At 61.7% G+C, this 57,461-nt stretch carries 54 protein-coding genes, 1 tRNA gene and 1 riboswitch (2 of these 56 cut by a window edge); of the genes, 25 read left to right on the forward strand and 30 right to left on the reverse strand.

Annotated features, from left to right (window positions below):
• The 4 genes in view from O3306_RS14270 to O3306_RS14285 are tightly spaced (at most 57 nt apart) and all read left to right on the forward strand, a layout consistent with a single transcriptional unit that may run on beyond the window.
• Positions 1-131, forward strand: partial view of a (2Fe-2S)-binding protein gene (locus O3306_RS14270; protein WP_272008489.1) — the 3' portion only. It extends 346 nt beyond the left edge of the window; the window shows 131 of its 477 coding nt (coding positions 347-477); its start codon lies off the left edge, out of view; it ends in the stop codon at positions 129-131.
• Between the two features lies 1 nt (position 132).
• Positions 133-2,373, forward strand: coding sequence for a xanthine dehydrogenase family protein molybdopterin-binding subunit (locus O3306_RS14275; protein ID WP_272008491.1), 2,241 nt, complete (start codon positions 133-135; stop codon positions 2,371-2,373).
• A gap of 3 nt (positions 2,374-2,376) precedes the next feature.
• Positions 2,377-2,622, forward strand: coding sequence for a MoaD/ThiS family protein (locus tag O3306_RS14280; RefSeq protein WP_272008493.1), 246 nt, complete (start codon positions 2,377-2,379; stop codon positions 2,620-2,622).
• 57 nt (positions 2,623-2,679) lie between these two features.
• On the forward strand, positions 2,680-3,069 hold the full coding sequence (locus O3306_RS14285; RefSeq protein WP_272008495.1) for a VOC family protein: 390 nt from the start codon (positions 2,680-2,682) through the stop codon (positions 3,067-3,069).
• Positions 3,070-3,260: 191 nt separating this feature from the next.
• Here O3306_RS14285 and O3306_RS14290 read toward each other — a convergent pair whose 3' ends face one another.
• The 5 genes from O3306_RS14290 to O3306_RS14310 form a co-directional block, all read right to left on the reverse strand.
• Positions 3,261-5,771, reverse strand: a complete 2,511-nt coding sequence (locus O3306_RS14290) for a GcvT family protein (RefSeq protein WP_272008497.1) — start codon at positions 5,769-5,771, stop codon at positions 3,261-3,263.
• 114 nt (positions 5,772-5,885) lie between these two features.
• Positions 5,886-6,554 carry a hypothetical protein gene (locus tag O3306_RS14295; protein ID WP_272008499.1) on the reverse strand — a complete coding sequence of 223 codons (669 nt, stop codon included), beginning with the start codon at positions 6,552-6,554 and terminating at the stop codon, positions 5,886-5,888.
• 177 nt (positions 6,555-6,731) lie between these two features.
• Positions 6,732-7,775: a hypothetical protein gene (locus O3306_RS14300; protein ID WP_272008501.1), complete on the reverse strand. Its 1,044-nt coding sequence runs from the start codon at positions 7,773-7,775 to the stop codon at positions 6,732-6,734.
• Positions 7,776-7,867: 92 nt separating this feature from the next.
• Positions 7,868-9,649 (reverse strand): gamma-glutamyltransferase, encoded by a 1,782-nt coding sequence (gene ggt, locus O3306_RS14305; RefSeq protein ID WP_272008503.1) that lies wholly within the window; start codon positions 9,647-9,649, stop codon positions 7,868-7,870.
• 40 nt (positions 9,650-9,689) lie between these two features.
• On the reverse strand, positions 9,690-10,670 hold the full coding sequence (locus O3306_RS14310) for a 2-hydroxyacid dehydrogenase (RefSeq protein WP_272008505.1): 981 nt from the start codon (positions 10,668-10,670) through the stop codon (positions 9,690-9,692).
• A 105-nt stretch (positions 10,671-10,775) separates the two neighbouring features.
• On the opposite strand from O3306_RS14310, the gene O3306_RS14315 reads away from it, so the two are divergent.
• The 4 genes from O3306_RS14315 to O3306_RS14330 all read left to right on the forward strand — a co-directional run bounded on the left by O3306_RS14315 (position 10,776) and on the right by O3306_RS14330 (position 16,164).
• On the forward strand, positions 10,776-11,276 hold the full coding sequence (locus tag O3306_RS14315) for an SH3 domain-containing protein (protein WP_272008507.1): 501 nt from the start codon (positions 10,776-10,778) through the stop codon (positions 11,274-11,276).
• Between the two features lie 116 nt (positions 11,277-11,392).
• Positions 11,393-11,467, forward strand: a tRNA-Gln gene (locus O3306_RS14320).
• 457 nt (positions 11,468-11,924) lie between these two features.
• Complete coding sequence (locus O3306_RS14325; RefSeq protein ID WP_272008509.1) at positions 11,925-15,158, forward strand: FG-GAP-like repeat-containing protein; 3,234 nt, start codon at positions 11,925-11,927, stop codon at positions 15,156-15,158.
• A 535-nt stretch (positions 15,159-15,693) separates the two neighbouring features.
• Positions 15,694-16,164, forward strand: coding sequence for an alpha-hydroxy-acid oxidizing protein (locus tag O3306_RS14330; RefSeq protein ID WP_272008511.1), 471 nt, complete (start codon positions 15,694-15,696; stop codon positions 16,162-16,164).
• Positions 16,165-16,213: 49 nt separating this feature from the next.
• Here the strand turns inward: O3306_RS14330 and O3306_RS14335 are convergent, their stop codons facing one another.
• From O3306_RS14335 to O3306_RS14375, 9 genes are read right to left on the reverse strand one after another with little or no spacing between them, the layout of a single operon-like run.
• Positions 16,214-17,257, reverse strand: coding sequence for a phosphotransferase family protein (locus O3306_RS14335; protein WP_272008513.1), 1,044 nt, complete (start codon positions 17,255-17,257; stop codon positions 16,214-16,216).
• Positions 17,254-18,465, reverse strand: a complete 1,212-nt coding sequence (locus O3306_RS14340; protein WP_272008514.1) for an acyl-CoA dehydrogenase family protein — start codon at positions 18,463-18,465, stop codon at positions 17,254-17,256. The genes O3306_RS14335 and O3306_RS14340 overlap by 4 nt, the downstream gene beginning before the upstream one ends.
• A gap of 3 nt (positions 18,466-18,468) precedes the next feature.
• Entirely contained in the window at positions 18,469-19,233 is a 765-nt protein-coding gene (locus O3306_RS14345; protein WP_272008516.1) for an SDR family NAD(P)-dependent oxidoreductase, read from the reverse strand.
• Complete coding sequence (locus O3306_RS14350) at positions 19,230-20,474, reverse strand: acetyl-CoA acetyltransferase (protein ID WP_272008518.1); 1,245 nt, start codon at positions 20,472-20,474, stop codon at positions 19,230-19,232. The genes O3306_RS14345 and O3306_RS14350 overlap by 4 nt, the downstream gene beginning before the upstream one ends.
• Positions 20,475-20,477: 3 nt before the next feature.
• Positions 20,478-21,191, reverse strand: coding sequence for an ABC transporter ATP-binding protein (locus O3306_RS14355; protein WP_272008520.1), 714 nt, complete (start codon positions 21,189-21,191; stop codon positions 20,478-20,480).
• Positions 21,188-21,931: an ABC transporter ATP-binding protein gene (locus O3306_RS14360; protein WP_272008522.1), complete on the reverse strand. Its 744-nt coding sequence runs from the start codon at positions 21,929-21,931 to the stop codon at positions 21,188-21,190. Before O3306_RS14360 ends, O3306_RS14355 begins: the two co-directional genes overlap by 4 nt.
• A complete protein-coding gene (locus tag O3306_RS14365) occupies positions 21,928-23,163 on the reverse strand; it encodes a branched-chain amino acid ABC transporter permease (protein WP_272008524.1) in 1,236 nt (411 codons plus the stop codon). The genes O3306_RS14360 and O3306_RS14365 overlap by 4 nt, the downstream gene beginning before the upstream one ends.
• Positions 23,163-24,113: a branched-chain amino acid ABC transporter permease gene (locus tag O3306_RS14370; RefSeq protein ID WP_272008526.1), complete on the reverse strand. Its 951-nt coding sequence runs from the start codon at positions 24,111-24,113 to the stop codon at positions 23,163-23,165. The genes O3306_RS14365 and O3306_RS14370 overlap by 1 nt, the downstream gene beginning before the upstream one ends.
• Before the next feature lie 60 nt (positions 24,114-24,173).
• Positions 24,174-25,409 carry a branched-chain amino acid ABC transporter substrate-binding protein gene (locus O3306_RS14375; RefSeq protein ID WP_272008528.1) on the reverse strand — a complete coding sequence of 412 codons (1,236 nt, stop codon included), beginning with the start codon at positions 25,407-25,409 and terminating at the stop codon, positions 24,174-24,176.
• A gap of 163 nt (positions 25,410-25,572) precedes the next feature.
• Between O3306_RS14375 and O3306_RS14380 the strand changes: the two genes are divergently transcribed.
• From O3306_RS14380 to O3306_RS14390, 3 genes are read left to right on the forward strand one after another with little or no spacing between them, the layout of a single operon-like run.
• Entirely contained in the window at positions 25,573-26,364 is a 792-nt protein-coding gene (locus tag O3306_RS14380; protein WP_272008530.1) for an SDR family NAD(P)-dependent oxidoreductase, read from the forward strand.
• Positions 26,365-26,387: 23 nt separating this feature from the next.
• Complete coding sequence (locus O3306_RS14385) at positions 26,388-28,040, forward strand: class I adenylate-forming enzyme family protein (RefSeq protein WP_272008532.1); 1,653 nt, start codon at positions 26,388-26,390, stop codon at positions 28,038-28,040.
• 1 nt (position 28,041) lies between these two features.
• Positions 28,042-28,770, forward strand: a complete 729-nt coding sequence (locus tag O3306_RS14390; protein ID WP_272008535.1) for a TetR/AcrR family transcriptional regulator — start codon at positions 28,042-28,044, stop codon at positions 28,768-28,770.
• 18 nt (positions 28,771-28,788) lie between these two features.
• On the opposite strand, the gene O3306_RS14395 is transcribed toward O3306_RS14390, so the two are convergent.
• Positions 28,789-29,406 (reverse strand): exopolysaccharide biosynthesis protein, encoded by a 618-nt coding sequence (locus tag O3306_RS14395; protein WP_272008537.1) that lies wholly within the window; start codon positions 29,404-29,406, stop codon positions 28,789-28,791.
• Between the two features lie 447 nt (positions 29,407-29,853).
• Between O3306_RS14395 and O3306_RS14400 the strand changes: the two genes are divergently transcribed.
• The gene (locus O3306_RS14400; RefSeq protein WP_272008539.1) at positions 29,854-30,897 is read left to right on the forward strand and encodes a sensor histidine kinase; all 1,044 of its coding nucleotides are present in this window, start codon (positions 29,854-29,856) and stop codon (positions 30,895-30,897) included.
• A gap of 72 nt (positions 30,898-30,969) precedes the next feature.
• Here the strand turns inward: O3306_RS14400 and trmB are convergent, their stop codons facing one another.
• The 6 genes from trmB to ybeY form a co-directional block, all read right to left on the reverse strand.
• Entirely contained in the window at positions 30,970-31,683 is a 714-nt protein-coding gene (trmB, locus tag O3306_RS14405) for a tRNA (guanine(46)-N(7))-methyltransferase TrmB (protein WP_272008541.1), read from the reverse strand.
• A 165-nt stretch (positions 31,684-31,848) separates the two neighbouring features.
• Positions 31,849-33,030 carry a methionine adenosyltransferase gene (gene metK / locus O3306_RS14410; RefSeq protein WP_272008543.1) on the reverse strand — a complete coding sequence of 394 codons (1,182 nt, stop codon included), beginning with the start codon at positions 33,028-33,030 and terminating at the stop codon, positions 31,849-31,851.
• Between the two features lie 4 nt (positions 33,031-33,034).
• Positions 33,035-33,083: riboswitch (SAM-SAH riboswitch) on the reverse strand.
• 77 nt (positions 33,084-33,160) lie between these two features.
• Positions 33,161-34,675, reverse strand: a complete 1,515-nt coding sequence (lnt, locus tag O3306_RS14415; protein ID WP_442970008.1) for an apolipoprotein N-acyltransferase — start codon at positions 34,673-34,675, stop codon at positions 33,161-33,163.
• 11 nt (positions 34,676-34,686) lie between these two features.
• Complete coding sequence (locus O3306_RS14420) at positions 34,687-35,577, reverse strand: hemolysin family protein (RefSeq protein WP_272008547.1); 891 nt, start codon at positions 35,575-35,577, stop codon at positions 34,687-34,689.
• A 100-nt stretch (positions 35,578-35,677) separates the two neighbouring features.
• The gene (locus O3306_RS14425) at positions 35,678-35,875 is read right to left on the reverse strand and encodes an rRNA maturation RNAse YbeY (RefSeq protein WP_272008549.1); all 198 of its coding nucleotides are present in this window, start codon (positions 35,873-35,875) and stop codon (positions 35,678-35,680) included.
• Between the two features lie 236 nt (positions 35,876-36,111).
• Positions 36,112-36,600, reverse strand: a complete 489-nt coding sequence (gene ybeY, locus O3306_RS14430) for an rRNA maturation RNase YbeY (RefSeq protein ID WP_272008551.1) — start codon at positions 36,598-36,600, stop codon at positions 36,112-36,114.
• Between the two features lie 147 nt (positions 36,601-36,747).
• Here ybeY and O3306_RS14435 point away from each other — a divergent pair, with 147 nt between their 5' ends.
• Positions 36,748-37,851, forward strand: coding sequence for a hypothetical protein (locus tag O3306_RS14435; protein ID WP_272008553.1), 1,104 nt, complete (start codon positions 36,748-36,750; stop codon positions 37,849-37,851).
• A gap of 84 nt (positions 37,852-37,935) precedes the next feature.
• On the opposite strand, the gene O3306_RS14440 is transcribed toward O3306_RS14435, so the two are convergent.
• From O3306_RS14440 to miaB, 4 genes are all read right to left on the reverse strand, one after another.
• A complete protein-coding gene (locus tag O3306_RS14440; RefSeq protein ID WP_272008631.1) occupies positions 37,936-38,901 on the reverse strand; it encodes a PhoH family protein in 966 nt (321 codons plus the stop codon).
• A 203-nt stretch (positions 38,902-39,104) separates the two neighbouring features.
• Positions 39,105-39,404: a hypothetical protein gene (locus O3306_RS14445; RefSeq protein WP_272008555.1), complete on the reverse strand. Its 300-nt coding sequence runs from the start codon at positions 39,402-39,404 to the stop codon at positions 39,105-39,107.
• Positions 39,405-39,415: 11 nt separating this feature from the next.
• Entirely contained in the window at positions 39,416-39,991 is a 576-nt protein-coding gene (locus O3306_RS14450) for an OmpA family protein (protein WP_272008557.1), read from the reverse strand.
• A 240-nt stretch (positions 39,992-40,231) separates the two neighbouring features.
• A complete protein-coding gene (gene miaB, locus O3306_RS14455) occupies positions 40,232-41,554 on the reverse strand; it encodes a tRNA (N6-isopentenyl adenosine(37)-C2)-methylthiotransferase MiaB (protein ID WP_272008558.1) in 1,323 nt (440 codons plus the stop codon).
• Between the two features lie 111 nt (positions 41,555-41,665).
• Between miaB and O3306_RS14460 the strand changes: the two genes are divergently transcribed.
• On the forward strand, positions 41,666-42,547 hold the full coding sequence (locus tag O3306_RS14460; RefSeq protein WP_272008560.1) for a glycosyltransferase family 2 protein: 882 nt from the start codon (positions 41,666-41,668) through the stop codon (positions 42,545-42,547).
• Between the two features lie 130 nt (positions 42,548-42,677).
• Here O3306_RS14460 and O3306_RS14465 read toward each other — a convergent pair whose 3' ends face one another.
• Positions 42,678-43,469, reverse strand: coding sequence for an enoyl-ACP reductase FabI (locus O3306_RS14465; RefSeq protein ID WP_272008562.1), 792 nt, complete (start codon positions 43,467-43,469; stop codon positions 42,678-42,680).
• A gap of 4 nt (positions 43,470-43,473) precedes the next feature.
• Complete coding sequence (locus O3306_RS14470; RefSeq protein WP_272008564.1) at positions 43,474-44,703, reverse strand: beta-ketoacyl synthase N-terminal-like domain-containing protein; 1,230 nt, start codon at positions 44,701-44,703, stop codon at positions 43,474-43,476.
• A 290-nt stretch (positions 44,704-44,993) separates the two neighbouring features.
• Between O3306_RS14470 and O3306_RS14475 the strand changes: the two genes are divergently transcribed.
• Positions 44,994-45,890, forward strand: a complete 897-nt coding sequence (locus O3306_RS14475; RefSeq protein ID WP_272008566.1) for a DMT family transporter — start codon at positions 44,994-44,996, stop codon at positions 45,888-45,890.
• A gap of 54 nt (positions 45,891-45,944) precedes the next feature.
• Here O3306_RS14475 and O3306_RS14480 read toward each other — a convergent pair whose 3' ends face one another.
• Entirely contained in the window at positions 45,945-46,781 is an 837-nt protein-coding gene (locus O3306_RS14480; protein WP_272008568.1) for a c-type cytochrome, read from the reverse strand.
• Positions 46,782-47,067: 286 nt separating this feature from the next.
• Complete coding sequence (gene fabA, locus O3306_RS14485) at positions 47,068-47,577, reverse strand: bifunctional 3-hydroxydecanoyl-ACP dehydratase/trans-2-decenoyl-ACP isomerase (RefSeq protein ID WP_272008570.1); 510 nt, start codon at positions 47,575-47,577, stop codon at positions 47,068-47,070.
• Positions 47,578-47,762: 185 nt separating this feature from the next.
• On the opposite strand from fabA, the gene irrA reads away from it, so the two are divergent.
• Positions 47,763-48,182, forward strand: coding sequence for an iron response transcriptional regulator IrrA (gene irrA, locus O3306_RS14490; RefSeq protein ID WP_272008572.1), 420 nt, complete (start codon positions 47,763-47,765; stop codon positions 48,180-48,182).
• 170 nt (positions 48,183-48,352) lie between these two features.
• Entirely contained in the window at positions 48,353-49,339 is a 987-nt protein-coding gene (locus O3306_RS14495; RefSeq protein WP_272008574.1) for an NADPH:quinone reductase, read from the forward strand.
• Positions 49,340-49,377: 38 nt separating this feature from the next.
• On the opposite strand, the gene O3306_RS14500 is transcribed toward O3306_RS14495, so the two are convergent.
• Positions 49,378-49,806 carry an FKBP-type peptidyl-prolyl cis-trans isomerase gene (locus O3306_RS14500; RefSeq protein ID WP_272008576.1) on the reverse strand — a complete coding sequence of 143 codons (429 nt, stop codon included), beginning with the start codon at positions 49,804-49,806 and terminating at the stop codon, positions 49,378-49,380.
• A 238-nt stretch (positions 49,807-50,044) separates the two neighbouring features.
• On the opposite strand from O3306_RS14500, the gene O3306_RS14505 reads away from it, so the two are divergent.
• The 8 genes from O3306_RS14505 to O3306_RS14540 form a co-directional block, all read left to right on the forward strand.
• A complete protein-coding gene (locus O3306_RS14505; RefSeq protein WP_272008578.1) occupies positions 50,045-50,731 on the forward strand; it encodes a haloacid dehalogenase type II in 687 nt (228 codons plus the stop codon).
• Complete coding sequence (locus tag O3306_RS14510; RefSeq protein WP_272008580.1) at positions 50,731-51,567, forward strand: alpha/beta fold hydrolase; 837 nt, start codon at positions 50,731-50,733, stop codon at positions 51,565-51,567. Before O3306_RS14505 ends, O3306_RS14510 begins: the two co-directional genes overlap by 1 nt.
• A complete protein-coding gene (locus O3306_RS14515) occupies positions 51,564-52,550 on the forward strand; it encodes a threonine ammonia-lyase (protein WP_272008581.1) in 987 nt (328 codons plus the stop codon). The genes O3306_RS14510 and O3306_RS14515 overlap by 4 nt, the downstream gene beginning before the upstream one ends.
• Complete coding sequence (locus O3306_RS14520) at positions 52,547-53,749, forward strand: endonuclease/exonuclease/phosphatase family protein (protein WP_272008583.1); 1,203 nt, start codon at positions 52,547-52,549, stop codon at positions 53,747-53,749. The genes O3306_RS14515 and O3306_RS14520 overlap by 4 nt, the downstream gene beginning before the upstream one ends.
• A gap of 1 nt (position 53,750) precedes the next feature.
• Positions 53,751-54,920 carry a 4-hydroxybenzoate 3-monooxygenase gene (gene pobA, locus O3306_RS14525; RefSeq protein ID WP_272008584.1) on the forward strand — a complete coding sequence of 390 codons (1,170 nt, stop codon included), beginning with the start codon at positions 53,751-53,753 and terminating at the stop codon, positions 54,918-54,920.
• Positions 54,920-55,708 (forward strand): 3-oxoadipate enol-lactonase, encoded by a 789-nt coding sequence (pcaD, locus tag O3306_RS14530; protein ID WP_272008585.1) that lies wholly within the window; start codon positions 54,920-54,922, stop codon positions 55,706-55,708. The genes pobA and pcaD overlap by 1 nt, the downstream gene beginning before the upstream one ends.
• A gap of 114 nt (positions 55,709-55,822) precedes the next feature.
• A complete protein-coding gene (locus O3306_RS14535; RefSeq protein WP_272008587.1) occupies positions 55,823-56,743 on the forward strand; it encodes a DMT family transporter in 921 nt (306 codons plus the stop codon).
• Positions 56,744-56,831: 88 nt separating this feature from the next.
• Positions 56,832-57,461 carry the 5' portion of an alcohol dehydrogenase catalytic domain-containing protein gene (locus tag O3306_RS14540; protein WP_272008589.1) on the forward strand. The gene runs 462 nt beyond the window's last position, so 630 of the gene's 1,092 nt are visible here — the first part of the coding sequence; it begins with the start codon at positions 56,832-56,834; its stop codon lies beyond the right edge, outside the window.

Here is a 57,461-nt window from a genome sequence, read left to right on the forward strand (position 1 = left end):
TGGAGCGTAACCCGGACCCGTCCGAGACCGAAATCCGCTATTGGCTGGCAGGCAACCTCTGCCGCTGCACCGGCTATGACAAGATCATCAAGGCCGTGCAGATCGCCGCCGCTGAAATGAGAGGGGCATGACATGAACTACCCTGTGAAAACCAAGACTGACTTCAAGGTTGTCGGCACCCGCGTCCCGCGTCCCGATGGCGTGGACAAGGTCACCGGCCGTGCGCTCTATGGCGCGGATTTCTCCGTCCCCGGCATGCTGATCGGCAGCGTGCTGCGCAGCCCGCATGCCCATGCCCGGATCAAGAGCATCGACACCTCTGCCGCCGAGGCCCTGCCCGGCGTGAAAGCAGTCGTGACCTCGGCCGATTTCGGCGTGCCCGAGGATGATTTCCTGCGCGATGTGCAGGACAACTGCATGGCCCGCGGCAAGGCGCTTTATCACGGGCATGCAGTCGCCGCGGTCGCGGCCAAGGATGCCCAAACCGCGCGTGCCGCGCTCAAGCTGATCAAGGTCGATTACGAGGTGCTGCCGCACGTCACGGATGTAGACGCGGCGATGGCCGCCGACGCCCCCGTCGTGCAGGAAGGTCGCGCCGACGAGAGCGTGCCCGCGGGCAGCGGCCCGAACGTGACCAACTTCCACGAATTTGGCCACGGCGATCTGGAGGCCGGCTTTGCCCGCGCCGATCTGGTGCTGGAGCGCAGCTTCAAGACCGAGGCGACCCATCAGGGCTATATCGAACCGCATGCCTGCCTGGCCACCATGTCGGCCGGCCGGGGAGAGCTGTGGTGCTGCACCCAGGGGCAGTTCATGGTGCGCGAGCTTTGCGCCGGGATCATGCAGATGGACGCCAGCCAGTTGCGCGTGACCGCGTCCGAGATCGGCGGCGGCTTTGGTGGCAAGACCACCGTCTTCATCGAACCAGTCGCCCTCGCGCTGAGCCGCAAATCGGGCCGGCCGGTCAAGATCGTGATGACCCGCGACGAGATCTTCCGCGCCACCGGGCCGACGATCTCGTCGTCGATGGATATCAAGATCGGCATGACAAAGGATGGCCGGATCACTGCTGCTGATGCGCAATTGCGCTATCAGGGCGGCGCGTTTCCTTGCCAGACCGTCAGTTTCGGCGCGCAGGCGGCCTTCGCGGCTTACGATCTGGAAGCGGTGCGCGCCCAGGGCTGGAACGCACTGACCAACCGCCCCAAGGAGGCCGCCTATCGTGCGCCGGGCGCACCGGTAGCAATCTACGCGGTCGAAAGCGTGGTGGACGAGCTTTGTCAGGAACTGAATCTTGATCCGCTGGACGTGCGGCTGTTGAACGCAGCGCGCGACGGCACCAAGGCGTCTTATGGGCCCACCTTCGATCAGATCGGTCTGGTCGCAACGCTGGAGGCCGCCAAGGCGCATCCGCATTACTCGGCACCCCTGGGCGAAAACCAGGGGCGAGGCCTGAGCTGTGGTTTCTGGTTCAACTTTGGCGGCAATACCTGCGTATCGCTGAACCTCAACAGCGACGGGACCGTGGGCGTCACCGAAGGCAACCCGGATATCGGTGGCAGTCGCGCATCAATCTCGATGATGGCCGCCGAAGAACTGGGCATCCCGTATGACAAGGTTCGCACGGTCATTACCGACACGAATTCGCTGGGCCACAACGACGTGACCGACGGCAGCCGCGTGACCTTCGCCGTGGGGATGGCCACGATCAAGGCGGCACGCGCCGCGATCGAAGAGATGTGCGCCCGCGTGGCCAAGATCTGGGGCATCGACGAAGATGCCGTGTACTGGGAAGACGGCTATGCCAAGCCTTCGGGGCCGAACGCGGGCAATTTCGAACCGATGAGCATTGCCGAGATCGCCGCCATCGCCTCTGAGACCGGCGGGCCGATCGCAGGCCATCACGAGGTCAACGCCGAAGGTGCCGGCGTCAGCTTTGGCGTGCATCTGGCGGATGTCGAGGTCGATCCCGAAACGGGCGCGACCAAAGTCGTGCGCTACACCGTGTTCCAGGATGCCGGCAAGGCAGTGCATCCCGACTATGTCGAGGGCCAGATGCAGGGCGGATCGGTGCAGGGCATCGGCTGGGCGCTGAATGAGGAATACATCTATGGCGAGGACGGCAAGCTGCAGAACGCCGGGTTCCTGGATTACCGCGTGCCAGTCGCCTCGGACCTGCCGATGATTGACACCGTGATCCTTGAGATCCCCAACCCCGGCCACCCCTACGGTGTGCGCGGTGTGGGCGAGACGTCGATCGTGCCGCCGTTGGCTGCGCTCAGCAACGCGGTCAGCCGTGCGGCGGGCATCCGGCTGCACGAGCTGCCGATGTCGCCGCCCAAGATCCTCAAGGCGATGATGTCAAAAGGCTGAGCCATGGTAACGGTCACGCTCTGGGGGTCGCTGCGCGACCTTACAGACGGGCAAGAGGTGGTCGAAGTGGAGGCCAGCAACTTCAAGGAGTTGCTGGACGCTCTTCAACGCGACCACCCTGCCCTCGGGCCGCAGATCAAACGCGGCGTGTCCGTCGCCATCGACGGGCGCGTCTACCGTAATTCCTGGTTCACGGAAATCAGGCCGGACAGCGAAGTTGTGCTGATGCCGTATATGAAGGGCGGATGATCGGGCGACTTCGCCCCCCTCCTGACATCATAAGATCCACTTGCAAGGGAGTATGATGTGGCCGACAGGGACAGCCCGCTCGAAGAATATCAGTCGATCACGCCCTATTTCACAGTTGTTGACGGCGACCGCCTGATCGGATTTCTGACTGCTGCCTTCGATGCATGCGTCGTCAAGGAAAGCAGATATGACGACAACCGCATCCAGCACGCACGACTGCGCATAGGCAACTCTATCATCATGCTGAATGAAAGTTCGAACGAATACCCAGCCAATACGTCTCAGATGCACCTATATGTGGACGATGCCGATGAAGCCTATGAACGGGCGCTGAAATTGGGGGCGGTGTCTCTGATGGAACCCAATGATCGCCCCCATGGCGACAGAATGGCGGGCATAAAGGACCCATGTGGCAACGTTTGGTGGATCGCCACACGACGTTCATAGAACGGTATTCTCAGATAGATGGATCGGTAAGTTTGGGATCGAGCCGGTCACATTCCCTGTATTCGTATTAGAAGCCGCGCAGTCGCCAGCGCGGCGGGCGGTCTCCCTCTCGCCGATTTCAGGCAACCGCCTGCAGGGCAATCGGCAATCGCGCGGTGTCTCTGGCTAGCCTCCGCGCGATTGCCCTTCTCTTATCCGTCCTTGCGAATAGCTTCGTTCTTCGGATCATAGGGGCTGTCTTCGGTCACGGTCGCGTCCCACAGCTTGTCCATGATCTTGACCTTCAGCACCGTGCCCGGCACCACCAGTTCGGGGCGGATATAGCCCATGCCGATGCTCTTGCCGAAAGCCACCGAATAGCCGCCCGAGGTCAGTCGGCCGACCCGCTCGCCGTCCGCAGTATAGAGCACTTCGCGGCCCCAGGGATCGGCGTCATCCGGCCCGTCGATCAGGAAAGTGCAGCATTTCACGCGCACGCCGGTTTCCACCAGCTTGGCCTTGCCGTGGAAATCCTTTTCCAGATCCACAAAGCGCGGCAGATCCGCCTCCAACGGCGTCGCGTCCCGGCCCAGTTCGTTGCCGAAGGCGCGGTAGGATTTCTCTTGCCGCAGCCAGTTCTGCGCGCGAGCACCGACCAGTTTCATGCCAAACGGCTCTCCGGCCTTCTCAAACAGGTCGAACAGGTAGTTCTGCATCTCGATTGGATGATGCAGCTCCCAACCCAGCTCGCCCGTATAGGCGACGCGGATGGCGTTTACCGGGCACATGCCCAACTCGATCCGGCGGGCGGTCAGCCACGGGAACCGCTTGTTGCTGAGTGCCGTGGCGGGATCGGCGTCCTTGATCACCGCGTTCAGAACATCACGTGATTTCGGCCCGGCGATGGCAAAGACGCCCCATTGCGTGGTGACATCCTGAATCTCGATATAGCCGAACTCCTCCATCTTGTCCTCGGCCGCCTTGCGCAGATAATCAGCGTCATATTCGGTCCAGGCACCAGCAGAGACGAGATAGTAGTTGTTCTCGCCATTGCGCACGATGGTGTATTCCGTGCGCGTCGTGCCTTTGGCGGTCAGCGCATAGGTCAGGTTGATACGTCCCACGCGGGGCAGCTTGTTGCAGGTGAACCAATCCAGAAACGCGGTCGCACCGGGCCCTTTGACGACGTGTTTGGAGAATGCGGTCGCGTCGATCAGGCCGACGCCCTCGCGGATCGCCTTTGCCTCCTCCACCGCGTATTGCCACCATCCGCCCCGGCGGAAACTGCGCGCATCATGGTCGAATGTCTCGGGCGCATCCAGAGGCCCGAAATAGTTGGGGCGTTCCCAGCCATTTACCCAGCCGAACTGTGCGCCGCGCGCCTTCTGCCGGTCATAGGCGGGTGCTGTCCGCAACGGGCGACAGGCCGGGCGCTCTTCATCCGGGTGGTGCAGGATGTAGACGTGATCGTAGCATTCCTCGTTCTTGCGCGCGGCAAATTCCGTCGTCATCCAGTTGCTGGAGTACCGTTTCGGGTCAAGTGAGGCCATGTCGATCTCGGCCTCGCCGTCCACCATCATCTGCGCAAGGTAGTAGCCGGTGCCGCCAGCCGCAGTTATGCCAAAGCTGAAGCCCTCGGCCAGCCACATGTTGCGCAGCCCCGGAGCCGGACCAACCAGCGGGTTGCCGTCGGGCGTGTAGCAGATCGGGCCGTTGAAATCATCCTTAAGACCGCTTTCCTCGCAGGACGGGATACGGTGGATCATCGCCATGTACTGTTCTTCAATCCGCTCCAGATCGAGCGGAAAGAGGTCGGCGCGGAAGCTGTCGGGAACGCCATATTCAAAGACTGCCGGGGCATTTTTCTCGTAAACGCCAAGGATCCAGCCGCCGCGCTCTTCGCGGACATAGCTTTGGGCGTCGGCGTCGCGGATCACCGGATGCTCGGGATTTCCAGCCTGCTTGCGGAACTCCACCAGCGACGGGTCGGTGTCCATCACGATGAACTGATGCTCGACCGGGATCGCGGGGATCTTGATACCCAGTTTCTTGGCGGTGCTTTGGGCGTGGTTGCCGGATGCGGTCACGACATGCTCGGCAGTGATCACGATTTGCTCGTCTGACGCGACCAGATTGCCGCCCTTTTCGATCATTTTCGAGCAAGTCACTTCCCAGTGAGTCCCGGTCCAGTGGAACGCATCGGCCTGCCATTTACGCTCGATCATCACGCCGCGTTGGCGCGCGCCCTTGGCCATAGCCTGCGTCACATCTGCGGGGTTAATGTAGCCGTCGGTGTTGTGATAAAGTGCGCCTTTCAGATCGTCGGTGCGGATCAGCGGCCATTTCGCCTTGATCTCATCCGGGGTCAGCCAGACGTAAGGCACGCCGCAGGTTTCGGCGGTCGAGGCGTAGAGGCGGTATTCGTCCATCCGTTCTTCGGTCTGGGCCATGCGCAGGTTCCCGACCACGGCAAAGCCGGCATTGAGGCCCGTCTCGGCCTCGAGCGTCTTGTAGAAATCGACCGAATATTTGTGGATATGTGTGGTGGCATAGCTCATGTTGAAGAGCGGCAGCAGGCCTGCGGCATGCCAGGTTGAGCCGCTGGTCAACTCGTCGCGCTCCAGCAACATGACATCATTCCATCCTGCCTTTGCAAGGTGATAGGCGATGGAGGTTCCGACGGCACCGCCGCCGACAACGAGAGCTTTGACTTGGGTTTGCATGTGACCGTCTCCCTGACGCATATTGTGTTTCGCTTTTATCATGCCAGCGGAACGGCGCGCAGCCCAGCCGACCTAAGGCAGCGCAAAACCGACGCCCACCGTCAAAACGTGGCCCTACCGCGCCAGCGCTGCATCCAGTCGCCCGAGCGGGAAATGGGGTGACAGGATCTCCCGCAACTCTCCCCGGCGTTTGTTCGCAGGATCGTAGAGCGCATAGCACAGGTAATCCTCCAGCAACGCCGCCTGCTGCTCGTACCCGTAATCGAGAAAACCCGCCCTTTGAGAGGACGCGTAGAAATAGGGATCAATATTGACAAAGCTTTCGAGCGCGGCGCGAACGGGGCGATAGCCGGTGCGCTTTCGGTTCTGCCATTGCCAGACATGCACCAGCTCATGCGCCATCACCAGCGCCTCTGGAAACAGCGCGTATTTCGGCCAACCCACGGCAAGATCGGGCTGGTACAGCTCCGCCACCAGATGCACCCGATTGTAGAGCGCCCAGGCTGGTGGCGGCCCACTGGCGGGTGTGGGCGCGGTCCGGTCGCAGAATCCTTCATGCGGGGGGCTGTCGACCGGTAGCAATTTCGGGGCACGTTTCGGTTTTGCGGGCGGCACGGCCAAGCCCATCCCATGCGCCACGCGAACCTTCTCGACATCAAGGCCGGGGCCGAGAATATCCGCCGCAAAGGCGCGTTCATTGGGTGTCAGCGCGCGGCTGCACCCGCCGAGCGCGAGCACGACGGCGAGTGCCAGATACAGCGCATGTCCGGGTCGAAAGATCATGAGCCGCCTAGTGCCGGGGCTGCGCGCAGGTTGGCGCGGCAGGCAGATTGAGTTTGTAAGATTGGACGGTCATGACAGCTTCCCTTCCCCGCCGAAATCATTGCGCGTTTTGGCGCGCAGGCCAAGGGCTTGGGATGGAAAACTGACCGCGCGCCAGCCGACGCGCGGACCTTTGGATCAGTTGCTGCCGCAGAATTTGCCAACGCTGCTGGTGCGGCACGCGTCGGAATTCAAATTCAGCCGCTTTACGCCGCCATCGGCGCGTTCCGAATTGCCGGCAGCATCTCCTCCGACGCCCGTGAACAACCCGCCCTGCTTGCCCTGCGCGGTCAGGCGCTGGGGGCCGCTGTCCTTGACAGCCGTATCTGCCTTGGCCGTGCGGGCAGAGGATTTGGCCGCGGCCCGCTCCAGTTGCCCCGCCCGCTTGAGAAATGTCGCGCGCTTGCGGTCGCTGAACGGACGGGCGTCGCTGCCGATATCCCATGCCGGTTTTGCCTGCATCGCGTTGAGCGCATCATAGTCTATGGCCAGCAACAGGTCCAAAAGGGTTTTGGAATCGCCATCGGCATAGGCGGTGATCACGATATCGTTTCCGATATATCCGCGAAGGAAGATCGGCTTTTCACCGGAACTGTCAAATTCATCATGCTTCGCGGCGTAGTAGGTCACGCCGCCGATCTCGCCCATCTCGACCGGGCGGCCACTGCTTCGCAGCACGACGTTAGCTGCCTCCGGGTCATTCGCCATCATCTCGGCAAACGCCTCACCTGCCGACGGGACGAGGGCCGCTGACAGACGTATCGTGCCAGTGGGGCCGATATATTCCCAGATATTGCGATCCGCACGCGCAGCCGCCGTCAACTCGGCATCCATCGAGGCTTCGTCTCCGCTCGCCTCCGGGCTCGCCGTGAGCTTGCTCATCAAGCTGTCCTTGAGCGCAAGCAGGCCCGCCGCGGCAGAAGTTGCGCCCTCCGGGGGCGTCCAGCTGCGCCGTTCCCATCCATCAGGCGCTTCGGGAAGGTGGCTCTTGGCCATAACCACTGGGCCGACCGGCTCAGGACCGACCAGCGTTCCGACGCGGCTGGTCACGCTCTGCGTATAGTCGGAGATCGAAAATTCCCCCGGCCCCTTGCCGAGAGCCTGCGCCTGCGAAATGTAATCGACCCCGGCAACCGCAATGGCGGCAACCACGGCGAAGCCGAGTGCAAATTTATTGATCATGTCGGGCCTCTCCGGTCGCGTCGGTTTGCGCCAGTTTCCCAGACAAATCAGGCAGAATTGGGAAGTTCGCCGGGCGTCTTTCGGGCCGCGCGTTACTCTCCCAGGGCGACACCTTCGCGCCGGGGATCGGCGCCACCGCGCAACACCTCCCCGACCGAGATCGCGTGCAGCCCCGAAGTGAGATCGCGCAGCTTGACCTCGTAGCCCATCGCACGCAGCGGATCGACAAGGGCCTCGGCGCTGGTGCCCGCCTCAAGGTCGTAAGTACCGAAGCGGTTGACCATATGCGCCAGCGCGGTCGCCTTCTGCACATCAAGCCCCCAGTCGAGATGCGCGATGATCGCGTTGGCGACGTAGGGGATGATTCGGCTGCCTCCCGGACTGCCGATCAGCAGCACCGGGGCTTCGTCCTTCAGCACAATGGTCGGCGCCATGGACGAGCGCGGCCTCTTGCCCGGCTCGACGCGATTGGCCACCGGCACGCCATCCCGGTGGCTGCGAAACGAAAAGTCCGTCAGTTCGTTGTTAAGCAGGAAGCCAGCCACCATGAGCCTTGAGCCAAAGGCGCTCTCGATCGTGGTCGTCATCGACAGCGCGTTGCCGTAGCTGTCAACGATCACGATATGTGAAGTCGACGGCAATTCGATCGCGTCGCCATCCGCCCAATTGAGCGCATGATCAAACTCGGGCATGCCAGCCGTCACCTCTGGCAGCGCGTCGTCGCCCTTCAGCAGTTCGGCCCGATCCGCCAGATACCCCGGCGCGAGCAGTCCCTCCACCGGCACAGGCACATAATCGCTATCGGCCATGTAACGGCCCCGGTCGGCAAAGGCGAGCCTGCTGGCGTCGCCGATCAGCCGCCGCGCCACAGCACTGTCCAGCCCCATCGCCGCCAGATCGAACCCCGAAAGCAGCCCCAGCGTTTGCCCCACCGTCAGCGCCCCCGACGATGGCGGCCCCATGCCGCAAATGTCGTGACCACGGTAAGGCGCGCAAACCGCCGCACGTTCGCGCACCTGATAGATCGCAAGATCCAGATCGCTCAGCAGCCCCGGATTGTAAGGCGCATTCTGTACCGCGCGCACGATCTGCTTGCCGATTTCGCCGGTGTAAAACACGCCCGGGCCATGTGCGGAGTAATCCCGCAGGGTTTCCGCATATGCCGGGTTGCGCAGCGTCTGACCAACGGCGACTGGCGCCCCATCTGGCAGGAAATAGGCGACAGTTTCCGGGAATGGCGCGAATGTCAGCGCCTCGCGCGCAACCGATTTGTGCAGGCGCTCCGTGACGGTGAACCCGTCCTCGGCCAGGCGGATTGCGTCGTCAAAGAGCGTCGGCCACGCCGATTTTCCCCAGCGTTGATGCGCCTCATGCAACAATGCAGGCGTGCCCGGCGTGCCGACAGACAGACCACCCGGCACCGCCTTGAAGAAATCCATCGGTTCGCCATCTGCGCTCTGAAACATCCGCGGTGTCGCGGCCAGCGGCGCGGTCTCGCGCCCGTCCAGCGTCGTCAGGCTGCTGGATTGCGCATCCCACCACACCAGGAATGCGCCACCGCCAAGGCCCGAGCTTTGCGGCTCCACCAGACCCAACACAAGCTGCACCGCGATCATCGCGTCGGCGGCCGTACCACCCGAGCGCAGCACCTTTGCACCGGCCTCTACCGCCAGCGGATGCGCCGCGACCACCATCCAGTCATCCGCGACCACCGGCTGACCGGCCTGCTTGTGGCGCAGCGCGTCGGCCACCGCTGGACTGGTCGCCACGGCCCCTGCCCCGCCAAGTTCAGGCGCGACAGCATCGGCGGCCTCCTGCGCTGCTGCGCCACTGGCCCATAGCAAAGCCACCGCGATGAAAACGAATTTGCGCATGACGCCTCTCCCTTAAAGAACCGGCCTTGCTGAATTTCGCTCAGAGCATGGACGGAACCACCTGATCCGGTGGGCGGTGGCCGTCGTCGAAGGTTTTGATATTAACCAATACCTTTTCGCCCATCTCGATGCGCCCCTCGACCGTGGCCGAGCCCATATGCGGCAACAGCACGACGTTCTTGAGTTCTCGCAGGCGCGGGTTGGCCCCGTCTTCGTAAACATCAAGCCCCGCACCCGCGATCTCGCCCGCGCGCAGCATGCGCGTCAGCGCGTTCTCGTCGATCACCTCACCACGCGAGGTATTCACGATCACCGCGTCACGCTTCATCAGTTTCAGCCGCCGCGCATTCATCAGGTGGAAGGTCGAGGGCGTGTGGGGGCAGTTCACGCTGATCACGTCCATCCGCGCCACCATCTGATCCAGACTCTCCCAATAGGTCGCTCCCAGCGCCTCTTCAATCTCGGGGCGCAGACGTTTGCGATTGTGGTAGTGGATCTGCATGCCGAATGCCGCCGCGCGTCTTGCCACGGCCTGTCCGATGCGACCCAGCCCCAGAATGCCCAGGCGGCGCCCTGCGACTCGCCCGCCCATCAGGGCGGTGGGCGACCAGCCATGCCATTCGCCCGACTGCATCAGCGCCAGCCCCTCCGGGATGCGCCGCGTCACGCTGAGAATCAGCGCCATCGTCATGTCGGCAGTGTCATCCGCCGAAACTCCCGGCGTGTTCGACACTAAAATGCCGCGCTGGCGCGCCGTGGCCACGTCGATATGGTCGACACCCGCGCCGTAATTCGCGATCAGCTTCAGCTTGTCGCCGGCCTGCGCGATCAGGCCCGCATCGATCGTATCGCTGAGGGTCGGCACCAGAACGTCAGCCCCCCGGATCGCCTTGACCAGCTCGTCGCGGGTCATCGGCGTGTCATCCTCGCGCAGCGTCGTGTCGAACAACTCGGCCAGACGGGCCTCGACGGCCTCGGGCAAACGTCGCGTTACGACAACACTCAGGCGTTCAGTTGGCATGCGGACCCTCCTAGATCTTTTCACGTTGGCGCGTTGCTGGCAGAGTGACGCAGGAATAGACGGGGCACAAGAACCCCGCGCAGCTAGACAGGCAGAAATCGAGATATGTCGAGAGTTTCCAATCTTCTCTGGGCGACATTGCTGACCGGTGCGCAAACGTTGGGCGCTGCGGCCCAGGATCGCGGCTCGGTGACCAAGCTGCCCTTGCCGCGCTTCGTGTCAATGAAGGCCTCCGAAGGCAATGTGCGGCGCGGCCCCAGCAGCACGCACCGCATAGACTGGATTTTCGTGCGCAAGGATATTCCGCTGGAGATCACTGCAGAACACGGCCACTGGCGGCGCATCCGCGATCGTGACGGCGCGGGAGGCTGGATGCACTATTCACTGCTGTCGGGCGTACGCACCGCGATCATCGAGACCGACATGGTCGAAATGAAAGCAAAGCCGGCCCCGGATGCGATGGCCGTGGCGCAGTTGGAACTGGGGGTAATCGCCCGAATCCAGGAATGCAGCATCGAATGGTGCGAGATCCGGTCCTCTGGCTATCAGGGCTGGGTACGCAAGGCTGATCTTTGGGGTGTGAAGCCGGACGAAACACTGGAATGACGGCGTGGTCGCAGCCGCACCACCACGCGCGCAAAAATTGTCATCGAAACGGGCATCTTTTTTGCCATTCCGGCCTTGCACCAGATATCCAGCCGCGTTAGATAACGCGCCAATGTTGGGATGTAGCCAAGTGGTAAGGCAACTGTTTTTGGTACAGTGTACCGTAGGTTCGAATCCTACCATCCCAGCCAAATACCTCTCCAAAACCAGACAATACGACTGCCACTGCTGATAGTGGCACTGTTTCCGTGGGTTACGGGTATGCTGGCCCATCGCAGACCGCCAATGCCCGACGAATAAGCCCCAACATCACTCACAGTCTGAGGTCGCGCTTTGCGCGAGACAAGTGTCCGTCCGGGATGTTCAGAGAGTCGTGAACCCGTGGCACACCATGTCTGACTTCAACGCCTATGGGGTCAAATAGAGCAAATTTCTAAGAGAGTGTTCTTGGCTCATCGTAACCACTGGGGAGTGGAAGATAAGACAGGCAACTGGAACACGCAAAAGTCTTGGTGAGAAGATCTTCAACACACGTTGACGCAGGCGCGGTCGCCCTGGTGTGTGGCCTCATGGACCCTTGCAAGGCACACCTCACAACTTGTGATTGACTGCAAGAAAGATCAAAGATACCCCGCCTGAAAAAGCCGAATGGCACCATCTTACGATGCTGTCTTTCATCCCAATTCCTTCGATTTTTCCGAGGTTATTCCCCTGAAACAGCTGCAGACTGACAAGCGACTACATGTCTCGATTCTCTTCATCTTGTTGGCTCTGTACGCCTTTTGGTTCGGTTCACGCTATCCCGCGTTGAATGAGAAGGCATTGATGGGAATGCGGACGGAAACATCCGGGATCGCGTTCGATACGTTGATCGAGGTGTTGCCCGGTGCCGGGCTGCTAAAGGCTGTTTTTGCCAATACGATCAATTGGATCTACACGAACTGGAAGGGCATGACCTTCGGTGTGATTTTTGGTGCCGCCATGCTGACCTTGCTGGGGTTGCTGCCAAAACGTCAATTCAAAGGCTATTTCTCGAATGCCCTGATGGGCACGATGATGGGGGCGCCCTTGGGGGTTTGCGTCAATTGTGCGGCCCCGATTGCACAAGGTCTGCATGAGGCAGGCATGCGCCGAGAGACAACTCTGGCGGCCCTGATCGCGTCGCCATCGTTGAATGTCATTGTCGTTACGATGAGCTTTGCGCTGTTGCCGCTGCATCTGGCCCTGATCAAGCTGCTGGCGATGCTGATCTTTCTCTTGTTAGTATTGCCGGTTCTGGTGCGATTGCTCGACCGTGTCGTCCCGGCCAAACCTACAGCGGATCTCGCACCAACGATCCGAAAGAACTCGTTGCTGCGCTCGATTGGCGAGAAAATCCACCTGGGCGTGCATTCGACGGTTGCCCAGCAACGGTATCTGCAAGCCTTGCGTTGGTTCCTGCGCACCTATGCAGAGAATTTCCTGATGCTGGTGCGTATCACGGTCCCTCTTATGCTTTTGGCCGGTTTTGCCGGTGCGATGATTGTCACGGTGTTGCCAGTCGAAACGCTGTTGTCCCACGTCACCTTTTTTGATGGGCGAATGGGCGCGTTTCTGGCGCTTTGCCTCATTGCCGCCTTTGCACTGTTCCTGCCGGTTCCCATCGCATTCGACGTGATCCTGGTTTCCGTTCTCTATGCGGCGGGCTGGCGGGATTACTTTGCCATGACGGCATTGCTCGCGCTGGGGACTTTCAGCATCTATTCGTTCCTGATTGTCGGCAGGGCGATGTCCTACCGCATCGCATTGTCAATGAGCGCCGCATTATTCTGTCTGTCCATCGCCGGCGGCATCGTGGCATGGGGTGCCGCACCTTATGCGCAGAGTTTCCGCTGGGAGCAGGTGGCAGCCATCTTGCAAAACGCCAAACCGCGCCAGACCGTGAATGAAGCCGCTGTGTTGCCGGATGTGACAGCGGATATCCAAGAGACCCCCGCAGCCGTTCCCGTCTCGCGCAGCCGCTCCACAAACCTCATTTCCCATACCGGCCCCGGTCGTGTCACGGTATCAGAAGCGCCCCTAGAGTCGGCAGCCGCGCCAGCCGTTGGCAACACGGCGTTCGCCCGCATAGACGGCGCCGACATCGGGCTAGACCTGATCCACGACGCGGCAGCGCTCAAACAAATCGAACCGTATACATATTTTGGCGGAATCGCTGCCGGAGACATCGACGGGGATGGGTGGGACGAAATCGTCATGGGGAATGGCCCGGAAACCGGCGGCCTTTCGCTCTACATGAACCGGCAGGGCCGGTTTGTCCGACAGGATGTTTCGCTGGGGCAGATTGACGGCGCTTTTGTCAACGCGGCGACGCTGGTCGATCTGGACAATGACGGAGCACTTGATCTCTTCGTATCGACCTTCATGGAAGGCGCGTACATCTTTCGAAACATAGGCGGGCAGTTTGATCCGAAAGAGGCCACCCGTCTTCCCAACCGTGACGCGCTTATGATGGGTGCCCCTGCTTTTGCCGATCTGGATCATGACGGTGATCTGGATATCCTCGCAGCCAACTGGGTCGGGGCTGCGGCCGTCGGTTTTGGCGCGGACCGCCGCGCAAGGGACCGCATCCTGTGGAACAACGGGACCAGTTTCGAGCCAATGGAACTGCCGGGCGTGCCGGGGGAAAGCCTGAGCACCCTGATCATGGATATCAACGGCGATGGCCATGACGACATTCTCATCGGCGATGACGGCTTCCACTCGGACAAGGCCTATCTCAACACCGGGCACCACAGCTACAAACTGCTTCGGAAATCCGACGGAGTGATGCCCTATCTCGGCCAGGCGACGATGAGCCTGGATTCCGGAGATTTTGACAATGACGGCGAGATGGAAGTTTACCTGTCCCAGATCACCCAGGCCAAATCAAGCGAACGTCAGGATTACTGCAACCCAGAGATGAAGCTGTTGCATGGAGAGACCGCAGATTGCGAGACCATGCTGCTCGATCGCAGCAAACTGTTCGCAGCGACGAACCCATTGCTGCCCAACTGCATGACCATGCAGGACCCGCAGATGCGCGCGATCTGTGGAATGTACGCGCATATCCGGCGCGCGGGCCTGAGCGGTGCGTCATATGACTGCGGCCAATTCCCGGCGGGCTGGCCGGTCATGCGTCGCCTTTGCGAGGCTTTGTTGCCCACCCAGATACTGCCCCCGGCAGAAATCGCGGACGATAACGCAAGGCACGATCCTCTGGGCTATCGGGCCGATAGAAGCCTGCTGCTGTCAAAGACGGAAAACGGAGCGTTTGTCGATCTCTCGACGCAGACGCATTCCGACCGCCCCGGATGGAGCTGGAACGCGAAATTCACCGATCTGGATCAGGACGGGTGGCAGGATATATTTGTCGCAACAGGTTACATTCCCTTGCCGCCCTATGCCTCGAATGCCTTTTACCGCAACACCGGGACGGGGACATTTTCGCATATGTCCTCCGAATACGGTCTGGCGGATGCCATCCCAACGACATCATATGTCTTGATGGACTATGACCGAGACGGAGACGTCGATGTTATCCGTGCGCCAAGCACTGCGGGCGTCATCGTGCATCGCAATGACCGCCCCGATGGCCAGGGCTTGTGGATCAGGCTTCGCGATGAAGTCGGTAACACCTCGGGCATCGGAAGTCGGATCACGATCGAAACAGAGGCTGGCACCCAGGTTCGCATCATCAAGACAAGTGGTGGGTTTGTCTCCTTCGATCCGATCCAGGCGCATTTCGGCTTGGGCTCTGAACCGTCAGCCGCCCGCGTGACCGTCGATTGGCCCGATGGCGCGCAAAGCACCATGGCCGGCCCGGTACAAGGCAACCGCGAGCTTATTTTCACACGTCACTAGGAGATAACCGCCCGTATTCGGCCGCCCAGTCCATTGATGGTCTGAAACTCACGAGATCGTACGTCTCAGCATCCAAAAGACATATCTATGAAGCACAGCATCTGAGCTGGAAGTGCAGATTGCGTGGCATGGGTGCCGGCAGGTCTCAACGGGGATCGACCTCGAGACCGCACCGGGACGGCCGTTGCTCGGATCGGCGCGCGCGGTTTTTCTTGGCCGCGAGCCGGTAATTTGATTGCCGAGATGCCGGTAATGCACCATCATTAAGTTATGATCTATAGATACTGATCTATCAGGGGCATTCAGCTACGACTACCGTGGTCTTGTCCCGTGACCGAGGGAGGTTCGCGCTTGGTGTGCACAATCCAAACGTTCTGCGATCAGAAAACCTGTCAGAAATTCACCAGACAAGAAAAACATATTCACCCCGAAGGGCCGTTGATGAGCAGCGCCAAAGCCCATTCACGTTGAGAAGACCGATATGACATCTGAAAGCTTTCCTCCCCCGCAAAACGCCTGTGAGAAAATTCAGGCTTTGGAAACGGAACTGCGATCAACCGTCACCTGTCGGATATCGACGGCCAGCGCCGTTCGCGAACAGCACGGGAATGCCCTGACATGGGGCGTCAATCAGCCGCCCGATCTGGTGGCTTTTGTCACATCCACCCAAGAGGTCGCGCAGATCGTGCGCCTTGCGGCGTCGCATAGCGTTCCGGTGGCGTCAGTCGCTAACCGCTTTGGCGAGCAATGTGAGATTTTTCTCGATAGCGGTTTTCGTCGAGGCAGCGATATCGCAAAGGCGTTGTCGCTTGGGGCCAAGGGCGCGTTTTTCGGCCGTACGACGCTTTACGATCTGGCGGCGGGTGGTCAGGCCGGGGTCGAGATGGCGCTGCAAATGCTATCGGATGAACTGGAAACCTGCATGGGGCAGATTGGGTGTGCCCGCATTGCCGATCTTGAACAGGCGACAACCGTGCAAAACGCGCCGTCTTCCGCTCCCTCCTGAACAGCACCGCCGGTCAGGGATAGCCGGATACACTCGCCGGAAAATCGGTTTAGCTCGCGACGCTTTCGTCGATCATTTCCACCGCAAGCGCGGCAAGGATCGGCACGGTCTGGCCGTATTGCAGCGCGGTCTCGGCGTTGGCGGCATTGCCGTCCAGATAGCGCCGATAGATCCCTTGCAGGATCGCCGTCAGGCGAAAGAACGAGAACGCCAGATAATAGCTCCAGTTGTCGATGCCCGGCAGGCCGCGATGGCGACAATAGGTGGCCACGTACTCGGCCTCGTCCGGGATGCCCAAAGTGGCGCGATCGACGCCGCCCAGCCCCTTGAAGGCGTTCTCATTGGGTAGCCGCCACTGCATGCATTGATAGGCCAGATCGGCAAGCGGATGCCCAAGCGTCGAAAGCTCCCAGTCCAGCAGCGCGCGCACTTCGGCGCTGCCTTCCGCAAAGATCATGTTGTCGATGCGAAAATCGCCATGCACAAGGCTGACGGCACCGTCATCCTCGGGCTGGTTCGCCTCGAGCCAGCCGATCAGCCGTTCGATATCCGGGTTCGTCTCGACTTCGGCGGCGCGGTATTGCCGCGTCCAGGTGGCGAACTGGCGGGCGAAATAATTACCCGGGCGACCGTAGTCGCCCAGCCCGCAAGCCTCGATGTCGACCATGTGCAGATCCGCCAGCAGCGCAGCCATGGCGCCGTATATCTGGCCGCGCAGCGCCGAGGTCATGCCCGGCAATGCGGGATCCCAATGGGTCACGCCCGACACCATCTGCATCACGATATAGCGTCGATCCAGCGTTTCGTCGGCGCCGCCCTGCAGCAGCATCCGCGGCACCGGAACGCGGGTGTCGCGCAGCGCGTCCATCACGCGGAACTCGCGGTCCACCGCATGGGCACCCTTGAGCAACGGGCCGGGTGGCTGCACCCGCAGGACCGCGCAACTCTCCGGTCCTTCCAGCAGGTAGGTCGGGTTCGATTGCCCCTTGCCAAAGGCACGCACCTGCGGCGTGCCGCCAAGGGACGGCACACGCGCCGCGATCACCGGGGCGAGCGCTGCGATGTCAGCAGGGATGGCGGCCAGATCGGTCATTCCGGCGCGTAGCGTTTCAGCATCTGCCGCGCCAGCGCATCCTGATGCACCTCGTCCGGGCCGTCAGCGATGCGGATCGTGCGGGCATAGGCGAACAACCCGGCCAGCACGGTATCCTGACTGAGGCCACCGGCGCCATGCACCTGTATCGCCCGGTCGATCACGGTCTGGACCATCTGCGGGATGACGATCTTGGCCATGCCAATCATATCACGTGCATCCTTGTTGCCCAGCCGGTCCATCTTTTCTGCCGCCGCCATCGCCAGTAGCCTGCCCTGCTCGATCTCGCAGGCCGACAGCGCGATCTGCTGACGTACCACGCCTTGATCCGACAGAGGCTTTCCGAACGCATGGCGCGACTTCGCACGGCTGCACATCATTTCCAGCGCGCGCTGCGCCCCGCCAATGAGGCGCATGCAGTGATGGATACGACCGGGCCCAAGCCGCCCCTGCGCAATCTCGAATCCACGCCCTTCGCCCAACAGGATGTTCGTCGCGGGCACGCGAACATTGTCGAAAGTGATTTCGGCGTGCCCATGCGGCGCATCATCGGCTCCGAATACGCTGAGCGGGCGGATGACGGTCACGCCGGGCGTGTCCATGGGCACGAGGATCATCGACTGCTGCTTGTGCCGCTCGGCGCTGGTATCGCTTTTGCCCATCACGATCAGGATCTTGCAACGCGGATCGTTGGCCCCGGATGACCACCACTTGCGGCCATTGACGACGTAATCATCGCCGTCCCGGATGATCGACGCCTCTACATTGGTGGCGTCAGACGATGCCACCGCCGGTTCGGTCATGCAAAAGGCCGAGCGTATCTCACCGGCCAGAAGCGGCGTCAGCCATTCCGCCTGCTGCGCCGGAGTGCCGTATTTGATCAGCACTTCCATGTTGCCGGTATCGGGCGCGTTGCAGTTGAACACCTCCGGCGCAATCAGGGAACGGCCCATGATCTCGGCCAGCGGCGCGTAGTCGAAATTGCTCAGGCCAGCGCCAAACTCGGGGTATGGGCACCAGAGGTTCCAAAGCCCGGCGTCGCGCGCTTCGGCCTTGAGCATCTCGATCACGGGCGGGATGGTCCAGCGGTCGGCCGCGGTTTCAACATGGTTGAAATATGCCGCCTCGGCGGGGATCACCTTGGCCTCCATGAACGCCGTGAGGCGCGATTGCAGGTCGGCAATGCGATCGTTTGCAGCAAGTTTCATGTGTCAGATCCCCGTAAGAGTTGCGCCGCCATCGACGGTAAGCGTGGTGCCAGTCATGAAGCTGCCCGCGTCTGACGCGAGCAAGAGAAGCGGCCCGTTCAGTTCCGACATGTTGCCGAGGCGGCGCGGGAACAGCTTGCCGATCAGTTTCTTTCCAGCGGCACTTTGGAAAAATTCGGCGTTGATGTCAGTCTCGAAATAACCCGGCGCAATGGCGTTGACGCGGATATCGTGCCGCCCCAGCTCTCGTGCCATCGCCTTGGTCATGTGCAACACGCCTGCCTTGGCGGCGGCGTAATTGGTCTGGGTCGGCTGCACCACCTGCCCCAGGATCGAGGCAATGTTGATGATGGATCCGCCTTTGCCGCGCTCGGCCATGATCCGGGCCGCGATCTGGGCGCAGCGCCATACGCCACCAAGGTCAGTCTCGGTCACCGCCGCCCAATCGGCCTCTTCCATTTCCAGAAAAGGCGCCGTGCGGGCAATTCCGGCGTTGTTGATCAGGATATCGACGGTTCCGTGCCTGTTCGCGAAGGCCGCAAAGGCAGTCTCCAGCGCCGCACGATCCGTGACGTCGGCAGGATGCGTGTCAGCGTCGATACCCGCCTCTGCCAGTGATTTCGCAACTTGTTCCAGCTTGTCCTGGCTGCGCGCGATCAGACACACCTGTGCGCCCGCATCGCCCAGAACCTGCGCAAAATGCGCTCCCAGACCCGAGGAGGCACCGGTTATGACGGCGATCTTGCCAGTGAGGTCCATACTCGTCATTCCGCAGCCCCCACGACAAAGGACGCGATGGTCGTGGTCGATCCGCCGATGTTCAGCAGGCCGACCTTGCGCGCGCCTTCGACCTGATAGTCCCCTGCCCGGTTCGTCACCTGCTTGTACCCGTCCAGCATCATCCGCACGCCAGTGGCCCCCACCGGATGCCCCATCCCGATCAGGCCGCCCGACGGGTTGATCGGCAGGCGACCCCCATGGGCGATGACGCCTTCCTCGACCGCTTTCCAGCTTTCGCCCGGTGCGGTGATCCCGAAACTGTCGATCGCGGCATATTCGGTCATGGCAAAGCAATCATGTGTTTCGATCGCATCGAGGTCAAACGCGCCGCCGATACCTGCCCGGCCAAAGCATTCCTGTATGGTCTGGTTGACCTGTGGCAACACGAAGCGCGAATTGCGGCTCTCTTCCAGCTTGTCGGTGAACAGCATCGGCGCGGTGCGGTGGCCCCAGCCGTCGATACGGGCCAGATCGCCCAGTTTCAGGCCATGTGCCTTGACATATTCCAGCGCGCGTTTTTCGGACGCCAGGAACACGACCGCGGCACCATCAGTGACCTGCCCACAATCATTGCGACGCACCTTGCCCTCGATCACCGGGTTGGCATCATCATCGACGGTGAAGCTATCGTCGTTGAACGTCCATTTGCGGGTCTGCGAATTGGGGTTTCGGCGGCCATTCTCATAGTTGATGCGGGCGATTTCCCCCAGATGGCGGTAATCCACCTCGCCGTATTTTTCGGAATAGGCGTCGTTGAGATCGGAAAACGCGGCGGGCCACATGTACTTGGCATCCTGCCATTCGCGACCATGCCACGCAGCAGCGCCCAGATGTTCTGCGGCGATCTGGCCCGGCACATTGCGCATGTATTCGACGCCCAGAACGCACACCAGATCGTAACGCCCCGCCTCGATCTCGGCCATCGCCGACAGCATCGCCATCGAGCCCGATGCGCAGGCCGCCTCGTGGCGACTGGCGGGCACGCCCGAAAGGTCTGGATGCAGCGAGGCGAAGATGCCGCCCAGATGGCCCTGGTTGCAGAACAGTTCAGCCGTGAAGTTGCCGACATGGGCACTTTGAATATCGCGCGGCTCCAGCCCGGTGCGCGCCAGCCCGTCCTCCAGCACTTCGCCCATCAGCGCATCTATCTCCAGCCCTTCGCGCGACCAGTTACGGGCGAAATCGGTCTGCGCGCCGCCCAGAACATAAACGGAATTGCCTTGTGCCATCACTTAAACCTCCAGCCATGCTTTGCAGGTGTCATGGTCGATCCGAAGTTCTTCGGGGCTGCCACTGAACACCGTTCGCCCATGCCCCATGACATAGACGTGATCGGCGATCCGCATCGCCATGGTCAATTTCTGTTCGATCAGCAGGACGGAAACCCCGCTGCGGGTGATCTCGGCCAGCAGCTCTGCCACCTGCTCCACGATCAGCGGAGCGAGCCCCTCGGTCGGCTCATCCACCAGAATGAGGTCCGGGCCGGACATCAACGCCCGGCACATCGCCAGCATCTGTTTTTCACCGCCCGACAACACGTCCGCATCAGTATCGCGTCGACGCTCCAGCGAGGGAAACTGGGAATAGACCTTGTCCAGGGTCCAGCTTTTCGGCCCCGCGTTCGCGTGTTGCCCCAGGATCAGGTTCTGCTCGACCGTGAGGCCGGGAAAGATCGCGCGATCTTCCGGCACGTAGCCCACGCCCAGCCGCGCCATCTGGTGCGGCATCATCTGCGACGTCTCCTGGCCCTTGATGCGGATGCTGCCCTCGCGCTCCACGATGGCCATGATCGCCTTGCACAGGGTCGAGCGCCCGACGCCGTTGCGGCCCAGAAGCGCCACGATCTGGCCCTCGCGCACATCCAGATCGACGCCGTGCAGAACATGGCTCAGGCCATAATAGGCGTGTACGTCGCGGACACTCAGAAGGGGTGCGGAATCACTCATGCATCAGCTCCGAGATAGGCTTCTTTCACCGCCGGGTTGGCCCGGATATCCTCGGGCTTGCCGGTCGCGATGATCTGGCCGTAGACCAGCACCGAGATCCGATCCGCGAGGCTGAACACGACGTTCATGTCATGCTCGACCATCATCACCGTGCGCCCCTTGGCGATCTTGCGAAGGAAGGCGGCAAAGGTTTCGACCTCGTGGTGGTTCATGCCAGCGGTCGGTTCGTCAAACAACAGCACCGAAGCGCCGCCTGCAATGGTCATGCCCACCTCAAGCGCGCGTTGTTCGGCATAGGACAGGTTGCCCGCCATATCGGTCTTGCGCGCAGTCAGGCCGATTTCCTCCAGCAGGCTGTCGGTACGCGCGTCGATATCGCCGCAGCGCGAGGCAAACCGCCAGAAGCAGTAGCCGACGTTGCGCGACCACATGAGGGCGCAGCGCAGATTCTCGAACACGCTCATGTTCGCGAAGATGTTGCTGACCTGAAACGACCGCGACAATCCCATCCGGTTGATCTGATATGGACGCAGGCCGCTGATCCGGCTCCCGTGCAGCGTGACCGCACCCGAACTGGGGGCGAACTGGCCCGATATCAGGTTGAAGAGCGTCGACTTACCCGCCCCATTGGGGCCGATGATGGCGTGAAATTCACCCTCCTCGATCTCCAGATCAATGCCCTGGATGATCTTGGCCGCGCCAAAATTCTTGTGCAGCCCCTTGATGGACAGGACGCTCATGACGTGCCTCCCTTTTGCGCACGGCGGGGGGCGGCATTGCGCCGGTTCACCGCCAGCCATGCCAGGCCAGAGATGCTCATGACAGCACCGACAGTCCACGGCGTCCAGCTCTGTGCGTTGACCTCGGTCCAGAACAATTTCAGCGGTTCGCGCGGATCAAAGCTGTTGGACAGATGGTAACAAAGCTCAACCAGGATCACTGATCCTGCGGCGATCAGGAACACGACAGGTACCCAGCGCAGCAAAGCCTTTGCCAGACCGCCCCAGCCCGCACGGCGCACAGCGTCCGGCGTGTCCATCAGAATACCCGTCAGGCCGCGCGGCGCGAACAGGATGATCGCGATGAACAGAAGGCCATAGTAAAACAGCCATGCTTCGGTCAGCCGTGCCAGATTGATTTCCAGCAACGTCACGACCAATGCGCCGACAACAGGCCCCAGCACATAGGTGATGCCGCCCAGATAGGTGGCGATCAGCACGTTGGCGGATGTCCGCAGACCCAGCACCTCGGCATTTGCGATCTCGTAGGTCAGCGCGAACAGGCTGCCTGCGACACCGGCAAACGTGCCTGCGATGCAGAACTGCGCAAAGCGGATCCAGTAGGGCGTATAGCCAAGATATTCGACGCGCTGCGGATTGTCGCGCACCGCGTTGGCCAACCGGCCCAGCGGCGTGCGCGACAAGAACACCATCGCCGCCACGCTGAAAACGGCCCAGACCAGCACCAGCATATAGATTTCCTGCGGGCGGCCATATCCCATCCCTGTCAGGGAATAATCCACCATCCGGTCCGTCGACACGCCCTGTTCGCCGCCAAAGACGCTGGGGAACAGCATCGCCGCTGCCACGAACAATTCCGCCAGCCCCAGCGAGATCATCGCGAAGGTCACACCGGCGCGGCGCACCGACACAAGGCCGAAAATCGCGGCAAGGATGAACCCCGCCAGCGCGCCGCCCAGCGGTACGAATTCCAGCGGCAACGGTACGGTGCCCTCACCGATCGCCGTGATCAGGTAGAGCGATGCAAAGACACCTGCCCCCAGATAGACCGCGTGACCAAAGCTCAGCAGCCCGGTCTGCCCAAGATTGACGTTATAGGACATGGCGAAGGTCGCCATGATCGCCAGTTGCGTCAGCATGACAATGACGAAACGCCCAGCCCCCAGCGACGGCAGCAGCAGTGCAGCAGCGAGGGCTGCCGCGCAGGCAAGGAAGATCACGAAACGTTTCATCAAGATTCCCTCGTTCCCAGCAGGCCGCGGGGGCGCACAATCAGCAGGATCACCAGCAGCAGATACGGAAACACCGGTGCGAGGTTGGCGGGTGCGATGGTCCAGATCTCGCGAAACATGCCGGTGGCATGGGGGGCCGCGCCGCCCAGCGACGTGATCAGATCGGTGAGCGTGCCATCCATCGTGACCATCAGCGTCTGCGTGATGCCAATGATCAGCGACGCGAGGAATGCGCCCAGCAGCGACCCGAGCCCGCCGAAGACAACGATCACGAACAGGATTGTCCCCATCTGTTGCGCCATGCCCGGCTCTGTCACCAGATAGTTACCGCCGATGACGCCCGCCAGACCGGCCAGCGCGACGCCCCCGCCGAACACCAGCATGAACAGGCGCGGCACGTTATGGCCCATCGCCCACAACACGTCGGGATGCGACAGTGCGGCCTGCACCATCAGGCCGACGCGGGTGCGTTTCAGCAACAACAGGACAGAGATGAACATCGCCACCGCGATCAGCAACATGAAAGCTCGGTAGGCAGAATAATCAATGCCACTGACGGAGAAGAGCGTGAAATCAAGGCTTTCGGGAATTCTGTACGGGACGGGCTGACGCCCCCAGATCAGACGCACCAGTTCCTCGATGAGGTAGGCCAGACCGAAGGTAAACAGCAGCTCGGCGACATGCCCGTGCTTGTGGACGATGCGCAATCCGAAACGTTCGATCGCGGCCCCCAGGCAGCCGACCAGCAATGGCGCAAGGATCAGGCCCAGCCAGAAAGACCCGAAGCTGGCCAATTGGTAGGCGAAATACGCCCCCAGCATGTAAAAGCTGGCATGGGCGAAGTTCAGCACCCCCATCAGGCTGAAAATCAGCGTCAAACCACTCGACAACATGAAGAGCAACATGCCGTAAAGCAGCCCATTGACCAGCACGAATATGAATGTGTCCACGCACGCCTCCCAGCAGACGGGTTAACCCGCCCCCGAATTACTCCGGGAGCGGGATCAACTTTAGGGTTTTTCGACCTGGCAAGTCGAATCGTCGCTCAGGTGCTCGGCATCGACGCTGAGAACGGTCTTCCAGCCCAGACCGGTATCCTCGGAGTCGTTGGTGATACCATCCTGGGTAAAGACCGACACGAAGAGCGGGTGAAAGAGCTGGTGATCAGAGGCACGCATCTGCATCGCACCTGTCGGGCCGTCAAAGCTCATGCCCTCCATCGCGGCGGCGATGGCGGCAGGTTCCGCAGAGCCAGCAGCGTTGATGGCCTCGCCCAGCATCTGCATCTGCACGACGATTTGCACATAATACAGATCGCTGTCGTATTTCGCCTCGAAGTCCTTTGCCATCTTGGCCGCGTCTGCGTTGCCCTGCTCCACGGGAACATCCGGATGCCAAGGGGCTGCGTCATAGATGCGCCCTTCGCCCGCTTCGCCGATGGCAGTCGGCGTGCCGAATGTGCCGGAATACTGGGTGAAGAATTTTGCATCCAGCCCGGCGCTGTTCGCCGCCTTGATCAGCAATGACAGGTCCGAGCCGAAGTTGCCGGTCACGACCGCATCCGCCTCGGAGGCAAGGATCTTCGCGATGTACGGCGTGAAATCCTTGACGGAACCGAAAGGATGGAACTCGTCACCGACGATCTCGATATCCGGGCGCTTCTCTGCCAGCATCTCTTTGGTATAGCGGCTGACTTCGTGGCCGTGGCCATAGTCCTGACCGATGATATAGACCTTCTTGATGCTGTCGTCCTTGGCAATCTGGTCTGTCGCCGCGGCCTGCTTCATCCCCGAGTGCGCCTCGAAGCGGAACATGAAATAGTCGCATTTATCGCGTGTGAGCGACGGATCAGCCGAGCCGTAGTTCAGATAAAGTACCGGATCATCCGGGTTGCGGCGGTTGTATTTCTTGACTGCGTCAGCCAGCGCCAACGCCACGCCAGAGCTGGTCGCCTGCGTAACGATGCGGATACCTTGGTCCAGCGCCTCCTGGAATGCGATCACGGTTTCCTGCGCGCTCAGCTTGTTGTCGAAGCGCACGATTTCCAGCGTATCGCCATCCAGCACACCGCCAGCGGCGTTGACCATGTCGGCACCGAACTGGACGTGTTTGCCGTTGACCGTACCAACATTCGAGAAAGCCCCCGAGAACGGGTCGATATGTGCGATGCGGATAGTGTCGGCCAATGCCGTACTGGCAAGCAGACCGGTGGCGACGGTGGCCGCCAGAATTGATTTAAAAGTCATGTTGTCCTCCCTCAGAGTTCCCGATGGGTAGCAACTTTGGAACGGTCGTTCAAGTTATTGATTGCAGTTTCTCCGAATTCTTGGAATAAACGGAAAAAATAAGCCGACGAGGGCTAATAATCCTCCACGCTCGCGTAAATCTGAACAAATTGGAGGCATTTTAATGGAACGTTCGTACCAAATTTGGGACGAAACACCGTCTGCGATCGTAACAGGCGCGGCCTCGGGTCTGGGCCATGCGACAACGATTCGACTTGCCAGCGACGGCTACACCGTCACGGCAGTCGATCTGGACGAGGCCGCGCTAAACGCCGCGTTCGCAGGGCAGGACATGTCGTGCATCCACCCCGTCGCGTGCAATGTCACCGACGATACCGCGGCAGAGGCGCTGTTTGACGCCCACAAGGCCGCGCTCGGCCCTGTTCGGGTGCTGGTCAATTGCGCCGGGATCGCGTCGCCCGGCGCCACATTGCGCCCCGATGGACCCCTGCCGCTGGATGATTTCCGCAACGTGCTGGAAGTCAACGTGGTCGGCACGTTCAATTTCATCCGCCTTGCAGCGCGTCAGATGCAGGAAGCGTCCGCCGGTGTCGACAACCAGCACGGCGTGATCGTCAACACCGCCTCGGTCGCGGCCTATGACGGCATGGTGGGGCAACCCGCCTATGCCGCATCCAAAGGCGCGGTTGCGGCGATGACGCTGCCGCTCGCACGTGAACTTGGGAAGTACGGCATCCGGGTCATGGCCATCGCGCCGGGCGTATTCTCCACGCCGATGGTCAACGAAATGAAGCCGCGCGCGCGCGACGTCGTCACGGCCTTGCGCCCGCCCTTCCCCGACCGCCTGGGCGAGCCGGAGGAATTTGCAACACTGGTAGCGGCAATCGTGGAAAACCGCATGCTGAACGGTGAAGTGATCCGCCTTGACGGCGGCATTCGCCTTCCGGCACGCTGACTTAACGAAGGGAGGATCGTCCAATGACCGGCGACACTTATGAGCCAAGGATCGTGGGACAGCGCTTTGTCGTGGGCGCGGATATCAATCCGACCCGGACAGAACTGCATTTCGGGAACCGCGTCTTTCGCTGCTATGAAAACAGGCCCGAGCGGTTTGACGATCTCTTGCGCCGCGCCGCCCGCGACACCCCCGACAACGAGGCGTTGGTCTGCGGCGATACCCGCCTCAGCTATGCCGAATATGACGAACGCGTAACCCGCGTTGCCAACGGCTTCATCGCCGCCGGGATCGCGCCGGGCGAACGAGTGGGCATCATGCTAGGCAACGGCATTCCGTTCTTTCTGGCCCTGATGGGTGCCGTGCGGATGGGGGCCATCGCCGTCCCGATGAGCGTCAAGATGAGCCCGCCGGAAACGGCCTATATCCTGAACCACTGCGCCGCTGCCGCGCTGGTCACGGAAACCTCTGTTCTGGACCGCCTGCCGCCCATGTCCGAGTGCCCGTCAGTCCGGGCAACCTGGTCCGATGGCCCGGCCGAGGGCATGACGCCCTTTGACGAATTGCTGCACGCGCCCGCCACCGACATCACCCCGGTAGGCACCGAGGATGACACGATCTTCCTCTTTTACACCTCCGGCACCACGGGCAAACCCAAGGGCGCCTGCATCGCCAATATCAACATCATCCATTCCGCACTGCAATATGCCCACGGGATCGACCTGAAACCAGGTCAGCGCGGCCTGCTGGCGATCCCCGGCGCGCATATTTCGGGCTTCATGGCGCTTTATACCAACATGCTCAGCGTGGCGGGCGCGACGGTGATCATGCGCGAATACAAGACCGCCGCCGTGCTGGACGTGCTGAAACGCGAGCGCATCACCTTTACCGTTTTCGTGCCGTCGATCTACCAGCTGATCCTGATGCACGAGAATTTCAACGCCGCCGATTTCGCCCATTGGCGCACAGGTATCTATGGCGGTGGCATCATGCCCCCCGCCATCGTCACGCGACTGGGCAAGGCGCTGCCCAAGCTGCGCCTGATCAATGCCTATGGCGCGACCGAGACCACCTCGCCGGTGTCGATCATGCCCGCTTGGGCCAGTGCGGACCGCCCCGACAGCATTGGCCTGCTGGTCGAATGCGGTGAAGCGGTAGTAATGGGCGAGGACGGTATCGAAGTGCCCCCCGGCGGCATCGGAGAGCTGTGGGTGCGCGGGCCGATGATCGTCAAAGGCTATTGGGAGGCGCCCGAGCAGACCGCAGAGGCGTTTCTCGACGGGTTCTGGCGCACGGGCGATGTCGTCAGCATGGATGACGAAGGGTATCTGTTCATCCACGACCGCAAGAAGGACATGATCAACCGCGCCGGATACAAGGTGTTCAGCGCCGAGGTTGAAAACGTGATGATCGCCCATTCGGAAGTGATCGAATGCGCGGCGGTACCGGTCCCCGATACAGTCATGGGCGAGCGGGTATGCCTCTTCGTCACGGTGCGCGACATGGCCACCGACGAAGCGGCGCTGCGCGCCCATGCCGCGAAATCTCTGTCGGATTACAAACAGCCGGACTTTTACAGGATTTCAACCGACCCGTTGCCACGCAACGCGAATGGCAAGATGATGAAGGCCCCGCTGGTCCGTGAGGCCCGCGCATTCGGGACCGGCGAGGAATAGCATGACCAAACCGCAAAGCGAAACGATCGATCTGGACGCGCTGGGGCGCGAAGTAAAAACGTCGGACAGTGGTCAGGCGCGCACCAGCGAGACCCGCAACCGGATCATCGAGGTTGCCGAGGGCCTCTTTGCCCATCGCAGCTACGCCGCCGTGTCGATGCGCGAGATCACCACTGCGGCAGGTGTCGGGCTGGCAGCGGTAAACTATCATTTCGGCAGCAAGGAAGGGCTGTTCAAGGCCGTCTTCCTGCGGCGCGCAACCGACCTGAACCGTGAACGCGCTCAACTTCTGGAAGCTGCCGACAAACGCGCCGAAGGCGGCGTGGTCCCGCTGCGCGAGGTGCTGAGCGCCCTCTTGCGCCCCGGCATTCGCTGGTCGTTTGACACCGGCGGGCGCGGCCTGTTCATCCAGTTCCTGACACGTCTGCAACTGGATCAATCGTCGCCGCTGCACGAGATTTTCTATAACGACGTCGGCCACCTGCGCCGCTTCATCCCGTATTTCAGCCGCGTTCTGCCCGAATTGTCAGAAGAAGAGATATTGTGGCGCCTGCATTTCACCTTGGGCGCGCTGCATTACACGATCACCGATCTCAAGCGGCTCGAACGTATATCAGAAGGCGTTTGCGACATCTCGCAATTCGAGGCCACGCTGGAGCGGATCGTATCCTTTGCCGAGGCCGGGTTCCGGGGCAACGGCCCGTCCTTGCCACCGAGAGAACGGGTATGATGCAATCTGCGACGCGGCTCATCCCAGGACCGTCGTCAGCAGATAGGTCAGCCCGCCATAGGGGATGAGCGCAAGCATCACGAATATCCCGTCCCGCGTCAGCATTGCCATCGCCAACAGACTGACGCCCGTTGCCACAAAGGACGAGGAAAACGGGATGAATTCAAGAAACGGCATCGCCGCGCCGCTCAACAGGCACAAGACTTGCGGCACCCAGACTATCGGACGATGGAACAGAAATCGCAGCCTGTTGCCCGTGTACCTGTCGACCCAGCGCAGCGCAGGCCGCATCTTGCCCATCGTCAGGCGCAGTTTGCCGGCATCAATCGGCGCATGGTTTAGCTTTTTCGGCAGATAGAGACTACGGAAATTTGCGATCAGTTCAAAAGACAAGAGCACGATCAGCACACCGCACACCATGGAAACGCCCGGAATGCCAGACAGTGGCGTGGCCGCAACCAGCGCAACCAGCAAGAGCGGCGGCAGCGCGCCGTTGTCTCCGCTGGCGTGAATGATTTCACCGACAGTCACATCGTCGTCCCGGTTGTCAGTAAGACTGAGGACAGAGTCCACCGTTTCGCTGAGCGCACCGCCAGCTCGGTTCGTCCGCGTGGCTTCGGTGGGTTTGGTATGCATAGTAAACCCCTGTTTCTTCTACGACTGCCCCCGCCAAGCCAAGGCGCGCAATCTGCATCGCTCGGGCACTTAGACTGCCCAGAGCAATGCTGCAAAGGCTCACAGAAGATGCGTTCCTTTGAAGATAAACGCACCGCCAATGGGAAGGTTCCAGGTTGGCTGGCGGCTGACGCGAAGCGTATGTCAAAAGCCCTCCCGGCGCATAACGCCGAAGCACCGGGATTTTCTCTAATTGCCAAGGCTTCTCTGGCTGCCGAGAAGACAGTTACCAGAACCTGCCCAAGGTGTCCCACAGATCGCACCGGCCATCTGGCCCGATGCCCACAGCATCCAAGGGCGAAAAGGCAACCAAACCGTGATCCACGATTATCACGGCCATGCGCGCTTTGAGGTTTGTGTCATTTCCGAACAGTGTATACTGACACGGATCAAATCGGAGCGTGCCATATGAGTTCCCCAGACCGTCTGCGACAACACCTTGCGGCGATCGTGGAAAGTTCCGATGACGCGATCATCACCAAAAACCTCGACAGCATCATTCAAAGCTGGAATCGCGGCGCGGAATCGCTGTTCGGTTTCACCGCCGAGGAAGCGATCGGCCAGCCCATCACCATCCTTTTCCCGCATGGCAGGCAGGGCGAAGAAGCCGATATCATCGAGCGAATCAGACGCGGTGAGCGCATCGCGCATTACGAGACGACCCGCCAGAGAAAGAACGGCAGTCTGGTGCCGATCTCGGTGACGATTTCACCTATTCGCGACGACGGCGGCCGCATCATCGGCGCATCGAAAATTGCCCGCGACATCACCCTGAAACGTCAGGCCGAAGAGCAGCAGCGCATGCTGCTGTCGGAAATGCGTCACCGGGTCGGAAACTGCTTTGCCGTGGCAGGCGGGTTGCTGCGCATCTGCGCACGACAGGCAGACAGCGCCGAAGAGCTGGTGGAGATGATGCAAGACCGGTTTCGCGCCCTATCGGAGGCGCATTCCCTCGCGGTGCCCAGCCCGGACCCCAAGCAGGCGACGCCATCTAAGACGGCCCTTGCCGATCTCGTCTCCTCCATCCTGCAACCATTCATCGGAGAGAGACAGCCCAGCATTGAGCTTGCCGATTGTCCCGTCGCAGAAGCCGCGATCACGCCACTCGCGCTCGTGTTCTACGAGCTTTGCACCAATGCCGTGAAATATGGCGGGCTGTCCGGGCCGGAGGGGAACCTTACCATCACCAGCAACCAAGACGGCGATCTGCTGCGGATCGAGTGGATCGAAACCTGCACGATCGAAGACGTTAGCGAAGCCGAAAGCCATGAAGGCTTCGGGACGCAGATGAGTCAGACAGCCATTGCCGCCTATCTCGACGGATCGCTCACACGGACATTCACGCCCACGGGTATGAAGGCGGTGCTTGATCTGAGTTATGAAAAGGTCTCGGGCATTTGCGCATCGACACTGTCGGCAAGCGATGCGCATACCGCCCGCACAAACCACTGAGTTCCCCCGGCACGGCGCTCGCCCTATGCGCCGCCGGCAACAGGTTTAGCAGATTAAATCACCTCGTTTTTGTCAGACCCGCCGGAACGTCAGGTAATGCGGCACGCGCCCCTCATGCAGTGCCTTTTGCTCGTACCGCGTGCGAGTCCAATCTGCCCATGGCGTGCGCCAGTCGGAGGGGCGCTCCGCCAACCACTCAAACCCAGCCTTCGGCACTTCCTCCAGCGTCTGGCGCACATAATCCTCGATATCCGTGGCCACCCGCAGGATCGCCCCCGGCGCCATCACGCGCGCCAGAGGTGCCAGATGTTCCTGGGTGACGAAGCGACGCCGGTGATGGCGCTTTTTCGGCCAGGGATCGGGATAGAGCAGAAATGCGCGCGCAATGCTGCCCTCAGGCAAGACGTCAAACAAGTCGCGCGCATCCCCCGGATGCACCGCGACGTTCGTCACGCCTGCCTTGCGCAGCTTGGCCAACAACATGGCCACCCCATTCAGATAGGGCTCGCAGCCGATGAACCCGACATCAGGATTGCTCACGGCCTGATGCACCAGATGCTCGCCGCCGCCAAAACCGATTTCAAGCCAAACCGGCCGGCCACCGAATCGCGCCTTCAGGTCGAGCGGCACGCGCTCCGGGTTCACGTCCCAGCCCACGGCTCCGGGCGAAAGGCCCTCCAGGTCTTCATCCAGCAGCGCCTCCTGAGAGGCGCGCAGGGATTTGCCCTTGAAGCGGCCATAGAAATTGCGCCACGGCGCACCTGATGGATGTTTGAGCGTTGCCATGGTCGCTGCCTTTACCTCGCCCCTGCCCCGAGCGCAAACACTCGCGTGTTCCAAACCGCCCGTGCTTTCATCTTTCCAAAAATACCTGATAGCGACCTGCGCCAAACGCGAAACGGCGACTCTCATCGAGCCGCCGTCTTGAAAATTCCGCGTACGACCGGGCGATCAGATCGCCTTGGTCAGAACATCCACCAGATCGGTCTTTTCCCAGCTGAACCCGCCATCTGCATCGGGTGCGCGACCGAAATGGCCATAGGCCGCCGTACGCTGATAGATCGGACGGTTCAGTTGCAGGTGCTCGCGGATGCCACGCGGGCTGAGGTCCATGCATTTCGAGACCGCTTTCTCGATCTGCGCCGGCGACACATCGCCAGTGCCGTGAGTGTCGGCATAGACCGACAGCGGCTGACTGACCCCGATGGCATAGCTCAACTGGATGGTGCATTTCTGCGCCATGCCCGCCGCCACCACGTTCTTGGCCAGATAGCGCGCGGCATAAGCCGCCGAGCGGTCCACCTTGGTCGGATCCTTGCCCGAGAACGCGCCGCCGCCATGCGGGGCCGCACCGCCATAGGTGTCCACGATGATCTTGCGTCCGGTAAGTCCCGCATCACCGTCCGGACCACCGATCACGAACTTGCCGGTCGGGTTCACATGCCATTTCGTCGCGTCGGTCAGCCACCCCTCGGGCAGAACCTCGCGGATATAGGGGCTTACGATGTCGTAGATGTCGGCACTGGTCAGCGCCTCGTCCAGATGCTGCGTGCTCAGCACGATCGAACCGATACCTACAGGCTTGCCGCGTTCATAGATCACGGACAGCTGGCTCTTAGCGTCAGGCCCTAGGGCCGGTTCGGTTCCATCCTTGCGCACTTCGGCAAGCCGGCGCAGGATCGCGTGGCTGTACTGGATGGGGGCCGGCATCAATGCGTCGGTCTCGTCAGTGGCAAAGCCGAACATGATGCCCTGATCGCCTGCGCCCTCTTCCTTGCCCGACGCCGCATCAACCCCTTGGGCGATATGCGCGGACTGCTCGTGCAGCAGGTTAGTGATCTCGCAGGTTTTCCAGTGGAACTTCTCCTGCTCGTAGCCGATGTCGCGAATGCACGACCGGACGATATCCTCCATCCCGTCCATGTAACCGCGGAGCTTTTCCTGATCCGAAAGCCCCACCTCGCCGCCGATCACCACGCGATTGGTGGTGGCAAAGGTCTCTGCTGCCACACGCGCTTCGGGTTCTTCGGTCAGCAAAGCGTCCAGCACCGCATCCGAAATGCGGTCGCACACCTTGTCGGGATGCCCTTCAGAGACGGATTCCGAGGTGAAGATATAATTCTGTCGTGCCATGAAGTGCTCCATTCATATGACATCGCCACGCCAGGAAGCCGTTGTGACGAATTCGCGCTAGCTAGCGCGCCCGCGCGCGCGCCGTCAATCGTTAATGCGGTAAAGGGCCCCGCTGTGTCGTCTCTTTCACTCAGGCGTTCTGAGCGGACTGCCGCGCAAACCTGTGCCGCTGAGCCGCAAGCGCAGCGATCAGCAGCATCAGCGCCAGCACCGGCCAATCGCCCAACCGGGCATAGGGCGTCGGCGGCGCGGCGCGCGGTAACGCCACATCCAGCCAGCCCGCCTGCCCCAGCGGTATCTCGCCAATTATCTGCCCGCGCGCGTCGATCAGGGCCGAGACACCGGTATTGGCGACCCGTATCATCGGCAGGCCCTGTTCAACGCTGCGCAACCGCGCCTGCGCCAGGTGTTGGTACGGGCCGGACAGCTCTCCGAACCAGGCATCATTGGTGATCAATAGCAGAAAATCGGGCCTTTCCGGCGCGCCTGCGATGTTGCGCGGAAAGACACCTTCGTAACAGATCAGTGGTAACGCCCGGCCCAGCCCGGGCACCTCAACAAGCTGTGGACCGGGACCGGAGGAATAGCCGTTGCCCTGACGCGCTGCAAAACCGCGCAGCCCGAACCGCGCCAGCGTGTCACCAAAGGGCAGGTATTCGCCGAAGGGAACCAGGTGATGCTTGTCGTAGGATGCGGACACCGTACCGTCCGGCGCGATCAGCGCCAAAGTGTTGAAGAACCGCATCCCCTGCATCCGTTGCAGTCCGACAATGGCAGGCGCACCGCGCGCGGCTGCGGCGATATGGCCCAGCGTATCGCCCGCATGGTTCAGCAGGACCGGCACGGCGGTTTCCGGCCAGACCACCAGATCAGGCGGATCACCCGCCGACGTGTAGGCGATCTGACGATCAAAAAAACCCTGGATCTTGTCCGGGTCCCATTTTTCGTGCTGCGCCGCATTGGGCTGGACCAGCCGCACGATGGGCGCGCCCTGCGGCATCGGGACCGGCGTACCGAGGTTTGGCCCCGCCGCATAGGCAGCCGCCAAAGCCACCAGCGCAACGCCTCCACGGACACGCTGGCCCGCCACCGCGTGCCACAGCGCCGCTGCAGCGCCAAGGCTCAGCGCGCATAACAAGAGCGGCCCGCCGATCGCGGCCCATTGCATCATCGGTGTGCCAATCCAGATATGGCCGATCTGCGCCCAGGGAAAACCGGTAAAGATAACACCGCGTAGCGCCTCGGTCAGCGTCAGCGCCGCGACCCAAGCCATCGCACCACCGCCCAGCCACCGCGCGGCCCAGACGCCCAGCATCCAGAAAAGGCCCAGTCCCGCGCTCAGCAGCACCAGTGCGAAGGGCGCCATCCAGCCATGGGTCGCCACATCAACAAGGAATGGCTCCACGATCCAGTTGAGCGCCACCAGAAAATATCCGGTGCCCGCTGCCAGCCCCAGCCATGCCGCCTGTCGCGCGGTCCATTGAAGCGTACAGATGCCGAAAAAGGCTGCAAGCGCCAGCAGCGTCAGTGGCCAGAACCCGAAGGGAGCCTGCCCCAGCCCCGCTAGCGCACCCAGCACCGCACAAAGCGCGGCGCGCTTCCATGCGCCAAGGCTCTCTATCCGCAGCGCGATGCCGGCGGGCATCGTTCGCTCGGTCATTCCCCTGCGGCCGCCGCCCCGGCACCGGGGACGCGCACACGCATCCGCTTGATCCGCCGCGGGTCGGCGTCGACCACTTCGAAAGAGGTGCCGTTAGGATGCTCGATCACCTCACCGCGTACCGGCACCCGGCCGACCAGCATGAAGACCAACCCGCCCAGCGTATCAATCTCTTCTTCCTTGACGTCTTCGACATCCGTCAGCGACTGCCCGATCTCGGCCTCGAAATCTTCCAGCGGGGTTTTGGCCAGCGCCAGATAGCAACCCGGCTTTTCCTCGGACCACAGCGCGCCTTCGCCAATGTCGTGCTCGTCCTCGATTTCACCGACCACCTGTTCGATCAGGTCCTCAATGGTCACCAGCCCATCAACGCCGCCATATTCGTCGATGACCAGCGCCATGTGCCGCCGGTCACTCTGCATCTTCTGCAGCAGGACGCCGATCGGCATGGAGGGCGGGACATAGAGCAGCGGACGCAGCATGTTCTTGAGCGAAAACCGCCCACCATTGCCGTTAAATCCGTGCTTGAGCGCGAAATCCTTGAGGTGCGCCAATCCGATGGGCGTGTCGAGCGTGCCCTTGTAGACCGGCAACCGTGTCATGCCGCTTTCGCGGAACACTTTCACCAGTTCATCCTTGGTAATGTCCGATGGCACCGAGACGATATCGGCCTTTGGGATCGCTACGTCCTCAACCACCATATCATGCAGGTTAAGCATGCCGCGCACGCTCGCCTCCTTGGTGCCATTGGCGTGGCCCTCGGCCTCGTCATCTGTATCACTCGAGGCGAAAGCCCCTATGAAACGGCGAAAGAACCCGCCTTGGTCGTCGTCGCCTGTTTGCGCGCCCTGCGCTGCGTTAGACGCATCTTCGATACTATCGCCCATCGTTCCTTTTTCCATATACCGCGGGGATCGATCCCGCCACGGTTCAATATGGGCTGGTCAGACCCATTTTTTCAAGTATTTCGACCTCGAGCGATTCCATCTACACCGCATCTGCGTCACGCATGTGATCATAACCCGGCAAATGCAAGGCCGCATGCACGATCAGACGCGTGGCATGAGCGCGCAGCGGGATGCCGCCGAGCATTGTTTCGGCGCTGCAGGTTTCACGAGCGATGGCGCTATCCCCCGGCTCCGCCTCGCGCCGGCGGTGGCCTTGCGTGATCATGTGAGCCAGCATGTGTCGCACCTCAGGCAAGGTCCGGGGCAGCCGGAAGATCGAATCGATCCGACAACCCCGCTCGCAGGCCGCTAGGCGTTTCAGGCTCGCGGCGAAATACAACCCAAAGGCGCAATTTCGGACAAGGGAAGCCGCCCAGCCTGACGTACACAAGGCGCAAATATATGAAAAGGGCACCGCTTCAGGTGCCCTTTTTTTCATCGCGCACCGGGCATTCAGGTTTATGGCGAAACGCCTCAATATGGGCTGCGCAGGCCCATTTTACCGAGTATCTCGACTTCAAGCGTTTCCATCAACGTGGCGTCCGCGTCACGTAGGTGATCATACCCCAGCAAATGCAGAACCGCATGCACGACCAGATGCGTGGCATGAGCGTGCAGCGGGATGTCACCGCGCACAGCCTCGGCCGCGCAGGTTTCATAGGCAATGGCGATATCGCCCAGTTCCTCATCCCGCACGGGATCGGGCGCGTCGGGTGTGCCGCCGGGTGTCGGTGCGCCGCGTTCGGCACTGGGCCAGCTCAGCACGTTGGTGGGCTGCGCCTTGCCGCGAAAACTGGTGTTAAGCGCCGCAATGCGCGCGTCGTCACAAGCCAGCACGCTGATCTCGAACGCTTCCGCGTCAAGCCCGAGATGACCCAGCGTCGCATCGGCCGCCGCGCTGCATAACGCTTCGATGTCCAGGTCTGCCCAACGGGCATCTTCGATGATGATATCCACGCTCATGCGGCCCTTATGATCGCGCGGGGCGCGCACAGCAAGGGGCCCCGCACCTGCCGGATCAGAGCTTTTTGACTGCGCATCGCAAGCTGCGGTTCAGATTTTCCCGGTCTTGCGCTAAGCATGGGATAAATCGACCAAAGGCGGCCTGCATTGCTACGACTCATCTCGATCAACCTGATCATTTTTGCCTGCCTGATCATCGGGCTTGAGTTGCTCTTTGGCACATGGTTTTCCAGCACCCACGCGCTGCACCAGTTTACGAAACCGCGCAATATCGCGCTGGAGCGGCCCAACCCGCTGGGTGACGAACCCGCAGTGATCCATTACACCCGCGACGCCAACGGGTTTCGCGGCCTTGCGGCGGATGTGTCCGAGATCGACCTGCTGACCGTGGGCGGCAGCACCACCGACCAGCGCTATCTTGACGACAGCGCCACCTTTCAGGCGCGGCTGGCGGCGAGTTTTGCAGATGAGGGACGGCAGATCGCCATCGCCAATGCCGGGATCGACGGTCAGTCCACCTTTGGCCATATCGCGAATTTCGAAGCGTGGTTCAATCGTATCGACGGGCTCGCCCCGCGCTACATTCTATATTATGTCGGGATCAACGACGCGCTGATCCTGTCGTCCAAACCAGAGTTCGACGTGATCGAAGCCTCGGGCAAGCTGCGCCGCCTACAGCTCTTTATTCGCGAAAAATCAGCGCTCTACCAGCTATACCTCATCGCCAAACAGGCGATGCGTCCCCCCGAGGAAAGCCACCAGTTATCGCATGCCAACTTCGCGCTGCCCGGCACGCCGCTGACAGATACACCGACCCTCGCACCCGATGCATTACAGGACCCGGACGTGACCCGCGCGCTGGATACGCTCGGGGACAATATCGCCACGCTCGCCCGGTTGACGCGCGAAATGGGCGCGGTGCCGATATTTGTCACCCAGCGCAGCACCGCCTGGACGCTAGAGAATGGCAAGGTGGTGGGGATAAAACAGATCTCACCGGGTTTCCTGAACCGCTACACAGCCCGTTTCGGGCCGATCAACGGGGTCGATGTGCACGCCGTCGAAAGCCGCATCGCCGATGCGATCCTCACCGCGTGCAGGGCAGCGGATGCGGCCTGCTTCGACCTAATGCACGAGGTCACGTTCGATCTGGGCCGCGATTTCTATGATGAGGTCCACACCAATGCAGTCGGGGCCGAGGTCATCGCCGCCTATCTGCATCGAAAGCTGTCAGAGCTCGAAGGGTTCTGATCCGCCCCGAAAGCCAGAGTGAAAATCATTATTCTCCCAACGCTTAACTGGTATAATTAAAGCGCCACTTGAACGTGAAACCCCTCAGCTATCGGCCTCATACGCTTTGATGATTGCCGCGACCAGCGGATGCCGCACAACGTCCTTGGCGGTAAAGTAGTTGAAACTGATATTCGGGATCGCCGACAACAGCCGTTCGGCGTCATGCAGCCCGCTCGGCACCCCGCGCGGCAGGTCGATCTGGGTCCGATCGCCAGTAACCACCATGCGGCTGCCCTCGCCCAGCCGCGTCAGAAACATCTTCATCTGCATCGTCGTGGCGTTCTGTGCCTCGTCCAGCACCACGAACGCATTTGACAGCGTCCGTCCCCGCATGAAGGCCAGCGGCGCAATCTCGATCTTCTTTTCCTCGATCAGTTTGGCCAGTTGCTTGCCCGGAAGGAAATCGTTCAGCGCGTCGTAGAGCGGCTGCATATAGGGATCGACTTTATCCTTCATGTCGCCCGGCAAATAGCCGAGCTTCTCTCCGGCCTCGACCGCAGGGCGGCTGAGGATGATCCGGTCCACATGCCCTTCGATGAACATCGAAACCCCAACAGCGACCGCCAGATAGGTCTTGCCGGTACCCGCCGGGCCAATCCCGAAGGCCAGTTCGTTCGAGAACAGCGACCGCACATAGGCTTTCTGTGCATCGGTGCGCGGCTCCACCAGCTTTTTGCGGGTCTTTATCTCGACCCGCCCGCCCTGAAACATTTCCAGCTGATCACCGTCTTGCACGCCAGTATCAGCTTCCGTGCCGCCCATACGCAGCTCACGGTCGATATCGCCACGCTCGACCGCGCGACCGGCTTCGAGCCGCTCATAGAGGGCGCGCAGCACATCGGCCGCCTCCACCACCTGCGCTTGCTCGCCATGCACCGCAAGCTCATTGCCCCGGCGCAGGATCTGCACACTTAGCGTCTGTTCGATTTCGGCCAGATTGCGGTCGTGTTCACCGCATAGATCTATCAACAGGAAATTGTCGGGAAACTCGACGATTTGCTTGTGCATCGCGTCGCTTGCGTTGGCTTCGGGCAGCTCGGCTCGGGTCAATCAACTCTCCGGGATTAGGTCTGGCCTGAATTGGCATTTCGGATGGTGACAAGTTGCGGCGGGGCGCGCAAGCGCCTCGATGCGGCAACCACGCTCATGGCACGAAAAAGCCGCGAGCAAACAGCTCGCGGCTTTGATGTTTCTCAGTGCGGGCCCCGCGATCAAACCGGGTCCGATACAGGCGAGCCGCGCTTAAACGCACCGGTTGCCGTGTTCGGCGGCGCAGTGCCAGAGCAAACCGGCTTGCCGTATTTGTCCAGACGCTGCGACAGGTAACCTTCGATCCCGTCGTCGATGATCCAGTGATCGCACCCGTTCGGGTCAATCCATATACCGGCCTTGAGCTGGCTCAGGTGCTTCGAGTCGAAGCCCCGGTCAACAGTCTTGTCTTTTTTCGGAGCGTCACACCCGGCGACGACGACGGCTGCGCATAGGGCAACAGCGAGTTTAACAAGTTTCATGTATCGCCCCCCTAGCGAATGCAGATGATTTCGACGCGGCGGTTTTGCTGCATGCCCGCGGCGGTGTTGTTCGATGCTTTCGGCATCCGCTCACCATAACCGCGGACATCCGCGATGCGCGCCCCGGTGCTGGCCGCGATGCGTGCCACAGAGTTGGCCCGGCGCAGCGAAAGATCCATGTTGTACTGATCCGATGCGCGGCTGTCGGTGTGGCCGGTTATGATATAGGACACCGCCCCGGTTTTCTTGAAGAAATCCATCAGATACCGCTTGCCCGAAGGGCTGATCCGCGCGCTGTCTGTCGCAAACAGCTGATCGCTGTTCATCACACCGCAAACATTGCCCCGGCGGCAGACCGGAATGCCCTGGCGGTTGGTGTGCGGGCTCATGTAGCCTTCCCAACCGTCATCCATGACCCAGTGTTCACATCCGTCCGGATCGACCCAAATCGTTGGCGTGTAATTCTCACCCACAACCGTTTTCTGCTGGGCCAAAGCCGCCCCGCTCGAAAACACGATACACGCACCCAGAGCAGCGGCAGCTATCCCCCCCAGAGCGCTGCGACATGACTTCGTCAGTCTCGTCATCACAGCCAAATTCCTTCTTCTGTTCCCCCCATTGGCCTGCTCGGTTTTTCCGGGCCTGCCAATGTCGTAAATTATCGTTCAACCTTAGCAGCTTTGCCCGTGTTGTGAAGCACTAATAAGGGAGGAATCCACCCAGAAGAACCACCTGTGGTCCCTCTAGGCCGGACATTCACAACATACAGGGGCCATGCGCGTGGATCTTCGCCCGGCCAGAACCAGAGACGATTCGCCAGCTCAGTCTTAAATCAGCACGCCGGCAAGCGAATTGGCGCCGCTTTCGCTGATCCGGACCCGCGCGATATCGCCTGGCCGGATGTCGGGTGCCACCACATGCACCGCATGCAGATACTCGGACTTGCCCACCATCTGACCCGGCTGCCGCCCCGGCTTTTCAAAGAGCACGCTGACCTCGCGCCCGACCATGCTTTGCTGCACCTCACGCTGCTGCCGGGTGAGCAATGCCTGCAGGCGTTGCAGGCGCTCATCGGCCACGGACGGGTCGACCTGTGCGCGGTTGGCCGCAGGCGTCCCTGGACGGGTCGAATACTTGAACGAATAGGCGGTGCCGTAGCCCACCGCCTCGATCAGGCGCAATGTGTCCTCGAAATCGGCATCCGTCTCTTCGGGAAAGCCGACAATGAAATCCCCTGACAGCAGGATATCGGGGCGTGCCGCCCGGATCCGTCCGATCACATCCAGATAGCTTTGCGCAGTATGTTTGCGGTTCATCCGTTTGAGAATGCGGTCGCTGCCCGACTGCACCGGCAAATGTAGGTAGGGCATCAGCTTGGCGCAGTTAGCGTGCGCTTCGATCAGGTCATCGCTCATGTCATTGGGATGACTGGTGGTAAAGCGGATGCGCTCCAGCCCATCGACCTCGCTCAGTGCCCAGATCAGCCGCGCCAGCGACCAGTCGCCACCTTTTGGCCCGACCCCGTGATAGGCATTCACGTTCTGCCCCAGCAGCGTGATCTCGCGCACGCCGCGCTCGACCAGCCCGCTGGCCTCTTCCAGGATGCGGCCTGCCGGGCGACTGACCTCGGAACCGCGGGTGTAGGGCACGACGCAGAAGGCGCAAAACTTGTCACACCCCTCCTGCACGGTCAAAAACGCCGTCGGTCCACGCCTGGCCTTGGGCCGCGCCTTCAATGCCTCGAACTTGTCCTCTTCGGGGAAATCGGTATCGAGCGCCTTTTCCCCCTTCGCCAGCCTTGCTTCCATCTCTGGCAGGCGATGATAGCTTTGCGGGCCGACCACCAGATCGACCAGGGGCTGACGGCGCATGATCTCCTCGCCCTCGGCCTGCGCGACACAGCCTGCGACGCCGATCTTCAGATCCGGCCGCGCGTCCTTCAACTCGCGGAACCGCCCCAACTCGGAATAGACCTTCTCGGCGGCCTTCTCTCGGATATGGCAGGTGTTGAGCAGGATCATGTCCGCGTCGGACACGTCGCGCGTCTCGACATAGCCCGCCCCGCCCATGGCTTCGGCCATGCGTTCGCTGTCATAGACGTTCATCTGACAGCCATAAGTCTTGATATAGAGCTTCTTGGGTGCGGACATGGGCTGCGCCTCTGGCTTGCGGTTTGCAGTGTGTGGGTGCGCGCCTGCCTATACCAGAGAAGGGGGTTCTTGCAATGCACTGCGATTTGCCCGAATCTGCCGCAAAACAACATGAGGCAACGCGTGCAATTCACCGGACTTGAAGATTTCACCGCCCGAGGCAAGCCCGCGCTGGCAAAAGGACCGATCGCGCTCGTCTTCGTCGAGGACGATACCGAGATCGACACCACGCTGCGCCACCATCACGATGCGGGCTTTCGCGCGCTGGTCGTGTTCATGCCTGCGGAATTCACACTGCCCGACGACGTGGCCGAGCAGACAATGCGCGTCGATTTCGACCTCAGCCGCGGTGACAGCGCCTTTGCCGCAGTCAACGCGGTGATCAAGATGGCCCCCGGCGAGTGGCTTTATTACTGTTACAATGCCGAATACCTCTTTTACCCGTTCTGCGAGACCCGCACCGTCGGCGAAATGCTGGCCTATCATAGTGAAGAACGGCGCGATGCGATGCTGACCTATGTGATCGACCTTTACGCAGGCGATCTCGACGCGCATCCATCCGCGGTTTCGCTCGAAGACGCACATATCGACAAGTCAGGCTATTATGCCTTGGCGCGGCTTGATCCGAACAATCACAACCATCCAAAGGAACGCCAGCTCGATTTCTTTGGTGGCCTGCGCTGGCGCTACGAGGAACACATTCCCGCCCCGCGGCGCAAGATCGACCGCATCGCGCTCTTCCGCGCCAAACCGGGCCTGACGCTTCGCGAAGACCACACGTTCAACGACGAGGAATACAATACCTACGCCTGCCCCTGGCACAACAATCTGACAGCCGCCATCGTGTCTTTCCGGACCGCCAAGGCGCTCAAACGCAACCCCGGCTCGACCTTCGACATCCCGACCTTCAAATGGCACAATTCGACGCCCTTCGAATGGCACTCACGCCAGTTGCTGGACCTCGGCCTGATGGAACCCGGTCAGTGGTTCTGATGCGAAATAGCGTCTTATCTAGATGAATATCCTCACCGAAGGCACAGATTTTTCGGCGAAAAACCTATTTGCCGCTCGCATGTTCGGCGCAACGTCTCCTTAGATTTTTCACAGAACAATCTCGGGCTTGTCAGAGGTTTTCAGCCTGCGGCATTCCCAGCACATGAAAACCGCCATCGACGCGGATGATTTCGCCGGTCGTGCAGGCCCCCGCATCCGACGCCAGGTAGACCGCCGTACCACCCACCGCCTCCAGCGTGGCGTTGGCACGCAGTGGCGCGTTCATGTCGGTGTGCTTGTAGGTCTTGCGCGCGCCGCCGATCGCCGCGCCCGCCAGTGTCTTCATCGGGCCGGGGCTGATCGCGTTGACGCGAATGCCATCAGGCCCAAGGTCGTTGGCCAGGTAGCGCGTGGCGCTCTCCAGTGCCGCCTTGGCCACGCCCATGACATTGTAGTTCGGCACCACCCGGTTGCTGCCCTGATAGGTCAGCGTCAGCAAGGTGCCGCCATTTTCGCGCATCAACGGATGGGCGCGCCGCGCCACTTCGATGAAGGAATAACAAGAGATGTCCATCGAATGCTTGAAATTGGACCGGCTGGTGTTCAGGAACCGGCCGGTCAATTCCGCCTTGTCGGAAAACGCGATGGCATGAACCACGAAATCGATTGTCGGCCAGCGGTGCGCCAGCCCCTCGAACGCGGCATCAAGCGAGGCATCGTCGGTCACGTCCACATCCACGAGGAAATCCGACCCGACCGATTCGGCCAGCGGCGCCACGCGCTTGCCGAATGCATCGCCCTGGTAGGTGAACGCCAGTTCCGCCCCCGCCGCGTGCATTTCGCGGGCAATGCCCCACGCGATGGAGCGATCATTCGCCACCCCCATGATCAGGCCGCGTTTGCCCCGCAGTGAATTTGTCATGCAATCATCCTTGGTATTTGCTCAACAGCATCGAGCCGTTAGTGCCACCAAAACCGAAGGAATTGGTCATGACCGTATCGAGCCCGGCTGCGTCCACCGGCGCCGTCGCGATTTCGGCCGGGTCCAGTGCCGGATCCAGATTGTCGACATTGATCGACGGGATGATGAAATCATGCTCCAGCGCCAGCAGGCAATAGATCGCCTCCTGCGCACCCGTCGCGCCCTGGCTGTGGCCAGTCATCGACTTGGTAGAGCTGATCGGTGGCGTCGTTCCCTGCCCGAAAACGCGGCGGACGGCCTCCACTTCGCCAACATCCCCGACCGGCGTCGAGGTGCCATGCGCGTTGATGTAGCTGACGCTGCGCCCTTCGGGCAGCGTGCGCAACGCGGCGCGCATCGCCCGTTCGCCCCCCTCGCCTGACGGTGCGACCATGTCAGCACCATCCGACGTGGCGGCAAAGCCGGTGACTTCGGCATAGATTTTCGCACCGCGCGCCACTGCCCGTTCCAGGCTTTCCAGCACCACGATGGCACCGCCGCCCGAGATCACGAACCCGTCGCGGCCCGCGTCAAACGCGCGGCTGGCGCTTGCGGGGGTGTCGTTATACTTGCTCGACATCGCGCCCATCGCATCGAAAAGGCAGGATAGTGTCCAGTCCAGCTCTTCTCCGCCGCCCGCGAACATCACGTCCTGCGTGCCCAGCGCGACCTGCTGTGCAGCCATGCCGATGCAATGCAACGAGGTCGAGCAGGCTGAAGTGATCGAGAAGTTCATGCCCTTGATCTGGTAGGCCGTCGCAAGATTGGCGCTCACGGTCGAGGACATGCATTTGGGCACCGCAAAGGGGCCGATCCGCTTGGTCGCGCCGGTTTTCAGCACGGTCTGGTGCGCCAGCAACATGGCACTGGTAGACGGCCCGCCCGATCCCGCGATCAGCCCGGTCATGGGATTCACGACTTCCTTTTCCGTCAACCCCGCATCGGCAATCGCCTGACCCATCGCGATATGCGCATAGGCACTGCCCGGCCCCATGAAGCGCAGGGTGCGCTTGTCCACATGTTCAGCCACATCAATATCCACCGCGCCCGCAATCTGGCTGCGGAACCCGTGTTCGGCCATCGCCTCATTGGCGGTGATCCCCGATTTCCCCTCTCGCAGCGAGGCCAGAACTTCCTCGGCGTTGTTCCCGATCGACGATACGATCCCGATCCCTGTTATGACCACACGGCGCATAGGCAAACTCCCTCATCGGTTCAACGTCTTGTGTAAGGCAGGCCGGGGCAAAGGGGCAAGCAGATTGGGCAGAGATATGAAGGAAAGGCTGAAGGCCGGGGCGTAAACTGGCACGATCTGACGCATGGTGCCGCATAACCGTCGCCCCCGCTCCAATATCTGCCCTCGGTGCCCGGCAGCTTTGATCATTGACGGACCGGGGCGGTTCAGGCATCGGGAGGTTATCCCAACCTCGGTTATCTGGCGGCACGTCCGTCGCCGTCGGGGCGGCAACTTGCATCGGAAAACCTGTGGCGACTGAGATTACGACGGACCGCAAGGCCAACCTGCTCGGCAGTATCTGGATGATTTCCGCAATGGCGATCTTTGCCATCGAGGACGCATTCATCAAGGCCGCATCCGTAACACTTCCTGTCGGACAGATCCTGATCATCTTTGGTTTCGGTGGCGCAGTCCTGTTTGCCTGTCTGGCACGCCGGAACAATGAATCCCTTTTCATCCGAGAGGTGGTCTCACGCCCGATGCGTATTCGCGTCGTCTTCGAAATCATCGGCCGGTTGTTCTACACGCTTGCCATTTCCTTGGTCCCGCTATCCGCAGCCACCGTGATCCTGCAGGCGACGCCGCTGGTCGTGGTCGCCGGGGCGGCATTGGTTTTTGGCGAAAAGGTCGGCTGGCGCCGTTGGACGGCAATTGTCATCGGATTGGCCGGGGTTGTCATCATCGTCCAACCCGGCACAGAGAGTTTCTCGATGCTTTCGATCCTGGCGATTATCGGAATGATGGGATTTGCCGGGCGCGACCTTGCCAGCCGTGCCGCGCCAGCAGCGCTCAGCACGTCGCTGCTGGGGTTTTACGGCTTCCTGGCAATCATCATCGCCGGCGCGTTGTTCTCAGTCTGGCAGGCGGCCCCGTTCGTTCAACCCGGTATCGAGGTTTCCTTCTACCTGCTGGCGGCGGTGCTGGCTGGGGTGTTCGCCTATTCGTGCCTGATGAAGGCCATGAGAATCGGAGAAGTGTCCGCCGTGACCCCCTTCAGATACACCCGGCTGCTGTTCGGGTTGGCATTGGGGATCGTGCTGTTCGGCGAAAGCTTGAGCCTGTCGATGCTGATCGGGTCAGGTCTGATCGTGGTCTCGGGGCTGTTCATCCTTTGGCGCGGCAAGCAGATCACCGCGCCAAAGTAAGCACCATAGTGGGGCCTGAGCATGCGCGTTCAGATCGGCAGAGGCCTCCGCGATCTACCCCGCATCGGGCAAGGGCGGAACCGTCCGAAGATACAGGATGATCGCTGCCAGATCCTCGGGCGTGATGTTGGCAAAGTATCCATAGGGCATCGGTGGCAGCATCGTCCGGCCATCGGGATGTTTGCCTTGGGTGATCATCATGCCGAGTTCGGCATCTGTGTAGCCCGCCAGACCATCAGGGCTGTTGGTCAGGTTCGGCGCAACCGATATCCCCCAAGGCCCTTCAAACTCGCGCCCGCCGCGGCCCAGATCGGTCTCGAATAGATGACCCTCCGGGCCAAGGGGCGTGTGGCATTCTAGGCAATGCGCAACCGTGGCCAGGTATTTTCCATATTCGACGCTGACTGTATGCGGCACATCCGGAACGCTCCCCACAGGCGGGCCGTATGAGGACGGCACCGGGATGTGGTAGATCGACTCTGGAACCGCCTGCTCTACCGCTGGAAGGCTGCGCAGATAGGCCACGATCGCGGCCAGATCGGTATCCGATATGTGGCGGTAAAACTCGATTGCCATGGGCGGGCGAATGACCGATCCATCGGGTCGAATCCCCTCCCTGATCGCCAGTGCCAGTTCCGCATCCGACCAACCGGCAACCCGGCTGCCCGGCGAGATGTTGGGAACATGTACTGTGAATTCGGGCATGGCGATGACAAACCCGCCCGCCATTTCCATATTTGCAATCGGGCCGACCGGGCCTTTTGGCGTGTGGCAATTGCCGCAGCCCATTGGCCCCTGCACCAGATATCGCCCGCGTTCGAGCGGCGTTTCCGCGGCAGCACTCCCCGCGATGCACACACTTGCCACAAGCGTAAACAGAACCGATTTCATGATGATCCCCGCGAATCTACGGCTCAGGCGGATGCGCCTGGCTCAGGCCGGAATCATATCATGACGCTACGTAAAGAAGAGTGCAGAACGCGACATAGTGACGCCGCTGATTTCGGGCGCAGCTGCGAGGGATTGCCAATGCCGGACGCGGGCCGACGGGACGCCCCGCGACTGTCGCAAATGGATGGTAAACTATGAAACCGGGCCGGAAACCCGCGTGATCGCCGCCCCGGACCCCGGTCAAGCGTGGTCGGGCAACGGAGCGGCGGCAGACAGGCCCGTCGGCTCAGCTCTCGCTCAGCGCCACTTTCATGTCCTTGACCATGTAGATCACTTCGCCATCGGCCTCCACGATGCCATCGGCAACACCCATGGTCAGCCGTCTTGTCTGGATCGCCTTGGTGAAGTCGATCTTGTAGGTCAGCATTTTTCGGTCGGGGCGCACCATGCCGGTCAGCTTGACCTCGCCCACGCCCAGCGCATAGCCGCGCCCGGGCCAGCCGCGCCAGCCAAGGTTGAACCCGGTCAGTTGCCACAGCCCGTCAAGACCCAGACAGCCGGGCATGATCGGATTGCCGGGAAAATGGCACTCGAAGAACCATAGGTCCGGGGTAATATCGAATTCGGCCACCACATGACCTTTGCCATGCGCGCCGCCGTCACCCGAGATGTCGGTGATCCGGTCCATCATCAGCATTGGCGGCTCTGGAAGCTGCGCATTGCCAGGGCCGAAAAGCTCGCCCCGCGCACATTTCAGCAAATCGTCTTTTCCGAAGCTGCTCGGATAGTCGGCCATTCGCACGGCTCCCTCTTGATTGGTGGCAAGTCCCAATCCCCCCTCTAGCACCCCGGCGCGCGACCATGCAAGCCCGTGAAACCGCGCCCGTCACGCGACAACAGACCGGTCAAAATGCGATTTTCATTTGAAATTCATCCGTTCTGCGCCATATGGTTACGTGAGAGAAACGAATGCAGGCACCAATGTCACCTAAGGCGCTGGAACGAGGATCAGACTGGTTGATGGATGCGGGGCTGCGCCCGACGCGGCAACGCGTGGCGCTGGCGGCGTTGCTGATTGGCGACGGCCAGCATCGGCACGTGACCGCAGAGAGCCTGTTTTCCGATGTGCGTCGCCTGGGTGAGAGTGTGTCGCTTGCCACTGTCTACAACACTCTGCGCGCCTTTTGCGATGCCGGGTTACTGCAAGAAGTGATGGTGGACGGTGCCAAGAGCTATTTCGACACCAACACCCATGATCATCCGCATTTCTTCTGGGAAGACGAAAACCGTCTGAGCGACGCGCCCGCAGACCAGCTTCAGATCGTCCGCCTGCCGGATGCGCCCGAAGGCGCGGAAATCGCCTCGGTCGATGTGGTGATCCGCCTGCGCCGCCGCCACTAACCCGCCAACCATCTCAAAGCTCCGCCCGACATCGCGGCAACTCGCCCGGTGATGGGTCGCCCCCTCTTGGCCAATGGCTCAAACTGCTGAGCGCCCCGCGACCTGCTCTTGCGCCTTGGCCGCCAAGCAGGTTCATAGGCACATACAGAACAATGCAAGGAGCCTCTGACATGCGCGCCATCAGCTACGACCGTTTCGGCCCCGCCGCCGAAGTCCTGCAACTGGGCGACATGGAACTGCCCGCCCCCGCCCCGGGCGAGGTGCGCGTCCGCCTGGCTTGGTCCGGTGTGAACCCGTCAGACGCCAAAGCCCGCGCAGGCACGCGACCCGGCGTGACAAAACCGGCCTTCGACCGGATCATCCCCCATTCCGACGGCGCGGGCGAGATTGACGCGGTGGGGGACGGCGTCGATGCCGCGCGGATCGGCCAGCGGGTGTGGATCTGGAACGGCCAGTGGCAGCGCGCCTTCGGCACGGCCGCCGAGGCAATCTGCCTGCCCGAGGTTCAGGCCGTGCCCCTGCCCGATGGCGTAGACATTGCCGCAGGCGCCACGCTGGGCATTCCGGGGCTGACGGCGGCGCATGCGGTGTTTGGCGGTGGAAATGTCGCGGGCCAGACCCTGCTGATCAGCGGCGGCGCAGGGGCTGTCGGGCACAATGCTGTGCAACTGGCCAAATGGGGCGGCGCCAAGGTCATCGCAACCGCGCGAGGCGACGGCCTGATGCGCACAGCCGAGGCCGGTGCCGATCATTGCCTCGACTATACCGATCCGGATCTGGCGGCGCAGATCGTCTCGGCCACGGGTGGCAAAGGTGTGGACCGGGCTGTCGAGGTGGAATTTGGCCGCAACGCCGCGATGCTGGCCGAGGTGATGCGACCGCAGGGCACGATCTGTGCTTATGGATCGGGTGCCGAGATGACGCCTGTCCTGCCGTTCGGGCCCTATCTTTTCAAGGCGCTCACCCTCGATATCGTGCTGATTTACATCCTCGACGCCGCGCCGCGCACCGCCGCGATCCATCGTCTGCACGAGGCGCTGTTAACGGGCGCGCTGCGCCCTGCGATTGCCGGAACCTATCCGCTGGCAGAATGCGCCGCCGCACAGGACGCGGTGATGACACCGGGCCGCTCGGGTGCCGTGCTGCTGGAGATCTGACGCAGGGTGGGTAGAAACCCACCCTGCCCCGACATCGCTCAGCCGATTGCGACCAGCTCAATCGCGAAGGTCAGATCCTTGCCCGCAAGGAAATGATTGGCATCCAGCGTAACATGGGTGTCTGTCACCTCGACCACCGTGACCGGCATTGCCTGGCCTTCGGGCGTCTGCACCTGCAACTGCGTGCCTAGGTCCAGCGGGATATCGGCGGGAATGCCCTCGCGTGGCACCTGCTGAAGCGCGGCTGGATCCGGCTGGCCATACGCATCGTCCGCAGCCACTTCGACCACCTTCTTGTCGCCCAGGCTCATCCCGGGCAGTGCAGTGTCCAGTCCGGGAATGATCTGACCCGAGCCGACCTCGAATTTCAGCGGTTCGCGGCCATCGCTGCTGTCAAAGACAGTCCCGTCTGCCAGCGTGCCGGTATAGTGAATGTGTACGGTGTCACCCGTTTTTACTTGCGTCATGAATGCTCCGATCTTGGGGAATTTGCCCTCGCCTGCGCATTGCGTGCGTCTGGCGGGGCATCAGGAATTGACGAGGCCGCGGCGCGCGCGGGTTCTCGATGGCGAATCCCAAAGACGCTAACGTCGCATCCGCCAGTTTGCAAACAGACTGCCATGCGGACACCGGACCGTGAACCAAATCACCCTTTTCCCGCTCTGCCATCCATGCCAGTCTGCATACTGACCCGCGGAGGACACAATGCCCATCACCACCTGTATATTCGACGCTTACGGCACGCTTTTCGATGTGGCTGCTGCCGCCCGCACGGCTGCGGCCGAGCCGGGCCGCGCGGCCTTTGCCGCCCATTGGCCGCAGATTGCGCAGAACTGGCGGCTGAAACAACTGCAATACACCTGGCTGCGCGCGGTCATGCAGCGGCACACCGATTTCTGGCAGGTGACGCAGGACGGGCTGGATTGGGCGCTGGAGGCTGAAGGGCTGGAAGGCGACGTGGAACTGCGCGAGCGGCTGCTGCAACTTTACTGGGAGTTGGAAGCCTACGCGGAAGTGCCGGCCATGCTCCGCACACTCAAGGACGCGGGACTGAATACCGCGATCCTGTCGAACGGATCGCCCGACATGCTGGACGGCGCGGTGAAATCGGCAGGACTGACCGACCTGCTCGATGATGTGCTGTCAGTCGAGGATGTGGGCATCTTCAAACCTGCCGATGTGGTCTATGACATGGTGGGCAAGCGCTTTGGTTGCGCCCGCACCGAGGTGCTCTTCGTGTCGTCAAACGGCTGGGATGTGGCGGGTGCCGCGGGCTACGGGTTCAACACGGCCTGGGTGAACCGAGCGTCCGAGCCTGTGGACCGCCTGCCCGCACGCCCGGCCCATATCCTGAACGATCTGACCGGCATCCCGGCACTGGCAGGCGCCTGATGCCCAGATTTCTGTCCAAGGGCGGATTGACGCTGCATTACGAGGATGCGGGTGACGGCCCACCGGTGCTATGCCTTGCGGGCCTGACGCGCAACAGTGCCGATTTCCAGTTCCTGTTGCCGTTTCTGCCTGACTACCGGGTGATCCGGCCGGATTATCGCGGGCGCGGCCAATCGGACTATGCCAATGATTTCATGACCTATTCCATCGCCCAGGAAGCGCAGGACGCCATTACCCTGCTCGACCATCTGGGACTGGACCGCGTCACGCTTATCGGCACGTCGCGCGGCGGGTTGATCGCAATGCTGCTGGCCCACATGGCGCCCGAGCGTCTGAGCGGCGTGATCCTCAACGATATCGGCCCCGAAGTCACACCTGTCGGCATCGAGCGGATCATGGACTATGTCGGCAAGGAGCCGAACGCGCCCGATCTCGACACTGCCGCCACCACACTGCGCGCAGTCAATGCCGATGCCTTTCCCGGCGTGTCGTTTGATCGTTGGCGCGTACAGGCCGAGATGATGTTCTATGAAAAAACCGGCGGCGGCCTTGGGCTGCGCTATGACCCACGGCTACGCGATGCGTTGGTGGGTCAGGCCGGTGCCGGCCCCGCGCCCGACCTCTGGGCGCTCTTTGATGCTTTGGCAAAACTGCCGCTTACCGCCATTCGCGGCGCCAATTCCGATCTGCTGAGCGTGGAGACATTTGCGAAAATGCAAGAGCGCGCGCCCGGCATGCACACCACCACTGTACCGGATCGCGGGCATGTCCCCTTTCTTGACGAGGCCGAGGCACTGGCGGCGATCCACACCCATCTGAAGGCCCACAGCACATGAGCAACATCGAAATGATCCGCGCCGCAGCAACCCGGTTGGAGGGGCATGCACGCCGTACGCCGATGCTCGGTTCGCCCTTCCTTGACGAGATCGCCGGGCGGCGCGTGCTGATCAAGCCTGAGTGCCTGCAACATACCGGCAGTTTCAAATATCGCGGCGGGCGCTCTGCCGTCTCGGCGCTAGATCCGGAAGTGCGCGCCAATGGTGTCATCGCCTACTCCAGCGGCAATCACGCGCAGGGCGTGGCGCTGGCCGCGCGCGAACATGGCGTGCCTGCGGTGATCATCATGCCCGCTGACGCGCCGCGCATGAAAATCGACAACACACGCGCGCTCGGCGCCGAAGTGGTGCTGTATGATCGCGTCAATGGTGAAAGCCGTGAGGCCATCGGCGACACGCTCAAAGCCGAGCGCAACCTGACCCTGATCCGCCCTTACGATGATCCGCAAGTGATCGCGGGCCAAGGCACCGCAGGTCTGGAGATCGCCGCGCAGGCCGCCGAAATGGGCGTGACGGCAGGTGATGTTCTGGTTTGCTGTGGCGGCGGCGGCCTGACCTCGGGCATCGCCATGGCACTGGAGGCCGATGCGCCGGGCCTGCGCGCCCGCCCTTGCGAGCCGCAAGGTTTTGACGACACCAAACGCTCGCTTGCCTCCGGGCAGATCGAGACCAACAAATCGCAATCCGGCAACATCTGCGACGCGATCCTGACGCCCGCGCCGGGGCAGATCACCTTTCCGATCATGCACCGCCTCTGCGGGCCGGGCATAGCCGTCACCGAGGACGAATGCCTGCACGCCATGGCCCTTGCCTTTCAACGGCTCAAGCTGGTGGCCGAGCCGGGCGGCGCCGTGGCGCTTGCTGCAGCGCTTTTTCACCCCGACGAGATCGAAGGCGATGCGGTGGTCTGCGTCATCTCCGGCGGGAATGTCGATGCGGATCTGTATCAGCGCGCGCTCACAGCCTATGGGGGCGTCACATGACCGAATTCACCATTGCCAGTTTCAACGTCAAGAACCTGATCGGACCGGACAAGGAATATTACGAGTTCCAGACCTACACCCCCGAAGAATACGCGTGGAAGGAAGACTGGTTGGCCGACCAGTTGCTGACGCTGGACGCGGATATCATAGGCTTTCAGGAAATCTTTGAAGAGGCCCCCTTGCGCACTGTCATCGACGAGGCCAGCCGCCGCGCCGAAGTGCTGAATGCCGCCTCTGTCCCGGATCGTTCCAAGCGCTATCATCGCAAGGTCATCTTTCGCAAGCTGGCCGCCACCGGCTATGCGGATGCGTCGCTGGCCTATGCGCCCAACTCCGCCGATACCGGCGAACCGGGCAAGCGCCGCCCCGGCGTGGCGATCCTGTCGCGCATGGGCTTTGCCGGAACACCCGAGGTCATTCAGGATCTGGCGCAACCGCTGGTGATCCCGTTTCAGCCCCTGCGCGGGCTGGACGGCGAAGCGGAAGCCGGTCATTTCACCCTGCGCCGCCTGTCGCGCCCGATCCTCAAGGCGCGCATCCCTGTAGGCGAGCAAACTGTCACTGTCTTCAACTGCCATCTCAAGTCGAAGCTGGGCGAATACATCAAACCCGCCGGCGCGGATTTCGCCCCCGAGGCGGATCTGACCCGCTACGATCCCGTGGGCCGCGCATTGGGGTCGATGCGCGCCGCTTTGCGCCGCATGGCCGAGGCGTGGGTACTGCGCACCGAGATCGTGGCCGAACTGCGCGCCGGACACCCCGTGATGGTGCTGGGCGATTTCAACGATGGCGAACACGCCACCGCGTCCGAGATTATCGCCGGTGAAGTCCCGTTCAAGAACTACCAGTGGATGTTGCGCCACGACGCGCACACCCGTGACGACCGCTACACAGCCGAGGAATCCCGGCAGATCACCGAAGATGTCGAGGCCGTCCGCCTGCATTCCGCCGAGAAGCTTTTTGTCCGCAAATCTCTACGTGATATGGTTTATACGTCGGCCTTTGGTGGCGTCTATGAAAGCATCGACCAGATTTACCTGTCGCGCCATTTCCACCCTGATTTCGACGCGCGGATCGGCGACATGGAATATTTCAGCGTCTTCAACGACCATATCACCGATGGCAGCCACCCCGAGGCACCCTATAACAAGCTGGCCTCGGATCACGGGCAGATCATGGCCCATATGAGGCTGCGCTGAGATGCGGTGCCAGGTGGCAATCATCGGTGGCGGGCCTGCCGGATTGCTGCTGGGGCAATTGCTGCACCGGGCCGGGATTGACACGGTTCTGCTGGAACGCCGCAGCCGCGACCATGTGCTGTCGCGCGTCCGCGCGGGCGTGTTAGAGACCGGCATGGTCTACCTGCTCGAGGCGGCGGGTGTCGGCGCACGCCTGCGCGCCGAAGGGTTGATCCATGACAGTGTGCGCATTGTCTCGGACAGCACCGATGTCAAAATAGATTTCAAGGCACTGACGGGCCGGCACGTGGTCATTTACGGACAGACCGAAGTGACCCACGATCTCTACGCGGCCCGTGACGCGGCCGGTGCCGTGACACTGCACGATTGCGATGCTGTCACGCCCTGCGATATCGATACCGACGCACCTTACGTGAGCTTCACCCATGACGGTCAGGCGCAGCGGCTTGATTGTGACCTGATCGCGGGCTGTGACGGCTTTCACGGTCCGTCTCGCCACGCGATCCCCGCCGAGCACCGCACCGAGTTCGAGAAAACCTATCCCTTCGGCTGGCTCGGCATCCTGTCGCAGACGCGGCCCGTCGGGCCTGAACTGATCTATGCCAACACGGCGCGGGGCTTTGCGCTCTGCTCGCAACGCTCGCCAGAGCTCAGCCGCTACTATGTGCAATGCGCGCTTTCCGACAGCCCGGACGACTGGACCGACGCGATGTTCTGGGACGAGTTGCGCCGCCGCCTGCCCGCGCACGTGGCAGAAACCCTGATCACCGGTCCCTCGATCGAGAAATCCATCGCGCCGCTGCGCTCCTTTGTCTGCGTGCCAATGCAGTGGGGGCGGCTCTACCTCTGCGGCGATGCGGCGCATATCGTACCACCCACCGGGGCCAAGGGGTTGAACACCGCCGCCAGCGATGTGGCCTATCTCTTCGACGCCGTGCATAAATACTACGATGCAGGCGATGAAACCGGACTTGCGGACTATTCCACACGGGCGCTGGCGCGAGTGTGGAAGGTCCAGCGCTTCAGCTGGTGGTTGACCAACCTGCTGCACCGTTTCCCCGACCAATCCCGGTTTGACATCGAAGTGCAACAGGCCGAACTGGCGTTTCTGAGCGAAAGCCACGCCGCGCAGACTGCGCTGGCCGAGAATTACGTAGGATTACCCCACTGATGCCGATGCTCGATCTTGATGATATCTCCCTGCACTACCGCGAGGATGGTGATCCGGACGGCGCGCCGGTGATGTTCCTCAATTCGCTGGGCACCGAGCTTAGCCTTTGGGACGGCGTGGTGGCGCATCTGCCACCGGGTCTGCGCCTCGTGCGGGCCGATCTGCGTGGGCATGGGCGGTCAGGTTGTCCGCCCGCGCCCTATCCGATGGGCGCGCTGATCCGCGACGCCGAGGCGCTGCTGGATCATCTGAACATCCGGGCGGCGGCTGTTGTCGGGCTGTCGATCGGCGGGATGATCGCGCAGGGATTGGCCGTCAAGCGGCCCGATCTGGTGCGCGCACTGGTGCTGTCGAACACCGCCGCCAAGATCGGCACACCCGCGCTGTGGCAGGACCGTATCGCCGATCTTGAGCGGCTCGGCCTCGAGGGTATCGCCGACGCGGTGATGGAACGCTGGTTCGGGCGCAGTTTTCGCGAAACCGGCGCGCACAAACCGTGGCGCGAGATGCTGGTGCGCCAGCGCGCCGAGGGCTACAAGGGTTGCTGCGCCGCCATCGCGGGCAGCGATTTCTACACGCCCACCAGCGGGTTGCGCCTGCCCACGCGGGGCATCGCAGGGGCCGAGGATCGCGCGACCCCGCCCGATCTGGTCCGTGAAACCATCGAGTTGATCCCCGGCGCGGAAATGGTCCTGATGCGTGGCGTGGGCCACCTGCCCTGCGTCGAAAAACCGGCCGAATACGCGGCGTTGCTGGCGGAGTTCCTTGAACGCGCAGGCCATCTCTGACCGCAGCCGCGCTGCGGTTTCGGCCCGAACGCGACCCATCCTGTCGCACCCGACTGAGCACCGCCCCCCGGCGCGGCCACACTGGAGCCAGACCGAACCAACGGAGAAGCACCAATGACCGATACCGCCCTGCCCCAGATCGTCCCGCGCCGCAGCTTGGCGATGGGAATGATGGTGGTAGGCTCCATCGCCATCAGCTTCAGCGGTCTGGTGCTGCGATTCATGGAAGAGGCCGACGCCTGGCAGATCGCCTTCTACCGCTCCTGGGCGGTGCTCGGTATGATCATCCTGGTCCTGCTGGTGCGCTACGGGCGGGCGATGCCGTCGCGCATTCGCGCGGTTGGGCTGCCGGGGCTGATCGCCGGCGGGTTCATGTCGGTCTCGACCATCAGTTTTCTGCAATCCATCACCAATACCACGGTTGCCAACACGCTCTTCATGATGAGCGCGATCCCCTTCATCACCGCCTTGATCGCGCGCGTTCTACTGGGCGAGAAGCTGCGTCGCGCGACCGCTCTGACGATGATCGGCGCGATTGTCGGCATCGCCGTGATGCTGGCGGGCAGTGTGGGTGGCGGCGGGTTCTATGGCAATGCCATGGGTTTGGTCACCGCGCTGTGCTTTTCTGGTTATGCGATCACGGTGCGCCGCCACCGCGAGATCGAGATGCTGCCGACGGTGCTGATCGCCGCCACCATCGTGATCTGCATCAGCGGTGTGGTTCGCTGGGGCGATCTGTGGGTGCCGCCTGCCGATGTTGCGCGCGCGCTCTTTCTGGGTGGGGTTTTGTCGGCGCTGACCAACGTGCTGTTCATCGCCGCATCGAAACACCTGGTCGCGGCCGAAGTCACGCTGTTCATGCTGCTGGAATTCGCAGTCGGACCTGTCTGGGTCTGGCTGATCATCGCCGAAGTGCCCAAGGATACAACCATCATTGGCGGCGGCATCGTGATCGCAGCGGTCGCCTTGCGCGCCCTGAACGAGATTGCCCAGAGCCGAACGCGGCGCGCGCGCCCCGCGATCCGGCCGCATTGAAGTGGCGGGGCAGCGGCATTGCCGAATTCCCTCTTGAACGCTTTTGCGAATCCGGGTCAGGCTGACGCATAGAAACGACGGAGGGATCATGCAAACCATCAAAGCCGCCGTGTGCCACGCTTTCGGCGCCCCCCTCGTGATCGAAGATGTGCATTTGCGTGCGCCTGAAATGGGCGAAGTGCAGGTCGATCTCTCTGCCGTTGCAATCTGCCATTCGGACATCTCGTTTATTGATGGCGCCTGGGGCGGTTCACTGCCAGCGGTCTACGGCCACGAGGCCGCTGGACGTATCAGTGCGGTCGGTACGGGTGTCAGTGGCTTCAGCGTGGGTGATGCGGTGCTGGTCACGCTTATTCGCGCCTGCGGGCAATGTGCCAGTTGCGGCAGCGGCAAGCCGAATATCTGCCAGACGCCCTATGATGGCGATCTCGGCCCGCTGAAAACGGCCGATGGCGGCAAGCTGCACCAGGCGATGGCCTGTGGCGCCTTCGCCGAAAAGGTCGTGGTGGATCAAAGCCAGATCGCGCATATCCCCGCCGACATGGCGATGGATGCGGCCAGCCTGCTCAGTTGCGGGGTGATCACCGGCGTCGGCGCAGTGGTCAATGTCGCGCAGTTGCGCGCGGGCCAGGACGTGGTGGTGATCGGTGCGGGTGGTGTCGGGCTCAACGCCATTCAGGGCGCACGCATCGCCGGTGCGCGGCGCATCGTCGCCGTC

Origin of the sequence: Roseovarius sp. ZX-A-9, from assembly GCF_028369135.1 — a bacterium.
Classification (GTDB): domain Bacteria; phylum Pseudomonadota; class Alphaproteobacteria; order Rhodobacterales; family Rhodobacteraceae; genus Roseovarius.

Coding starts and splice junctions, on each gene's coding strand:
- O3306_RS14275 (WP_272008491.1), top strand. CDS start 133: ATGAACTACCCTGTGAAAACCAAGACTGACTTCAAGGTTGTCGGCACC.
- O3306_RS14280 (WP_272008493.1), top strand. CDS start 2,377: ATGGTAACGGTCACGCTCTGGGGGTCGCTGCGCGACCTTACAGACGGG.
- O3306_RS14290 (WP_272008497.1), bottom strand. CDS start 5,771: ATGCAAACCCAAGTCAAAGCTCTCGTTGTCGGCGGCGGTGCCGTCGGA.
- O3306_RS14295 (WP_272008499.1), bottom strand. CDS start 6,554: ATGATCTTTCGACCCGGACATGCGCTGTATCTGGCACTCGCCGTCGTG.
- O3306_RS14300 (WP_272008501.1), bottom strand. CDS start 7,775: ATGATCAATAAATTTGCACTCGGCTTCGCCGTGGTTGCCGCCATTGCG.
- ggt (WP_272008503.1), bottom strand. CDS start 9,649: ATGCGCAAATTCGTTTTCATCGCGGTGGCTTTGCTATGGGCCAGTGGC.
- O3306_RS14310 (WP_272008505.1), bottom strand. CDS start 10,670: ATGCCAACTGAACGCCTGAGTGTTGTCGTAACGCGACGTTTGCCCGAG.
- O3306_RS14315 (WP_272008507.1), top strand. CDS start 10,776: ATGTCGAGAGTTTCCAATCTTCTCTGGGCGACATTGCTGACCGGTGCG.
- O3306_RS14325 (WP_272008509.1), top strand. CDS start 11,925: ATGGCACCATCTTACGATGCTGTCTTTCATCCCAATTCCTTCGATTTT.
- O3306_RS14335 (WP_272008513.1), bottom strand. CDS start 17,257: ATGACCGATCTGGCCGCCATCCCTGCTGACATCGCAGCGCTCGCCCCG.
- O3306_RS14340 (WP_272008514.1), bottom strand. CDS start 18,465: ATGAAACTTGCTGCAAACGATCGCATTGCCGACCTGCAATCGCGCCTC.
- O3306_RS14345 (WP_272008516.1), bottom strand. CDS start 19,233: ATGACGAGTATGGACCTCACTGGCAAGATCGCCGTCATAACCGGTGCC.
- O3306_RS14350 (WP_272008518.1), bottom strand. CDS start 20,474: ATGGCACAAGGCAATTCCGTTTATGTTCTGGGCGGCGCGCAGACCGAT.
- O3306_RS14355 (WP_272008520.1), bottom strand. CDS start 21,191: ATGAGTGATTCCGCACCCCTTCTGAGTGTCCGCGACGTACACGCCTAT.
- O3306_RS14360 (WP_272008522.1), bottom strand. CDS start 21,931: ATGAGCGTCCTGTCCATCAAGGGGCTGCACAAGAATTTTGGCGCGGCC.
- O3306_RS14365 (WP_272008524.1), bottom strand. CDS start 23,163: ATGAAACGTTTCGTGATCTTCCTTGCCTGCGCGGCAGCCCTCGCTGCT.
- O3306_RS14375 (WP_272008528.1), bottom strand. CDS start 25,409: ATGACTTTTAAATCAATTCTGGCGGCCACCGTCGCCACCGGTCTGCTT.
- O3306_RS14380 (WP_272008530.1), top strand. CDS start 25,573: ATGGAACGTTCGTACCAAATTTGGGACGAAACACCGTCTGCGATCGTA.
- O3306_RS14385 (WP_272008532.1), top strand. CDS start 26,388: ATGACCGGCGACACTTATGAGCCAAGGATCGTGGGACAGCGCTTTGTC.
- O3306_RS14390 (WP_272008535.1), top strand. CDS start 28,042: ATGACCAAACCGCAAAGCGAAACGATCGATCTGGACGCGCTGGGGCGC.
- O3306_RS14395 (WP_272008537.1), bottom strand. CDS start 29,406: ATGCATACCAAACCCACCGAAGCCACGCGGACGAACCGAGCTGGCGGT.
- O3306_RS14400 (WP_272008539.1), top strand. CDS start 29,854: ATGAGTTCCCCAGACCGTCTGCGACAACACCTTGCGGCGATCGTGGAA.
- trmB (WP_272008541.1), bottom strand. CDS start 31,683: ATGGCAACGCTCAAACATCCATCAGGTGCGCCGTGGCGCAATTTCTAT.
- metK (WP_272008543.1), bottom strand. CDS start 33,030: ATGGCACGACAGAATTATATCTTCACCTCGGAATCCGTCTCTGAAGGG.
- lnt (WP_442970008.1), bottom strand. CDS start 34,675: ATGCCCGCCGGCATCGCGCTGCGGATAGAGAGCCTTGGCGCATGGAAG.
- O3306_RS14420 (WP_272008547.1), bottom strand. CDS start 35,577: ATGGGCGATAGTATCGAAGATGCGTCTAACGCAGCGCAGGGCGCGCAA.
- O3306_RS14425 (WP_272008549.1), bottom strand. CDS start 35,875: ATGCTGGCTCACATGATCACGCAAGGCCACCGCCGGCGCGAGGCGGAG.
- ybeY (WP_272008551.1), bottom strand. CDS start 36,600: ATGAGCGTGGATATCATCATCGAAGATGCCCGTTGGGCAGACCTGGAC.
- O3306_RS14440 (WP_272008631.1), bottom strand. CDS start 38,901: ATGCACAAGCAAATCGTCGAGTTTCCCGACAATTTCCTGTTGATAGAT.
- O3306_RS14445 (WP_272008555.1), bottom strand. CDS start 39,404: ATGAAACTTGTTAAACTCGCTGTTGCCCTATGCGCAGCCGTCGTCGTC.
- O3306_RS14450 (WP_272008557.1), bottom strand. CDS start 39,991: ATGACGAGACTGACGAAGTCATGTCGCAGCGCTCTGGGGGGGATAGCT.
- miaB (WP_272008558.1), bottom strand. CDS start 41,554: ATGTCCGCACCCAAGAAGCTCTATATCAAGACTTATGGCTGTCAGATG.
- O3306_RS14460 (WP_272008560.1), top strand. CDS start 41,666: ATGAGGCAACGCGTGCAATTCACCGGACTTGAAGATTTCACCGCCCGA.
- O3306_RS14465 (WP_272008562.1), bottom strand. CDS start 43,469: ATGACAAATTCACTGCGGGGCAAACGCGGCCTGATCATGGGGGTGGCG.
- O3306_RS14470 (WP_272008564.1), bottom strand. CDS start 44,703: ATGCGCCGTGTGGTCATAACAGGGATCGGGATCGTATCGTCGATCGGG.
- O3306_RS14480 (WP_272008568.1), bottom strand. CDS start 46,781: ATGAAATCGGTTCTGTTTACGCTTGTGGCAAGTGTGTGCATCGCGGGG.
- fabA (WP_272008570.1), bottom strand. CDS start 47,577: ATGGCCGACTATCCGAGCAGCTTCGGAAAAGACGATTTGCTGAAATGT.
- irrA (WP_272008572.1), top strand. CDS start 47,763: ATGTCACCTAAGGCGCTGGAACGAGGATCAGACTGGTTGATGGATGCG.
- O3306_RS14495 (WP_272008574.1), top strand. CDS start 48,353: ATGCGCGCCATCAGCTACGACCGTTTCGGCCCCGCCGCCGAAGTCCTG.
- O3306_RS14500 (WP_272008576.1), bottom strand. CDS start 49,806: ATGACGCAAGTAAAAACGGGTGACACCGTACACATTCACTATACCGGC.
- O3306_RS14505 (WP_272008578.1), top strand. CDS start 50,045: ATGCCCATCACCACCTGTATATTCGACGCTTACGGCACGCTTTTCGAT.
- O3306_RS14510 (WP_272008580.1), top strand. CDS start 50,731: ATGCCCAGATTTCTGTCCAAGGGCGGATTGACGCTGCATTACGAGGAT.
- O3306_RS14515 (WP_272008581.1), top strand. CDS start 51,564: ATGAGCAACATCGAAATGATCCGCGCCGCAGCAACCCGGTTGGAGGGG.
- O3306_RS14520 (WP_272008583.1), top strand. CDS start 52,547: ATGACCGAATTCACCATTGCCAGTTTCAACGTCAAGAACCTGATCGGA.
- pobA (WP_272008584.1), top strand. CDS start 53,751: ATGCGGTGCCAGGTGGCAATCATCGGTGGCGGGCCTGCCGGATTGCTG.
- pcaD (WP_272008585.1), top strand. CDS start 54,920: ATGCCGATGCTCGATCTTGATGATATCTCCCTGCACTACCGCGAGGAT.
- O3306_RS14535 (WP_272008587.1), top strand. CDS start 55,823: ATGACCGATACCGCCCTGCCCCAGATCGTCCCGCGCCGCAGCTTGGCG.